The organism is Campylobacter concisus (assembly GCF_002913225.1).
Lineage (GTDB): Bacteria > Campylobacterota > Campylobacteria > Campylobacterales > Campylobacteraceae > Campylobacter_A > Campylobacter_A concisus_J.
The window spans coordinates 1-57,671 of the sequence record NZ_PPAW01000011.1 but is presented as its reverse complement, the minus strand read 5'-3'; the positions used below and the strand labels follow the sequence as shown (position 1 = coordinate 57,671).

56 protein-coding genes, 1 other RNA gene and 1 pseudogene (1 of these 58 running past the window's edge) are annotated in these 57,671 nt (G+C 40.2%); 38 read left to right on the top strand and 20 right to left on the bottom strand.

The window, feature by feature from the left end; translation table 11 throughout:
- The 3 genes in view from CYP26_RS01195 to CYP26_RS01185 are tightly spaced (each overlapping or abutting the next) and all read left to right on the top strand, a layout consistent with a single transcriptional unit that may run on beyond the window.
- On the top strand, positions 1–331 hold the 3' portion of the coding sequence (locus CYP26_RS01195) for a cytochrome c3 family protein (RefSeq protein ID WP_103630060.1). The gene continues 104 nt to the left of window position 1, outside the view; 331 of the gene's 435 nt are visible here — the last part of the coding sequence; the start codon falls outside the window, past its left edge; it ends in the stop codon at positions 329–331.
- Positions 328–1,032: a cytochrome c3 family protein gene (locus CYP26_RS01190; RefSeq protein WP_103630059.1), complete on the top strand. Its 705-nt coding sequence runs from the start codon at positions 328–330 to the stop codon at positions 1,030–1,032. The genes CYP26_RS01195 and CYP26_RS01190 overlap by 4 nt, the downstream gene beginning before the upstream one ends.
- The gene (locus tag CYP26_RS01185; RefSeq protein WP_103630058.1) at positions 1,032–1,679 is read left to right on the top strand and encodes a response regulator transcription factor; all 648 of its coding nucleotides are present in this window, start codon (positions 1,032–1,034) and stop codon (positions 1,677–1,679) included. Before CYP26_RS01190 ends, CYP26_RS01185 begins: the two co-directional genes overlap by 1 nt.
- 413 nt (positions 1,680–2,092) lie before the next feature.
- Here the strand turns inward: CYP26_RS01185 and CYP26_RS01180 are convergent, their stop codons facing one another.
- The 4 genes from CYP26_RS01180 to CYP26_RS01160 all read right to left on the bottom strand — a co-directional run bounded on the left by CYP26_RS01180 (position 2,093) and on the right by CYP26_RS01160 (position 7,686).
- Positions 2,093–2,977 (bottom strand): methylenetetrahydrofolate reductase, encoded by an 885-nt coding sequence (locus tag CYP26_RS01180; protein ID WP_103630057.1) that lies wholly within the window; start codon positions 2,975–2,977, stop codon positions 2,093–2,095.
- 4 nt (positions 2,978–2,981) lie between these two features.
- A complete protein-coding gene (locus tag CYP26_RS01175; protein WP_103630056.1) occupies positions 2,982–3,440 on the bottom strand; it encodes a hypothetical protein in 459 nt (152 codons plus the stop codon).
- A 25-nt stretch (positions 3,441–3,465) separates the two neighbouring features.
- Positions 3,466–5,739 carry a 5-methyltetrahydropteroyltriglutamate--homocysteine S-methyltransferase gene (gene metE, locus CYP26_RS01170; protein ID WP_103630055.1) on the bottom strand — a complete coding sequence of 758 codons (2,274 nt, stop codon included), beginning with the start codon at positions 5,737–5,739 and terminating at the stop codon, positions 3,466–3,468.
- 450 nt (positions 5,740–6,189) lie between these two features.
- A complete protein-coding gene (locus CYP26_RS01160) occupies positions 6,190–7,686 on the bottom strand; it encodes a C69 family dipeptidase (RefSeq protein ID WP_103630053.1) in 1,497 nt (498 codons plus the stop codon).
- Between the two features lie 201 nt (positions 7,687–7,887).
- Between CYP26_RS01160 and rpmI the strand changes: the two genes are divergently transcribed.
- Entirely contained in the window at positions 7,888–8,079 is a 192-nt protein-coding gene (gene rpmI, locus CYP26_RS01155) for a 50S ribosomal protein L35 (RefSeq protein ID WP_012000969.1), read from the top strand.
- A gap of 100 nt (positions 8,080–8,179) precedes the next feature.
- A complete protein-coding gene (rplT, locus tag CYP26_RS01150) occupies positions 8,180–8,536 on the top strand; it encodes a 50S ribosomal protein L20 (protein WP_004317321.1) in 357 nt (118 codons plus the stop codon).
- A gap of 160 nt (positions 8,537–8,696) precedes the next feature.
- Here the strand turns inward: rplT and dapF are convergent, their stop codons facing one another.
- Positions 8,697–9,440, bottom strand: a complete 744-nt coding sequence (dapF, locus tag CYP26_RS01145) for a diaminopimelate epimerase (RefSeq protein ID WP_103630052.1) — start codon at positions 9,438–9,440, stop codon at positions 8,697–8,699.
- A 75-nt stretch (positions 9,441–9,515) separates the two neighbouring features.
- On the opposite strand from dapF, the gene CYP26_RS10395 reads away from it, so the two are divergent.
- Positions 9,516–9,905 carry a hypothetical protein gene (locus tag CYP26_RS10395; protein ID WP_258031360.1) on the top strand — a complete coding sequence of 130 codons (390 nt, stop codon included), beginning with the start codon at positions 9,516–9,518 and terminating at the stop codon, positions 9,903–9,905.
- On the top strand, positions 9,874–10,137 hold the full coding sequence (locus CYP26_RS10390) for a hypothetical protein (protein ID WP_258031359.1): 264 nt from the start codon (positions 9,874–9,876) through the stop codon (positions 10,135–10,137). The genes CYP26_RS10395 and CYP26_RS10390 overlap by 32 nt, the downstream gene beginning before the upstream one ends.
- On the opposite strand, the gene coaE is transcribed toward CYP26_RS10390, so the two are convergent.
- Positions 10,127–10,729, bottom strand: a complete 603-nt coding sequence (coaE, locus tag CYP26_RS01135; RefSeq protein WP_103630051.1) for a dephospho-CoA kinase — start codon at positions 10,727–10,729, stop codon at positions 10,127–10,129. The genes CYP26_RS10390 and coaE overlap by 11 nt on opposite strands.
- A gap of 79 nt (positions 10,730–10,808) precedes the next feature.
- Here coaE and purM point away from each other — a divergent pair, with 79 nt between their 5' ends.
- Both purM and CYP26_RS01125 read left to right on the top strand, forming a co-directional pair.
- Positions 10,809–11,792 (top strand): phosphoribosylformylglycinamidine cyclo-ligase, encoded by a 984-nt coding sequence (gene purM / locus CYP26_RS01130; RefSeq protein WP_103630050.1) that lies wholly within the window; start codon positions 10,809–10,811, stop codon positions 11,790–11,792.
- Positions 11,793–11,991: 199 nt separating this feature from the next.
- A complete protein-coding gene (locus CYP26_RS01125) occupies positions 11,992–12,411 on the top strand; it encodes an RDD family protein (RefSeq protein ID WP_103616692.1) in 420 nt (139 codons plus the stop codon).
- 391 nt (positions 12,412–12,802) lie between these two features.
- Here the strand turns inward: CYP26_RS01125 and CYP26_RS01115 are convergent, their stop codons facing one another.
- Positions 12,803–13,237, bottom strand: coding sequence for a hypothetical protein (locus tag CYP26_RS01115; protein WP_103630049.1), 435 nt, complete (start codon positions 13,235–13,237; stop codon positions 12,803–12,805).
- Between the two features lie 113 nt (positions 13,238–13,350).
- Between CYP26_RS01115 and ffs the strand changes: the two genes are divergently transcribed.
- Positions 13,351–13,448, top strand: an RNA gene (gene ffs, locus CYP26_RS01110) — signal recognition particle sRNA small type.
- Here ffs and CYP26_RS01105 read toward each other — a convergent pair.
- The 5 genes from CYP26_RS01105 to dnaA form a co-directional block, all read right to left on the bottom strand.
- On the bottom strand, positions 13,435–14,670 hold the full coding sequence (locus CYP26_RS01105; protein WP_103630048.1) for an HD domain-containing protein: 1,236 nt from the start codon (positions 14,668–14,670) through the stop codon (positions 13,435–13,437). The genes ffs and CYP26_RS01105 overlap by 14 nt on opposite strands.
- Positions 14,670–15,299 carry a preQ(1) synthase gene (gene queF / locus CYP26_RS01100; RefSeq protein ID WP_258031358.1) on the bottom strand — a complete coding sequence of 210 codons (630 nt, stop codon included), beginning with the start codon at positions 15,297–15,299 and terminating at the stop codon, positions 14,670–14,672. Before queF ends, CYP26_RS01105 begins: the two co-directional genes overlap by 1 nt.
- A 53-nt stretch (positions 15,300–15,352) precedes the next feature.
- Complete coding sequence (gyrB, locus tag CYP26_RS01095) at positions 15,353–17,662, bottom strand: DNA topoisomerase (ATP-hydrolyzing) subunit B (protein WP_103581634.1); 2,310 nt, start codon at positions 17,660–17,662, stop codon at positions 15,353–15,355.
- 17 nt (positions 17,663–17,679) lie between these two features.
- Positions 17,680–18,747: a DNA polymerase III subunit beta gene (dnaN, locus tag CYP26_RS01090; RefSeq protein WP_021087099.1), complete on the bottom strand. Its 1,068-nt coding sequence runs from the start codon at positions 18,745–18,747 to the stop codon at positions 17,680–17,682.
- Positions 18,748–18,900: 153 nt separating this feature from the next.
- Positions 18,901–20,211: a chromosomal replication initiator protein DnaA gene (gene dnaA, locus CYP26_RS01085; RefSeq protein ID WP_103630047.1), complete on the bottom strand. Its 1,311-nt coding sequence runs from the start codon at positions 20,209–20,211 to the stop codon at positions 18,901–18,903.
- Positions 20,212–20,333: 122 nt separating this feature from the next.
- Between dnaA and ruvC the strand changes: the two genes are divergently transcribed.
- From ruvC to CYP26_RS01050, 8 genes and pseudogenes are all read left to right on the top strand, one after another.
- Positions 20,334–20,813 (top strand): crossover junction endodeoxyribonuclease RuvC, encoded by a 480-nt coding sequence (gene ruvC / locus CYP26_RS01080; RefSeq protein ID WP_103567041.1) that lies wholly within the window; start codon positions 20,334–20,336, stop codon positions 20,811–20,813.
- Positions 20,814–20,829: 16 nt separating this feature from the next.
- Entirely contained in the window at positions 20,830–21,519 is a 690-nt protein-coding gene (locus tag CYP26_RS01075) for an MOSC domain-containing protein (RefSeq protein ID WP_103630046.1), read from the top strand.
- A gap of 66 nt (positions 21,520–21,585) precedes the next feature.
- A complete protein-coding gene (locus CYP26_RS10385) occupies positions 21,586–21,993 on the top strand; it encodes a PDC sensor domain-containing protein (protein ID WP_258031357.1) in 408 nt (135 codons plus the stop codon).
- 990 nt (positions 21,994–22,983) lie between these two features.
- Positions 22,984–23,550, top strand: a pseudogene (locus CYP26_RS10635) (methyl-accepting chemotaxis protein); the annotation flags it as partial.
- Positions 23,551–23,646: 96 nt separating this feature from the next.
- Entirely contained in the window at positions 23,647–24,162 is a 516-nt protein-coding gene (gene luxS, locus CYP26_RS01065) for an S-ribosylhomocysteine lyase (protein WP_012140684.1), read from the top strand.
- Between the two features lies 1 nt (position 24,163).
- Positions 24,164–25,270 (top strand): DNA adenine methylase, encoded by a 1,107-nt coding sequence (locus CYP26_RS01060; protein ID WP_103630045.1) that lies wholly within the window; start codon positions 24,164–24,166, stop codon positions 25,268–25,270.
- Between the two features lie 64 nt (positions 25,271–25,334).
- Positions 25,335–25,565 carry a hypothetical protein gene (locus tag CYP26_RS01055; RefSeq protein ID WP_012140682.1) on the top strand — a complete coding sequence of 77 codons (231 nt, stop codon included), beginning with the start codon at positions 25,335–25,337 and terminating at the stop codon, positions 25,563–25,565.
- Positions 25,565–25,840 carry a type II toxin-antitoxin system RelE/ParE family toxin gene (locus tag CYP26_RS01050; RefSeq protein WP_103567136.1) on the top strand — a complete coding sequence of 92 codons (276 nt, stop codon included), beginning with the start codon at positions 25,565–25,567 and terminating at the stop codon, positions 25,838–25,840. Before CYP26_RS01055 ends, CYP26_RS01050 begins: the two co-directional genes overlap by 1 nt.
- A 45-nt stretch (positions 25,841–25,885) precedes the next feature.
- Here CYP26_RS01050 and thyX read toward each other — a convergent pair whose 3' ends face one another.
- From thyX to CYP26_RS01035, 3 genes are all read right to left on the bottom strand, one after another.
- A complete protein-coding gene (thyX, locus tag CYP26_RS01045) occupies positions 25,886–26,512 on the bottom strand; it encodes an FAD-dependent thymidylate synthase (protein WP_103630044.1) in 627 nt (208 codons plus the stop codon).
- Positions 26,513–26,601: 89 nt separating this feature from the next.
- Positions 26,602–29,547, bottom strand: coding sequence for a flagellar hook protein FlgE (flgE, locus tag CYP26_RS01040; RefSeq protein ID WP_103630043.1), 2,946 nt, complete (start codon positions 29,545–29,547; stop codon positions 26,602–26,604).
- A 125-nt stretch (positions 29,548–29,672) separates the two neighbouring features.
- Positions 29,673–31,040, bottom strand: coding sequence for a Na+/H+ antiporter NhaC family protein (locus tag CYP26_RS01035; RefSeq protein ID WP_103630042.1), 1,368 nt, complete (start codon positions 31,038–31,040; stop codon positions 29,673–29,675).
- 119 nt (positions 31,041–31,159) lie between these two features.
- Here CYP26_RS01035 and pyrE point away from each other — a divergent pair, with 119 nt between their 5' ends.
- The 16 genes from pyrE to CYP26_RS00955 all read left to right on the top strand — a co-directional run bounded on the left by pyrE (position 31,160) and on the right by CYP26_RS00955 (position 46,078).
- The gene (gene pyrE / locus CYP26_RS01030) at positions 31,160–31,768 is read left to right on the top strand and encodes an orotate phosphoribosyltransferase (protein ID WP_103630041.1); all 609 of its coding nucleotides are present in this window, start codon (positions 31,160–31,162) and stop codon (positions 31,766–31,768) included.
- 179 nt (positions 31,769–31,947) lie between these two features.
- On the top strand, positions 31,948–32,637 hold the full coding sequence (locus CYP26_RS01025) for a response regulator transcription factor (RefSeq protein ID WP_103610411.1): 690 nt from the start codon (positions 31,948–31,950) through the stop codon (positions 32,635–32,637).
- On the top strand, positions 32,627–34,054 hold the full coding sequence (locus CYP26_RS01020) for a c-type heme family protein (RefSeq protein ID WP_103630040.1): 1,428 nt from the start codon (positions 32,627–32,629) through the stop codon (positions 34,052–34,054). The genes CYP26_RS01025 and CYP26_RS01020 overlap by 11 nt, the downstream gene beginning before the upstream one ends.
- Before the next feature lie 95 nt (positions 34,055–34,149).
- Positions 34,150–36,216 (top strand): cytochrome c, encoded by a 2,067-nt coding sequence (locus CYP26_RS01015; protein ID WP_009295151.1) that lies wholly within the window; start codon positions 34,150–34,152, stop codon positions 36,214–36,216.
- Positions 36,217–36,260: 44 nt separating this feature from the next.
- On the top strand, positions 36,261–37,019 hold the full coding sequence (locus tag CYP26_RS01010) for an FKBP-type peptidyl-prolyl cis-trans isomerase (RefSeq protein ID WP_103630039.1): 759 nt from the start codon (positions 36,261–36,263) through the stop codon (positions 37,017–37,019).
- 19 nt (positions 37,020–37,038) lie between these two features.
- Positions 37,039–37,710 (top strand): 4Fe-4S dicluster domain-containing protein, encoded by a 672-nt coding sequence (locus CYP26_RS01005; protein WP_035143353.1) that lies wholly within the window; start codon positions 37,039–37,041, stop codon positions 37,708–37,710.
- Between the two features lies 1 nt (position 37,711).
- Positions 37,712–38,641 (top strand): NrfD/PsrC family molybdoenzyme membrane anchor subunit, encoded by a 930-nt coding sequence (gene nrfD, locus CYP26_RS01000; protein ID WP_103630038.1) that lies wholly within the window; start codon positions 37,712–37,714, stop codon positions 38,639–38,641.
- A 16-nt stretch (positions 38,642–38,657) separates the two neighbouring features.
- A complete protein-coding gene (gene ccsA, locus CYP26_RS00995; RefSeq protein ID WP_103630037.1) occupies positions 38,658–41,276 on the top strand; it encodes a cytochrome c biogenesis protein in 2,619 nt (872 codons plus the stop codon).
- An 8-nt stretch (positions 41,277–41,284) separates the two neighbouring features.
- Positions 41,285–41,680 (top strand): tetratricopeptide repeat protein, encoded by a 396-nt coding sequence (locus CYP26_RS00990; protein ID WP_258031356.1) that lies wholly within the window; start codon positions 41,285–41,287, stop codon positions 41,678–41,680.
- Positions 41,680–42,216 carry a hypothetical protein gene (locus CYP26_RS00985; RefSeq protein WP_103630036.1) on the top strand — a complete coding sequence of 179 codons (537 nt, stop codon included), beginning with the start codon at positions 41,680–41,682 and terminating at the stop codon, positions 42,214–42,216. The genes CYP26_RS00990 and CYP26_RS00985 overlap by 1 nt, the downstream gene beginning before the upstream one ends.
- Positions 42,213–42,671: a nitrous oxide reductase accessory protein NosL gene (locus tag CYP26_RS00980; RefSeq protein WP_103630035.1), complete on the top strand. Its 459-nt coding sequence runs from the start codon at positions 42,213–42,215 to the stop codon at positions 42,669–42,671. Before CYP26_RS00985 ends, CYP26_RS00980 begins: the two co-directional genes overlap by 4 nt.
- Positions 42,661–42,858, top strand: coding sequence for a hypothetical protein (locus CYP26_RS00975; RefSeq protein ID WP_181000831.1), 198 nt, complete (start codon positions 42,661–42,663; stop codon positions 42,856–42,858). Before CYP26_RS00980 ends, CYP26_RS00975 begins: the two co-directional genes overlap by 11 nt.
- Positions 42,848–43,957, top strand: a complete 1,110-nt coding sequence (locus tag CYP26_RS00970) for an ABC transporter permease (RefSeq protein WP_103630034.1) — start codon at positions 42,848–42,850, stop codon at positions 43,955–43,957. Before CYP26_RS00975 ends, CYP26_RS00970 begins: the two co-directional genes overlap by 11 nt.
- Positions 43,954–44,622, top strand: a complete 669-nt coding sequence (locus CYP26_RS00965) for an ABC transporter ATP-binding protein (RefSeq protein ID WP_103630033.1) — start codon at positions 43,954–43,956, stop codon at positions 44,620–44,622. The genes CYP26_RS00970 and CYP26_RS00965 overlap by 4 nt, the downstream gene beginning before the upstream one ends.
- Entirely contained in the window at positions 44,619–45,572 is a 954-nt protein-coding gene (locus tag CYP26_RS00960) for a hypothetical protein (RefSeq protein WP_103630032.1), read from the top strand. The genes CYP26_RS00965 and CYP26_RS00960 overlap by 4 nt, the downstream gene beginning before the upstream one ends.
- On the top strand, positions 45,569–46,078 hold the full coding sequence (locus CYP26_RS00955; RefSeq protein ID WP_103630031.1) for a hypothetical protein: 510 nt from the start codon (positions 45,569–45,571) through the stop codon (positions 46,076–46,078). The genes CYP26_RS00960 and CYP26_RS00955 overlap by 4 nt, the downstream gene beginning before the upstream one ends.
- Positions 46,079–46,088: 10 nt before the next feature.
- On the opposite strand, the gene CYP26_RS00950 is transcribed toward CYP26_RS00955, so the two are convergent.
- Genes CYP26_RS00950 through rsmA form a run of 5 tightly spaced genes read right to left on the bottom strand, consistent with a single transcriptional unit; the run spans position 46,089 to position 51,430 of the window.
- Positions 46,089–46,673, bottom strand: a complete 585-nt coding sequence (locus CYP26_RS00950) for a tetratricopeptide repeat protein (protein WP_103630030.1) — start codon at positions 46,671–46,673, stop codon at positions 46,089–46,091.
- A gap of 57 nt (positions 46,674–46,730) precedes the next feature.
- The gene (locus tag CYP26_RS00945) at positions 46,731–47,504 is read right to left on the bottom strand and encodes a pseudouridine synthase (RefSeq protein ID WP_009295179.1); all 774 of its coding nucleotides are present in this window, start codon (positions 47,502–47,504) and stop codon (positions 46,731–46,733) included.
- Between the two features lies 1 nt (position 47,505).
- Complete coding sequence (locus CYP26_RS00940) at positions 47,506–48,459, bottom strand: KpsF/GutQ family sugar-phosphate isomerase (protein ID WP_103630029.1); 954 nt, start codon at positions 48,457–48,459, stop codon at positions 47,506–47,508.
- Positions 48,460–48,468: 9 nt separating this feature from the next.
- A complete protein-coding gene (locus tag CYP26_RS00935) occupies positions 48,469–50,622 on the bottom strand; it encodes a ribonuclease J (protein ID WP_180997058.1) in 2,154 nt (717 codons plus the stop codon).
- Positions 50,588–51,430 (bottom strand): 16S rRNA (adenine(1518)-N(6)/adenine(1519)-N(6))-dimethyltransferase RsmA, encoded by an 843-nt coding sequence (rsmA, locus tag CYP26_RS00930; protein ID WP_103630115.1) that lies wholly within the window; start codon positions 51,428–51,430, stop codon positions 50,588–50,590. The genes CYP26_RS00935 and rsmA overlap by 35 nt, the downstream gene beginning before the upstream one ends.
- A 107-nt stretch (positions 51,431–51,537) precedes the next feature.
- Between rsmA and CYP26_RS00925 the strand changes: the two genes are divergently transcribed.
- Genes CYP26_RS00925 through rlmN form a run of 4 tightly spaced genes read left to right on the top strand, consistent with a single transcriptional unit; the run spans position 51,538 to position 57,396 of the window.
- The gene (locus CYP26_RS00925; protein WP_103630028.1) at positions 51,538–54,816 is read left to right on the top strand and encodes a DEAD/DEAH box helicase; all 3,279 of its coding nucleotides are present in this window, start codon (positions 51,538–51,540) and stop codon (positions 54,814–54,816) included.
- Positions 54,817–54,818: 2 nt separating this feature from the next.
- Positions 54,819–55,574 (top strand): imidazole glycerol phosphate synthase subunit HisF, encoded by a 756-nt coding sequence (gene hisF / locus CYP26_RS00920; protein WP_054197330.1) that lies wholly within the window; start codon positions 54,819–54,821, stop codon positions 55,572–55,574.
- Positions 55,574–56,254, top strand: a complete 681-nt coding sequence (locus tag CYP26_RS00915; protein ID WP_103630027.1) for a purine-nucleoside phosphorylase — start codon at positions 55,574–55,576, stop codon at positions 56,252–56,254. The genes hisF and CYP26_RS00915 overlap by 1 nt, the downstream gene beginning before the upstream one ends.
- On the top strand, positions 56,251–57,396 hold the full coding sequence (gene rlmN, locus CYP26_RS00910; protein ID WP_103630026.1) for a 23S rRNA (adenine(2503)-C(2))-methyltransferase RlmN: 1,146 nt from the start codon (positions 56,251–56,253) through the stop codon (positions 57,394–57,396). Before CYP26_RS00915 ends, rlmN begins: the two co-directional genes overlap by 4 nt.
- Positions 57,397–57,671 lie beyond the last annotated feature (275 nt).

Sequence of the window (57,671 nt, the reverse complement as noted above, 5' to 3'; positions counted from 1 at the left end):
CTCTGATGAGCTAAGAGCCAAGTATAAGATCAAACCTCATCACGAACATCTAAGCTTTGACTGCGTTGATTGTCACCAAAACCAAGGCGATGATCCTAGCAAATTTAAAGCGATCGGCGACGCTGGCTGTCTATCCTGTCATAAGAGTAAAAAGCTTTTAGCCCAGAGGCTAAAATTTATGGATACTCTAAAGGCAAACCCTCACAACTCTGTTCACGATGGTCCGACTTTGTACTGCGACGAGTGCCACAACGAGCACAAACCATCTACAAACATGTGTTCTGAGTGCCACGCGCATGAAGTTCCGCAATGGATGGGGGTAACACCATGAAAATTTCAAAAAAATTACTAGCGCTTATCATATTAATAAGTGGAATTGTTGGATTTTTAGTCGTTTTACCAGTTCATTATGCGCTTGATGAGACAAGTGGGGATAAATTCTGCGTAGTTTGTCACGAGATGGATCCTATGGTCATAGCCTATAACGACGACGTCCACAGCGGCAACGGCAAAACAGGCATCAAAGCTAGATGCGTCGACTGCCACATACCACATGACAACATCGCAAAATACGCCCTAACAAAGGCGAAAAATGGCATTTTAGAGGGCTGGGTGCACTTCTTTGGCGATCCTAACGCTATTGATTGGCATAAAAACCTCAAAAACCGCGAGCATTTCGTCTTTGACAACGGCTGCACAAGCTGCCATACAAATGTAATAGATAGCAACAAAACCTCAGCGCAAGCCCAAAAGATGCACGCTCACTACAAAAAGCTCCTTGACACTCCTAAAGAGCTAAAATGCGTAAGCTGCCACTACGACGCAGGTCACGGCGCTGGCTTTAGAAACTATCTTGAGTATTGGAAGCCGTCATATAAAATTTATGACAAGAAGATGCTTGAAAAGAGGATCGAAACTAAGCAAAAATTCTTCAAAGATGAGTACAAACCTACAAAAGAAGAAGAGGAATTTATAAAACAAAAGGCTGAAAAAGATGCCAAAAAACCAGCTGGCGGTGGCATGGCTGGCTGATGAAGAAGATCTTGTTGCTCTCAAGCGACTTTGAGCAAAATGTCATCCTAAATGCATCGCTTTACCGCTTTGGGTTTAGGATGATCCAGCTCAAAAGCGCCAGTGAAGTCATCAAAGACTTTGAGTGCGGCAACAGATACGATCTTTACGTTTTTGACGTAAAGGCTAGAAATTTAAACCTCGATCTGGTTAAATTTATAAGAGATAGCCAAAATATCACTCCCATTATGCTTTTGCTAGACGTTAGCGTCCCTAGCGTTTTTAAGAGGATTTACTACGCTAGGGTTAATGACTTTATCATTAAGCCATTTTGCCCTGAAGAGTTTTTATTTCACGTTTTTAGGCTTTGTAAGGTGCTTTTGGGCTCTAAATTTGAGCTAAAAAATGGCCTGGTCTTTGATAAAGAGTCACAATGCATAAGAGATAATGATAAGGTCATCTACCTTGGCAAAAAAGAGAACCAGCTGCTTGAAATTTTATGCAAAAACTCACCCCACGTCGTCACCTACGACGAGATAGACCATCACCTATACAAAAACGAGACATTATCTCAAGACCGCATAAGATCGCTCGTACGGGAGATAAGAGCAAAAACCCCAGCCATCTGCCTAAAAACTGTGCGAGGCACTGGATATAAGGTGGAGTGAGAGGGTTTAGTTAAAATTTAGATCTTGTTTGAAGCTAAAATTCTATACTTTTGGATCAAATTTGCTTAAATCCTGCACCCGTTTGACAACTTGTAACAATCTTTTATTAACTCATTATTTTTTTCAAAGCATCCTAGGATAGGCTTTTGATAAAGTAGCGTCTTTTTTCACAATATAAGCAAGTTATATCGCCTATTACAAAGCACTTTTTACGAAAATATATCGTTTTTACTACAAATAAATTTAGTATTATCCACTGACCATCAAAACAGTTTGTCTGCTATCAATATGGCTTTTTTAATTTGTAACAAAGAAGCCAAAAATCGCTAATTATTACAACTATTCTTTGTGGATTAGTGGCGGCATTACACCATTAAGAAAGAATTTGTAGAAATTTATAACAAGAGCTGGCTTTACACCAACTCTCTTATGCTTTTTGCAAGCTCCAGGCTCGCTTCTATCTCGGCGCGTTTTGCCATTACACTTTCTATATTTATGCTTAAATTTAGCCCATTTTCATCGCCAAATTTCTTTAGCTCGCACCAAATTTCTTTGATGATCTCACAGCTACTAGCTAAGTAGTCAGAGCTTAAATTTAGCCTCTCTTCGACCGAGCTTGGCACGCTCACTCCGAGCCATTTGATAAATTCAAGCGTTTTTGCATTGCCCGCTGTGCTAAATGTAAGAAATATCGGCTCGCTTATCTTTGCAGCCGCGCAATCCTCTAAAAATTTACGCGTTAGCTGTGCGTCAAATATCGCTTGTGATATGAAAAATTTAGCTCCAGCTGCGATCTTTTCACGCATCCTTTGTGGTTCATCGCCCTTTTTGCCGTGGCGCTCTGCGATACAGACACCGCCTACTGCCAACTCTTTAAATTCGCTAGCGATCTCGTAGGCGCGAGCTAAATTTAGCCTCACTTTTTGCGTGCTTGAAGTTGCTCCAACTAGTACGTTTAAATTTGAGCTTTGAGCCTTAAGTGCTGCGTGAAATTCATCCTCACCGTATCCGCTAGCCACGCGGTAAAATATACTAGGCGTTGTGACGTTTAGGTACCTTTTGTAGTAAATTTCTGGGCTTAGCGTCCCACTAAACTCAAATGTCCTCTCGCTATCATTTCTCTCGCTCTCGTCTTGAACCTCGTAAAGCACGAGCCCGTCGGCCTTGATATCATTTATCCGCCCCGTCCATCGCTCTGAGATCTCACGCAGCTTTGCCTCTTCAAATTCAGCCTTTGGCGGTGTAAGGCCATATAGCACGAGCCCTTTTTCTTTATTTAAAATTTTCTCTTTTAGCATTTTCTCACTTTTGAACTAGATCAGCCCTCATCACCACGCCAACAGAACTTTTTGACGACATGCAGACAAACTCGTCTTTTAGGTATTTCGCATCGGCTCGCCAAAAGCTTACGATATTTGCCACGTCGGCATTTTGCTTTTTAGCAGCTATCATATATCTTTTTATGACGGCGACAAAAGCCTCTTGGCAATAGCCCTTTATATCTCCGCTATCAGTGATAAATCTTTGAACCTTTACATTTGCCTTGATGACGCTTTTATTTTGGTCGTTTGAGCCAAATTCAAGCCTCACATTTTCAAAGTCTGCTAGCTCTTTTTTGGCAGCTTCTAAATTTAAAGTCTCGCTAATACTATAGATATTTGTTTGCTTATACGCACCTTTGTTGAGTGGTATAGAGTGGCGTCCAGAACTACATCCGGACGCAAAGATAACTAATATTACAAATAGAAAAATCCTTTTCATTTTTCAAATCCTTTTTAATTAAATTTTATAGACCTCTTACGATCTTGACAGCTTCTACCATGTTTTTAAGGCTTGGCTCGACCTCTTCCCATTTTCTGGTTTTTAGGCCGCAGTCAGGGTTGATCCAGAGTTGCTCTTTTGGCAAGACCTCAAGCAGAGCTTTGATCTGAGCGACGATCTCCTCGACACTTGGCACGCGTGGGCTGTGGATGTCGTAAACGCCAGGTCCGACCTCCTGTTTGTAGCCAACGGCTTTGAAAATTTTAAGTAGCTCGTTGCCACTTCTTGCAGTCTCGATACTTATAACATCAGCGTCCATAGCCTCAATGGTCTTTATGATATCGTTAAATTCAGAGTAGCACATATGCGTGTGGATCTGAGTTTTTGCCTCTGCTGAGCTTACTGAAAGCTTGAAGCAATCAACCGCAAATTTCTCATAAGCTGGGATATTTTCAGCTCTTAGCGGATAGCCCTCTTTAAACGCTGCCTCATCGACTTGGATCACTCTGATGCCAGCATTTTGAAGGTCTGCGATCTCGTCATAGATACAAAGTGCAAGCTGTTTTGCTACCTCGCTTCTTGGAAGATCGTCACGCACAAAGCTCCAGTTTAGCATCGTTACAGGTCCAGTTAGCATGCCCTTCATTACGTGTTTTGTGATACTTTGAGCGTATTTCATCCACTTAACAGTCATCGGCTCTGGGCGGCTCACGTCACCAAAGAGAAGTGGTGGCTTGACGCAGCGGCTGCCGTAGCTTTGTACCCAGCCATTTTGGCTAAATGCGTAACCGCTGATCTGCTCGCCAAAGTACTCAACCATGTCGTTTCTCTCTGGTTCGCCGTGTACTAGCACGTCTAGGCCGATATCTTCTTGAAATTTCACGCAGTGATCGATATATTTTTTGATGCCTGCTTCATAAGCAGCCGCGTCGATCTCGCCTTTTTTGAAATTTTGGCGAAGTACGCGAAGATCAACTGTTTGAGGGAAGCTGCCTATCGTTGTTGTTGGTAATATGCCGTATTTTAGCGTTTCGCGTTGGATTTTTATGCGGTCTTCAAATTTCTCCTCACGCTCAAATTTGCTTAAATTTTTAACGCGATTTTGAACGATTTCAGAGTGGATGAGCTTTGAAGTGGCGCGAGTTTTAACAGCATTTTTGTTCTCTTCGTAAATTTTTGTTTCGCTCTCATCAAGCTTCTCGCCGTTTGCTAGTTTTGTGATGATCTTGATCTCGTCAAGCTTCTCAACCGCAAAGCTTAGCCAGCTTTTGATCTCTGGGTTTAAATTCTCTTCATATTTTAGAGTGTATGGCACATGTAGAAGTGAGCATGAAGTACCGATATAAAGGTCTTTTCCGCCTATTTTTTCTGAAATTTCACCTACAAGTTTTACTTTTTCATCGATGTTGCTTTTCCAGATATTTCTGCCGTCAATCACACCTGCAAATAGCGTCAAATGGCTGTTTTTGATAGTCTCAAGTGCCTCGAAATTTCTCTTGCCATGGATGAAGTCAAGCGCGATGCCATAAATTTTAGTTTTAGCCACTTCGCTAACTGCCTTGATCGCATGCTCAAAATATGTCGCAAACACGATCTTGATGTTGCTAGCAACGCCTATTAGCTCGTTATAAACCTTTGTGATAAGTGGCAAAAGGTCGCTTTCGTTTTTGTCAGTTACAAAGATCGGCTCGTCAAACTGCACTAAGATTTCATCATCAAGCTTAGAAATTTGCTCAAGTAGCTTTTTATACTCGCCTACAAGAGCGTCAAGGTGCTTAAATGGGCAGCTGCCGTCAGTCGTCTTTGAAAGAGCCAAGAACGTGATAGGGCCGATCAAATTTACCTTGCCTTTTACTCCGTTAGCCTTCGCCTCTTTGTATTCATTTAAAATTTTGTCCGCTTTTAGGCTAAATTTGCTCTCGCTGCTAAGCTCTGGCACGATGTAGTGGTAGTTTGTGTTAAACCACTTTGTCATCTCCATCGCAACGCCATTTTTGTTGCCTCTTGAGCAAGCAAAATATTGCTCCAAGCCGCTTAAATTTGCAAATCTTGGAGGTGTAGCGCCAAAAGCGATGATGTTATCAAGCATTAGGTCGTAAAATGAAAAATCATTAACGCTAATAGCCCAAATGCCAGCGTCTTGTTGATATTTCCAGTGTCTTTGGCGAAGCGTCTTTGCAGTCTCTTGCAAATTCTCTTCGCTAAAGCCCTCTTTACCAGCCCAAAAGCCCTCTAACGCGCGCTTTAACTCTCTTTTTTCTCCGATTCTTGGGAAACCTAAAACATAACTTTTTATCATTTTTATCCTTTATAAATTTAAATTTGCAGACGAAAATTCGCTCTGCGGACTACTATAAAACTGTGCAAAGCACAAAATTTGTCACCTCAAACACGGCGGATGACACCCGCTTCTTCTTAAACTAAAGTAAAATTTATAAAAAACCCTGCTAAAAAGGTCCTTGCCAAATTTCAAGCATTGCTTAGCTTTGTTATTAAAGATGCAGTTACAATGCAGCGGACCTGCTAGCAAAAATGGATTTATCTCAATGTGAAAAAATGTAAAATCATTTAAAAATTTGCGTGTTTTTTGAAAATCGCTGATATGTTTTTTGCCGAGATTAATGAGCTTTACGCATGGGACAAGGCATCAGCGTTTTTCCTTTGTAGTGAATTTTTGTCGCATTATAAACGCTCTTTGCCAAATTTTTGTTTAAAGTTTGGGCGCTACTAAATTTCGCGCCCAGAATATTTAGTCTTTTTTGCCTTTATTTAGGGATTTTAGCTTAGCATCCATATCAGCTGTCAGCATAGTAAAGACCTTGTTTGTAAGCTCCTGTGTTAGATCTTTAGCCTCTTGCATAGTCTTTTGGCTAAATTCATTTAAGAGTTTGTCCGCTTTTTTCTTATCTTTTTTGTAAAGTTTTACATACTCATCTTCAAATTTAGCCTGTTTTACCGCCAACTCTTTTTCAAATTTAGCGTAAGCCTCTTTAACCACTGGCGAATACTTCTCATAATCAGTCATCACAAGGGTTTGAAGCTTTCTATAAACCCAGTATATCGAAGTGTCATCAGCATCATAAGAGCCATCAGAGTAGCCTTTTATAAAGCCATCAAGCCCCTCGTAATACGGCAAATAAACGCTAAGATCGGCCATACCAAGAGCTACGTAGGTTACACGGCCGATCTCTTTTGGTAGCCATGGGCGCACTTGCATGACGTGAGACTCGTATGTTCTAAAGACGCTTATAGCGCGGTAGATGTTTTTCTTATCTTCATCTTTGCTAGCGTAGTTATCAAACGCAGTGCCGTCGTAGTGGGCTCTCATCGCAGCTTTTAGATCCTCAATACTTAGTTTTTTCTCTGGTTTTAAAAATACTGGAAATTTCTGACCGTCAGCAAAGTCTTGTTTTAGGCTTGGATTAAACATACTTTGCACCCAACAAACGCGTGGGTAGTTGTAAGTCACATCTCTTTCATCGTCCCTTGTATAGGCCTTTGTAAAGTTAAATTCTCCGTCTTTTGCAGGGTCATAAGTCTTGTTGTCGATCGCGAATTTAATCACATCTTTTGCACCCATGAAATTTGGATCATTCTCTTTATAAGCGTGAAGTCTGCCTTGGTTTGCAGTGACAAAGTACTCATCTTGTGGGATCTTTGAAGCGATCCATTTATGGCCTGTGCCAGTTTCAAAGTACCAAAGCTCGTTTGCGTCGATAAATACCACGCCAAAGCCCTCGCCAGCGCCTTTTGTCTCAACTATCTCGCCAAGAAGCTTAACGCCTTCTTTTGCACTTTTAATGCGTGGCAAAAGCACATCTGGGATGTCATCTTCTGTGATGCCAGTCTCTTCGTTATATGGGTCGATCTTTAAAAGCTCATCTTTTGCGTAAATGGTCTCAGTGCCGCTTAGTCCAACGCCAGCCTCGTTGTAGCCGACTGCTCCGTGAAGCTTGGTGTGTGAGTTTGCAATGGTTGTGTATCTCATACCATCTTTTGGAAGCGGATATGTAAAGTCATTTGCGCCGTCATGAGCTTTTGAGCTATGCATGCCAGTTTGGTTTTTCGTAGCTGGATGTATCAAAAAGACCTGTGCCTTTATAGCCTTGCTATCCGCGCTTCTAGCTACTAACATAGAGCCATCATTTGAAGCTTTATCTCCTACTAAAATGGTAGTGCATGCCAAGCTACTTGTGCCTAAAATCGCACTCATAGCGACGATTGATGCGAGAATTTTGCTTTTCATTTTTACTCCTTTAGTAAAATAAAATTTTCATATGTAATTATATGCCAAATTTAATAAATTAGTTACGATTTTTAAAATTTTTTTAAGTTAAATGTAAATTTATTGCAAATTTTGTCTAAGTGAAATTTAAATTTTCTAAAGGATTTTTCGATATAATCCAAATCTTACGCACTTGCGTATAAAATTTCAAAAAGGATTAGCATGCCAAAGATGAAAACCGTTCGCGGTGCTGCTAAGCGCTTTAAAGTAGGTAAAAATAAGATAAAAAGAGGCTCTGCTTTTAGAAGCCATATCTTAACAAAAAAACCTAGTAAGCGTATGAGAGATTTGCGTGGCCCACAATACGTGGACAGCACAAATGTCCCAGCCGTTCGCAAAATGCTCGGCGTATAAGCAGCTGTAGATTTAAGTTTTTGACAAAAAAGTCATTCAAACTCCCCCAAATTTAGGGGCAAGACTCACTTCGTGAGCGCCAATTTGTAAAAGGATAAATATGGCAAGAGTAAAAACAGGCGTAGTTAGAAGAAGACGCCATAAGAAAGTTTTAAAGCTAGCACGTGGCTTTTTCAGTGCTAGACATAAACACTTTAGAAAAGCTAAAGAGCAACTAGAGAGAAGTTTAGTTTATGCATATCGCGACAGACGCCAGAAAAAACGTGATTTCAGACGTTTATGGATCGTTCGTATCAACGCAGCTTGCAGACTAAACGACATTAGCTATTCAAGATTTATCAACGGCTTAAATAAAGCTAAGATCGAACTTGATAGAAAAATTTTAGCTGATCTAGCTATGAATGACGCGAAGGCATTTGCGGCACTTGCAAAACAAGCAAAAGATGCTTTGAAATAAACCTTTTCTCCGCTTCGGCGGAGATCTTCTTTTTTATACACTTTAAAATTTAATAACAAAAACTCTAAAAACTCTTTGTTTTACACAAAATTTGATATGAAATTTAGCCCGCGACTTTTACAAACTACTACCCAAATTTAACTACCAGCAACCAAAATAGCTAAATTTCGATACTCGTATCAAAGCAGTGTTTCACCGCTCCGCTAAATAAGATTTTGCCGTTTTCTAGCCTAAGTCCAAGCTCTTCGCCGCTTTTTGGATAGACTTTTAGACATTGTGCTGCATTTAAATTTAAAGTAGCTCCGTAAAAGCAAGCCGCCATGCCAGTGCCACAAGCTAGCGTCTCGTCCTCCACGCCCCTTTCATAGGTTCTTACCTTTAAAACTCCGCCCTCAAATTTGGCTAAATTTACATTTGCATTGTACTTTTGACGAAGCGCCCTGCACGCTTTGACGTCAAATTCATCTAAATTTTGCGTGAAATTTACAAGGTGAGGCACGCCAGTATCGTAAAAATACCAAGTTTTGCCGTTTTCATTTAGTGGCTCGCTTAAAATCTTTGGACTTGTTAGCACGATCTCGACGCACTCATCTTTCACGCTTGCCATCACCTCGCCGCTGCCAGTCAGCAAGGCAAATTCGCTTGAACTTACAAGGCCGTTTAGATAGGCATATCTAGCAGCCGCGCGCGAGCCGTTACCACACATCGCAGCGTAGCTTCCGTCGCTGTTGTAAAACTCCCATTTCACGCCCTTTTCATAAGGCAAAAGTACTATTAGTCCGTCAGCTCCCACGCCGTTTGTTCGGCTGCAAATTTGTCTTGCAAGCTCGCTTCTATCTTTGCTCAAAAATGTATGAAATATGACAAAATCGTTGCCGCTAGCGTTATATTTTGAGACTTGCATGAGCCATCCTTCTATTTTTTGCGTGATTTTACTAAAATTTAGATAAGAGTTATTAGTGATTTTAAAGGAGCCACTTTGAAGAGCTGTATCTTAAATTTAGAAAAAGAGTTTTCTTTGATAGAAAATGGCTTTAAAGAGCAAGAAAGTAGGGCTTTGGCTGACTATAAAGCAAAGGGAGCAGAGCGCTGCAAAGAGCTTGCATACATAGCATACGGCTCGAATGTCTATCAAGTGCGGATGTATGCGGTTTTTCTCTTTGGGCACCTATCAGATAGTGAAGAAATTTTGGCGTTTATGAGAGATGAAGTCTCAAAAGATGAAAACTGGAGGGTTCAAGAGGTGCTAGCAAAGGCATTTGACGAGTTTTGCAAGAAAATTGGCTACGAGCAGGCACTTTTTACCATTGATGAGTGGCTAAAAAATGGCAACGCAAATGCAAAAAAGAGCCGTAACAGAGGGCCTTAGGATATGGACAAACAGACCCTATTTTAAAGATAACCCAGATGAGGCCATTAGACGCCTAGCCAGCCTAAAAGAAGACGAGAGCGAGTATCTTAGAAAGTCGGTTGGCAACGCTCTAAAAGATATAAGCAAAAAATTTCCAAATTTAGTAAAAGCTGAGCTTGATAGTTGGGATTTGGGTAGTAAAGAGGCCATGCAAACATATAAATTTGCTAGTAAATTTATCAAGAAATAGCGCAAATTTGCCTTAGAAATTTCTCTAGCTCGAGCTGTAAATTCTTCCTGTCATTGCTATTATCGATAACAAATTTTGCCATTTTTTTCTTTTGCTCGATATCCATCTGAAGCTCTACTCTAGCTTTTGCAGCTTCTAAATTTAGAGCATTTCGGTTCATTAGACGGCTTATCAAAAGCTCTTTTGGTGCATAGATCACGGCTACATTTTTAAATTCGCTGTAACGCTCCTCTTTTTCAAAAAACAAAGGGATATCGACAAAATAAATCTCCCCTAAGCGCTCAAGCTGCAAGGCCTTTGATAAAATTTCAGCTTTTATCTTTGGATGTAAAATTTGCTCTAAATTTTTAAGCTTTTTTGGCTCGTTAAAGACGATGGCGCCCAGTTTTTTGCGCTCTATCCTGCCAGTCTCATCTAAAATTTGCTCACCAAACTCTCTAACGATCTCGCCTTTGCAAATTTCAAGCTGCTCGTGGGTGATCAAGTCCGCATCTATCACGCTAAATCCTCGCTCTTTTAGTAAATTTACAACTGTGCTTTTGCCGCTAGCGATCGAGCCTGTGATGACGTAGGCGTTTGGAAATTTCTGCAAAGTCGCTCCATTTTTGAAAATTGATAACAATTTTAGCAACTTTTGGCTAAAGTTTTAAAAAATAACCAAAAGGGTGAAAATGATAAGTTATAAAGATGCCGGAGTCGATATAGATGCTGGAAACAGCTTTGTTGAGGCGATCAAGCCTTTCGTAAAATCTACGCAAACACCAAACGTCATAGGCGGCATCGGATCATTTTCAGGTGCGGTCAGACTGCCAAGCGGATATAAAAATCCAGCCATTTTAGGCGCGACTGACGGCGTTGGCACGAAGCTTCGCCTAGCTATCGACGCTAAGAAATTTGATGGCGTTGGCGAGGATCTAGTCGCCATGTGCGTAAATGACCTCATCTGCAACTTCGCCACACCACTCTTTTTCCTCGACTACTACGCGACTGCAAAACTTGAGATAGAAAGCGCCAAAGAGGTGGTAAAAAGCATCGCAAATGGCTGCAAAAAGGCGCAGTGTGCGCTGATCGGCGGTGAGACAGCTGAGATGCCGTCGATGTATGAAAAGGGTGACTTTGACCTTGCTGGATTTGCCGTGGGTATCGCCGAGGCTGACGAGATCGACAGGAGCAAATTTGTAAAATCTGGTGACGTTTTAGTCGCACTTCCAAGTAGCGGCCTGCACTCAAATGGCTTTTCGCTTGCAAGAAAAGTGGTAAGCGAACTCGGGCTAAAATTTGATGAAAAAGTGGGCGATAAGAAACTCATCGACGTGCTTCTTGAGCCAACTAGAATTTACGTGAGCGACTTTTTAAGATTAAAAGATAAGATCACAGCGATGGCGCATATAACGGGTGGTGGCATAGTTGAAAACTTGCCTCGCGTCTTTCCTGCTGGACTTGGTGCGAAGGTGCAAAAAAGCGTTATAAAAACGCATGAAATTTTTAAAATCCTAGCTCAAAAAGTAGAAGATAGCGAGATGATGAGGACATTTAACATGGGCGTTGGTATGATCATTGTTGTGCCTAAAGAAAACGTTGATGCTGTCTTAGCAAATAGCGATGGCTACGTGATCGGCGAAGTGGTAAGTGGCAAAGGCGTTGAGCTAGTTTGATGCAAGAAATCAGCAAAAAACGTCTGCTAAGATCAAAAATCTTAGCGTTCATATAGGCTGTTTTGGTGTGCTAAAAAGCGAGATAAAAAAGCTTGATATTTATAAGCACTGGTGCGAGGTCTCACGCACCTCTACTATGCTTTGCGTCACGCATGATGTTGAGAAATTTAATCGAATTTTATAAAAACAGGAAATTGACTTGGCAAAACAAAAGGCAAAAATCGCACCTATCTGGGCTAGAGCAAAGGCCTTTATCATCGATCTTTTTATCATCGGTATGCCAGTATTTTACATCAGCACATATCTCGTTCTTGGCGGTAAAGAGGAATTTTTAAACAACCAGCTTGCCATCTTTGTGGTAAATAGCATCATATCATTTATAATGTGCCTTTTTTTTAGCATAAAAGCACAAACTCCGGGCTATAAAGCACAAGAAATTTATCTAATAAACCTAAAAACCGGTAGAAAGCTAAGCTTTTTTCACGCGATCTTGCGTCAAATTTGCTTTGCATTTGCTGGCTTTAGCATCATCGGACTTTGCCTTTGCTTTTTTAGAAAAGACAAGCTAAATTTACACGACATCATAACCCACTCAGCCGCCGTGCAAAAAGCAGCTTAAATTTACTTCACTCCGTGCCAAAGTAGGCGGTTTTTGCCTAGTTTTGTGTCGATACTCTCTAACGACCTAATAAATATACTCTTTTAAAAGCCCTATGGCTTACTTTAGGCTCTTGCCCTTTGCAGGGTAGCAAGCAAGTGCCACTAAGAAGCTACATCCCACACCTCTCATCATAATATGGCTAATCTATGCGCTTAATTTTTTATCTTGGCAACAGCTTTATCAAAAAATAATGCACATTTATCAATGTAAATTTAGCTGATGAAGTGTTATTTCGAATTCTTGGTCATAAATCGCCCAAACTAGCGAGCTAAATAGAGAAAATAAAGGCTAAAAACGAGAAAATTTAGCTACAAGCTACAAGAAATTTTTGATTAAATTTGAGTGAAATTTAAGCACTTTGCGAGTAGAGCTTGACCTCGTTTATCAAAAACTCATAGACCCTTTGCTGCACTAAAATTTCCTCCTCACAGCCACTCATCAAGCGGCGAAGGTGCGAAAAGTCTATCTTTTTAGCATATCTTTTGTGGTCTTTCATATCTTTATCTATGCTTAAAAGAAGCGTATCAAGCGTGATCCTATCATTTCTTTTGACCCTTGCCACGTACTCTCTAACGGTTTGGATTAAGAAGTCTTTTCTAGTCTGATCGTTTTCATAAATTTCATTTACGATGTCATTTAAGATGAAAAAATCATCCTCATCTGGGTCAAATTTAGCCGAGATAATCGCAGCAAAAATTTTGGCACGAAACTCTAAGGACTTGTGGTGATAGATGAAAAAATCCCTAAAGGCCGATAAAAAACGAAGTTTGATCTTTCCTGGCATTGCCCTACTTTTGGTGAAATTTATATGAGATTATATACTCTTAAAGCTAAATTTTAAAAAATGTAACTATAAAACTAAATTTAAGTATAGTTTTTGTATGATTGCGAAGCTCCTTCTTAGACCTGTGCAATGCTTTTTATGAGCACCGCTTCAGGGTGGGAACACAGCAGAGCACTTGTATTAAGTGTGTGCCGCAGTCATCTGAGAGGGGGTCTTTCTAAACCAAAATGCTTATTAAAATCATCGCAAATTTCTAAAAAATCCACTCCATCGATCTTAGGTTTTTCGCTAAAAAATTTATACATATTATTAAAGCCGTCAGTTAGCTCTTTAGACTTGACGCCGTAGCTTATAGAAATTCCAGCTTCGATGTAGGCTGAGAGCTTATCGCAGTACTTTAGCGCTTTGCCATCGATCGGGTTAAATTTATCCTCATTGACGTTCTCCATAGTCCCTTCGTGGCAGATGATCTTGCGCTCGAATGTTCTATTTTCAAACTCATCTTTGATAAATTTCTCGCCATCTTTTCTGATACCTAGGATGTAGCTAAACTCATCTCTGATCTTTTCTGGCACAAATGGCAAAATCCTCTCATCAATAAGCCTCATCTCATACTCGCTGATGATCTCATTTAGCCCCTTTACGCCGTATTTTACAGGGCTTATGATATCCCTTGTAAGGCTCTCTGGTAGGTCGTGAAAAAGGGCACAAAAGAAGTTATTTTCTAGGCGTTTTTTGCAAGCTTTTGCTTTTAGTGAGTAAAAATAGCTAAGTATCGCAACAACTAGCATATGTCCTAAGACCGCAGTTTCAGGGATGCGAGGCGTTTGTGCCCAGCGCTTTTGAAACCTTAGTCTGCCACTTAGATCAACAAGACGGGCTAGCTTTTGATTCATAGCGATCTTTCTAACGCCAATTAACTCGTAATAATCTTCCATCTCCTCCTCAACCTTCGCCTTAAGCTCGTCGATATCGCTTAAAAACTGGCTCGTTTGATAGACGATAGAAAATTCCCACCTCGTGGCAAGATAGCTCGCTGCTTTTAAGATGAGGCGCTCTTTTTCGTGAGTTTTGTCGTTTTTATAGTGGTTTTTAAATCTCTCTAAAAACTCGCCACCCTCGATATCTGAGATGAGTGTCTCAAGGTTACTTAAAACCCAGCTATTTATCTGCTCTTTTTTTGTCTTTTGGATGTGGTGAAAGACGTCAGGGCGTATGTCTGTGACTACGACCCTGCTTAAAAACTCAAAAATTCCAGCCTCGATGATGTAGTTCATGTCGGCATTTTGCTCTTGTTTTGCTATGAAATAAGCGATGATAAATTTATGAGCCTGCTTGTCAAGCTCGACTAAATTTGTCATCTTTGGATAGTCGTTCCAACGTGATATAGATGCTGCTTTAAAGATATGTTCTATAAGCTTAGCACTTATCATTATTTATCCTTTTTGACTACTTTTGGCTTCTTATCATCGGCGTAGCTTATCTTTCTAAAGCCCTCTTTGTTTGAGCTTCTTCTTGGCTTGTCATCTTTTTTAAATTTATCATCTCTGCTGCCTCTACTACTGCTGCGATCGCTTGTACTACGTCTCTCACGTGGTTTATCACTAAAGCTTCTCTCCCTACTTCTTGGAGCGTATTCTTTCTCTTCAGCTGGCTTTTTTACCACTAGATCAGAGCTGATCTCGATAATCGTATGGACATTTCCACGTGGGTTAAAGTCACCAACTATCTTCATAAATTTAGGCTCAAGCTTTTTCTCTAAAACAGAGTAAATTTCATTTATACTATCTTCGTGGCTGATGTTACGGTTCATAAAGCTATTTATATAAAGCTTTATAGCTTTTAGCTCTACAACAAGCTTGTTTGGTATGTACTCAAGGTATATGGTCGCAAAGTCAGGATAACCAGAGCGAGGGCAAAGGCAGCAAAATTCAGGCAGAGTGATCTTTATGACATAGTCCCTTGTTTGTTTATTTTCCCAGACCTCAAGGTCACTCTCTACGTCAAATTCTTTCAAAATTTTCTCGCCGTATTTCATCTCTATCTCTATCTCTTCGCTCATTTTTTATCCTTTATATTTTTGCTAACCAGGTCAAATTTAAATTTGATCACCTTTTAAATATCTAAGTGTTTAACGTCTTTTGCGTGGTCTTGGATGTAGTTTCTTCTTGGCTCGACCTCATCGCCCATGAAGAGATTAAACGTGTCAGAAGCGCTTATAGCGTCGTTTATATCGATCTTTAAAAGTCTTCTATTCTCAGGATTCATAGTTGTCTCCCAAAGCTGCTCAGGGTTCATCTCACCAAGACCTTTGTAGCGCTGGATATATGCACCTTTTTTCGCATTTTTCTCTACTTCATCAAGTACATCTATAACGTCACTATGCAAGTCTAGACCGCGCTCTTTTATCTTTTGGCTGATGTAAAGCGCCTCTTCATAGAGTGGATTTGTAAATAAATTTTCATTTACCACAAGCTCTTCTAGGCCGCTCTCTGTTTGGACGTAAATTCTAACCTCATCTTCGCTAACGTAGTGGTTTAGTATGTTATGACCCTCAGCCTTTAAGAAATCCCTCAAAATTTCAAAAATTTCATTGTAGCTTTTTGAGACGATGTCTGGATTTTCTATCATATAGCGGATCGCTGAAAGGACGTTAAAGCGTTTTTCAAGCTCTTTTAAGACGCTTCTATAAGCTGCAACGATCTTTAAAAAATCAATCAAATCCGCACTACCAATGCCCTCTATATCAACGCCCTCGATGCCAGTTTCTATAAGAAATTCGTTTAATGCCTTTTCATCTTTTAGATAAATTTCTTTCTTACCTTTTTTATAGCGATAAAGTGGCGGCTGAGCTAGATAGATGTGGCCATTTTCTACAACTTTATTTAAAAATCTAAAGAAGAAAGTTAAAAGTAGCGTCTGGATGTGGCTACCATCGACGTCGGCGTCGGTCATGATGATGATCTTATGATATCTAAGCTTTTCAGCGTCAAATTCATCTCCGATGCCACAACCTAGCGCTGTTATCATATTTTTTATCTCATCAGATTTTAAAATTTTATCTAGTCTTGCCTTTTCAACGTTTAGAATTTTACCCTTAAGTGGCAATATCGCTTGAAAAACTCTATCACGTCCTTGTTTTGCAGAACCGCCTGCAGAGTCGCCCTCCACTAGGTATAGCTCGCTAATTACTGGGTCTTTACTCTGACAATCAGCTAGTTTGCCAGGGAGCGTGCCTACGCTCATGCTCTCTTTTTTGCGAGTTAGATCCCTAGCTTTTTTAGCTGCTTCTCTACCACGGGCTGCCATTAGGGCTTTATCCATTATCGCTCTTGCTTCGATAGGATTTTCTTCAAAATACTTTGTAAGCACGTCAAAAACCATCTTTTGAACGATAGGTTTTACGTAGCTTGAGCCTAGTTTGCCCTTTGTTTGTCCCTCAAACTGCGGCTCTGGCACCTTTACGCTCACAACTGCTATAAGTCCCTCGCGGATATCTTCACCAGTTATCTTTGTATCTTTTTCACGTGCAGCAGCATTTGCTTGAACGTAGTTTGTGATGACTCTTGTAAGGCCTGCTCTAAAGCCAGCCTCGTGCGTACCGCCATCTGGAGTTTTGATGTTATTTACAAAGCTTAGTAAATTTTCACTATAAGTGTCGTTGTAAAGCAGTGCAAAATCAACCATAACATCATCTTCGCCGCCGCTAAATGAGACCGCTTTGCTGACAGCGTTTGCCTTATTCATATCAGTTACAAAGCTCTCAAGTCCGCCCTCAAAATGAAAGCTCTCACTTCTGCCATTTCTTTGATCTTTGAAATTTATAGTTATCTTTGGGTTTAGATAGGCTAGCTCGCGAAATCTTTTTACTAAAATTTCATCGTCAAATTCAGTCACTTCAAATATGCTATCATCTGGCCAAAACTCAACTTGCGTGCCTGTGCGGTTTGTAGTTTTTATCACTTCAAGATCGCTTTGAGGGATGCCTTTTGCAAATTCTTGTCTGTGAAGCTTGCCATCACGCTTGATATTTACGACTAGCTTTTTAGAAAGAGCATTTACGACAGATACACCAACGCCGTGAAGACCACCTGAGACCTTATATGTGTCCTTGTCAAATTTACCACCAGCGTGAAGCACAGTTAGAACAACAGTCGCAGCTGAAATTTTCTCAGTCGGGTGCATATCTACTGGGATACCACGGCCATTATCGCTAATGATCGCTGAGCCCTCACGTGTAAGCTCAACATCTATCGTATCGCAGTATCCTGCCATCGCTTCGTCGATAGAGTTATCAACGACTTCGTAGATCATGTGGTGAAGACCGCTTATGTTAGTATCACCTATATACATGCCTGGGCGCTTCCTAACCGCCTCAAGCCCTTTTAGTACTTTAATATTTTCTGCGCCGTAATTATTTTCCATCATAAACCTTTTTTAACTTATATATTTAATGGACTTATAACTGTTAAAAGCTCTTTTGAGCTAACAACGAAAGGTAAATTTTTATCTTTAAATCCAAACTCAAATTTCTCATCTTCTATGCTTTGTAAGAAGTCTATTAAATTTCTATTTTTTACATTTATGCTGATATCTTCTTCAAGTCCTGTTTGAAACTCTATCATCGTTTTGGCTTCAGAGTTGTCCTCTATGATGCTCTCAAACGTGATGCTCTCTTTTGAAAAAGTTATCTTCATCTGATCGCTTAGCATCGAGATAGTCTTGATGCCTTCAACCATCTTATCTCTGCTTAGTTCAAATCTTATAGCGATATCTTTTGGTATAACGCGCTCATAGTCAGGGAATTTGCCATTTATCAGTTTTGTGAAAAACTCAAAATTTTGGCTTTGAGCGATGAGGACGTTTTCATCATAGTAAATTTCTATCTTGTCGAAAAATAGCTTTTGAATTTCATTTATCGCTTTTTTAGGGATGATCAGTGAAAATTCATTGCTCGCTTCATTTGCAAATTTAAATACAGCTAGCCTTTTTGTATCGGTGCCTACTATATTTATATAGTTTTGTTTTATATCTAGTAAAGCGCCGTTTAGCTCAAATTTAGGGTTATTGCTATCAATGCATGGCAAAATTTTCTTTAAGCTTCTGCCTAACATTATGGCGTCTATGTTAAATTTAGCCTTGCCTTCTATCGTTGGAAACTCTGGGAAGTCTTCAAATTTATACATTGGAAGTTTGTATTTTGAGTTTTTTTGTTTGATGTAAAGATAGTTATTAACAGTTTCAAGCGTTACCTCTTCATCTTTTAGGCTTTTTATGATGTCAAGTAGCTTTTTACCATTTGCAGTCGCATAGCCCTCATCAACGATCTTTGCGTTGCTTAGTTTATATGCTAGTCCTATCTCGTGATCAGTTGCTTTTATGTTTAAAACTCCATCTTTTGCAGAGATATAGATGTGAGAAGTTATAGCACTAAGATCTCTTTTTTCGAGATATGGATTAGTGTTTGTTACTATGCTCTCAAGCATGTTTTTGTTTATTAAAACCTTCATTAAATACTCCCTCTTATTTTTAATTTTCTTTTTGTTGTATTAGTTGGTAGCGTGAAAGTGTGAAAAGCATCTTTTCTTACGCCAGCATCGTTATTTAAAATGTGAAAAGAATTTTTCATTTCTTCACATTTATTCACGAATTTCATTCTGTTTTTATCCTTTTGTTAAAATTTTGTTCTTTATCTCAGTCACTCTGAGGTTGAAAATTTCGTTGCTCTCCATGAGCTCGTTTATCTTTTTTATATTGTGACTAACGGCGCTATGGTCTTTCATACCAAAATAGTTTGCGATTTGTGGCATTGAATTTGTAGTGAGCATCTTTGCAAGGTAGATGATGATGCGTCTAGCCTCGACGATGTTTTGCACTCTTGACTTGCTTTTTATGTCGCTTGGCTTGATATTTAGCTCTTTGCTAACGATCTCTATAATGGTCTCTAAATTTATATTTTCATGTTTTTCTTTGATGAGATCTTTTAGTGTATTTTTAGCAAATTCAAGCGTTATCTCAACTCTCATCAAGCTTGCGTAGGCGTTTAAATTTATGATAGCGCCCTCGATCTCACGGATATTATCGCCCATATTTGTAGCAATGTAGTCGATCACCTCTTTGTTTAGATAAATTTTGTCAAATTCACATTTTTTGATGATGATGGCTATCTTTGTATCAAGTTCAGGTGGTGTGATATCAGCCATTATGCTTTGTTCAAACCTTGACTTTAGCCTCTCATCAAAGCCCTTTAGTGTCTTTGCTGGGCGGTCTGAGGTCATTACGATCTGACCTTTTTTGGCGATGAGCTCGTTAAAGGTGTTGAAAAACTCCTCTTGAATTTTATCCGTCTTTCCTAAAAACTGCACATCGTCTATTAGTAAAACGTCGCAGTTTCGGTATTTCTCACGAAATTTAGTCATCGAGTGGCTATTTAGATGCGTGGTAAAATCAATCATAAACTGATCGCTCGTCACACAGATGACGACCTTACCTTGATCTAGGCAGTAGTTGCCAACTGACTGAAGCAAGTGCGTCTTGCCAAGACCTGTTGTGCCATATATAAAAAGTGGGTTGTAAAGCACTCCAGGCTTGTCTGCAACTGCCTTTGCGTTTAAAAATGCAAACTGATTTGAGTCGCCACAGACAAAATTTTCAAATGTATATCCAGGGTTTAAGATACTGCTTTGCGCCTTGATCTGCTTTACATTTACTTGGCTTTGTTTTATGTTTTTTAGCTTTGTTTGGCTTGTTATCTCGACCTCTGGCTTTTTGCCGGTTTTTACTTCGTAAAGGTAGGCGATCTTTTCTGCGTATCTAGTTTTTATAAATTTAGCCATCAATTCACTTGTGGCGTTAAAAACTATAAAATCTTCGTTTGAAGCTTTTTCATTAAATTTTAATTGTTTGATGTAGCAGTCAAATTCATTAGCTGATATTTTTGTCTGTAAAAGCTCTAAAATCTCGTCTGCTAGCAAATTTAAACCCTTTTGAAGTAATTAATTTTATTAGCGATTTTATCTTAAATTTAATAAAACCTTTGTTAAACTCTGACAAACTTTTTCACGGCGTGAAAAAGTCGTGAAAAAGTATTGAAAAGATTGTGATGAAAATTTTAGGAATAGACCCAGGCACGAAAAATTGTGGCTACGCGATACTTGAAAAGAGCAAATTTAAAACTACTCTTCTTGAAGCTGGGCTTATAAAGATAAAGCCAAACACGCTTCAATACCAAATAACAGAGCTTTGCGAGGGGCTTGACCTCATCTTTAAAAACCATAAATTTGACGAGGTCGCGATAGAGGACATCTTCTTTGCCTACAACCCAAAAACGGTCTTAAAGCTCGCTCAGTTTCGCGGGGCGCTTAGTCTTAAAATTTTGCAGCTTCATGGGGACTTTGCCGAATATACGCCACTTCAAGTAAAAAAAACTGTCACTGGCAAGGCAAAGGCTGACAAAGAGCAGGTGGCATTTATGGTGAAGAAAATTTTAGGCATAAACAAAGAGATAAAACCGCTTGATATCACCGATGCGATCGCGATCGCGCTAACTCATGCGAATAATTTAAGAATAAACTAAATTTGATAGGAAAAATATGGCAACACTAAAAGCTTTACTAATCGGAGATGTGAAAAACTACGGCTCGCAAAATGCGACTGATAAGCTAAATTTACCTTGGAGCTCGGCTATTTTTAAAGTAGCTCAAAATGGCGAAATTTTCGCAAATGAGCTTGGCTTTGAGGGCGATAGCGTAGCTGATACGAAGCATCATGGCGGTCCTGAAAAGGCAGTCTTTGCAAATTCATTTGCAAACTACGCCGAGTGGGAGAAATTTTTAGGATTAAAAAATATGGCTTATGGGGCGATGGGGGAGAATTTATGCGTTGATGGGCTTGATGAGAGCTGCGTTTATGTGGGCGATATCCATAAGATCGGCTCGCTTGTGCTTCAAGTCTCGCAGCCTAGAAAGCCATGCTTTAAGCTCTCAAAAAGATGGGGCAATGAAAATATGGCTACTCACATCTTTAAAACAGGCCTTACTGGCTGGTACTACCGCGTTCTTACGCCAGGCTCGTGCAAGGCGGGCGACATGATAGAGGTTGTAGAAAGTGACCCAGTTCATATGAGCATTTTAGAGATAAATAGGCTATTTTACGCGCCAAGTGAAAATTTAAATTTACTAGAGAAATTTAACGCCCTCACTACTCTTACAAATGGCTGGCATGATGATATGAAAAGACGCATCGAGGGAATTTATAGCACCGAATTTATGAAAACACTATAAACATTTATACTTTTGCTCCGATTTTGTTTTGCAAATGGATTTCAAACAAAATTTAAAGGAGCAGAGGTGTTTCGTTCTATCACAAATAAGATAGCACTAGCCTTGATGATCTTACTCATCATCTCGTTTTGTGCTATCTCTGCAGTGAGTTATTTTACTTCAAAGGACAAGATCGTTGAACTTGTCAGTGGCAAAGAGGATCAAGTCCTTAAAGATATAAAGAGTGTTGCAAACACTTTTTTTGATGAAAATTTAGAGCATATCAAGAAAATTTCATCAGTCGTTGAGAGCGCTCAAAGTGGCGATGAGATAATGAACTTTGTCTTATCAGAAAAAAAGGTCGCAAACTCTGCAGTGAGCTATATTTATTACGGCGATGAGGATGGACACTTCTTCCAATCAGATGGTAAAAGAACAACCGTAGCTGACAACTATGATCCAAGAACTAGAGGCTGGTATAAGAGCACAAAATAGAAAAATAAAGAAATTTATACCGAGCCAAGGGTCACTTCTACAAATGATCTTGTTATGAGTTTTACTGCTCCTGTTAATAAAAATGGTAAATTTGTTGGCGTTGTTGGTATAGATATAGATGTGAAAAAAGTTAGCGACAAGATCATCGAGATAGGCAACACTGGCGATGGTGGATATGCTTATGTGATGAGAAAAGATGGCACTATGCTCTTTTCTGACGTAGCTTCAGAGGTTGGCACTATCTTGCCTGTTACAAAGGTCGTCTCAGAAAAATATGCCAATAAAGAATTTGACGAAAATGGTCTGATCTCATATAAAAACTCTAAAAACCAAGATGTAACGGCTAAAATTTTACCTATCAACGATGATGGCTGGCTTGCAACTGTCGCAGTAGGTGCGGATACCTTTTTAAAGCATACTATGCCTATCTTAAAAGCTCAGCTAACCCTTGCAGTGCTCTTTATAGTCATACTTTCAGCCATTGTTTTCGTGCTACTAAAACGCTCGCTTAAACCTATCGGAGTTATACAAGAGAAGCTTTCTGATACCTTTAAATTTATCACTTATGAGAGCAGCACCGCTCCAAGCAAGCTAGACATCCACACAACTGATGAATTTGGCGTGATGAGTGAAGAGATAAATAAAAATATCGACAAAGTCATAGCTGGCATCAAAAAAGATAACACCATGCTTGAAGAGCTAAATGTAGCTGCAAATAACATGATAAGAGGAAATTTAGGCGTCAAACTAAGTGAGAATCCAAACAACCCATCACTTATCAAGCTAAAAGATCTGCTAAATACTTTCTTTAGCTCTATCAGTCAAAATTTAGGCAGCGTCATAAATATCCTAAAAGCCTACTCAAATAATGACTACACAGCTAAGATCGAGCTAAGAGATGACATAGAGGCTGATCTAAAAGCTATGATGGTTGGCATAAATAACGCAGGCGATGCTATAAGTGCTATGCTAAATAGCAACCTAAATCAAGCTCAAATTTTAGAAGAAAAGGCAACTATGCTTGCTGAGTCTATGAGAAATTTAACTGAGGGTGCGAGCAAACAAGCTGACTCTATCCAAGAGAGCGCGGCTGCGGTTGAGCAGATGAGTAGCTCGATGAATGCCATCTCACAAAAGACAGGGGACGTCATAAGACAAAGTGATGAGATAAAAAATATCATCGTCATCATCCGTGACATCGCTGATCAGACAAATTTACTAGCCCTAAATGCCGCTATAGAAGCAGCAAGGGCTGGCGAGCATGGACGTGGCTTTGCGGTCGTGGCTGATGAGGTTAGAAAACTAGCTGAAAGGACACAAAAATCTCTAGGCGAGATCGAGGCAAATACAAATGTCCTTGCTCAATCAATCAACGAGATGAGTGAGAGCATAAAAGAGCAAGCTGAGGGCATAAATATGATAAATAGAAGTGTCGCTCAAATAGATAACGTCACAAAAGAAAATAGAAGCGTCGTTAGTAACACAAATGACGTAACTAGCGAGATAGATAGCATGGCGAAGGTCATACTAACAGACGTTAGAAAAAATAAATTTTAATACTTCAAATACTACTAGGCTCATGTAAATTTACGTGAGCCTTTAAATTTTAAATCTTTTTTACGCTAAAATTACCAAAAATTTAAAGGAGAATATATGCCACTACTTGATAGTTTTTGCGTAGATCATGTGAAGATGAAAGCCCCAGGAGTAAGACTAGCAAAGAGTATGAAGACCCCAAAAGGCGATGATATCAGCGTTTTTGACTTGAGATTTTGCAAGCCAAATGAAGAAATTTTGCCAGAAAAGGGCACTCACACTTTAGAGCACCTATTTGCTGGCTTTATGAGAAACCATCTAAATGGCAACGGCGTAGAGATCATAGACATCTCGCCGATGGGTTGCAGGACTGGCTTTTATATGAGTGTGATCGGCACACCTAGCGAAGAGGCTGTAAAAAAGGCATGGCTTGCTTCGATGAAAGATATCTTAGAGGTCAAAGATCAAGATAAGATCCCAGAGCTAAATAAATTTCAATGTGGCACTTACAAAATGCACTCGCTTGATGAGGCGCACGCCATAGCAAGCAAAATTTTAGCACAAGGTTTAGTCATCATAAATAACGATGAGATCAAGCTTGACGTTGATGCTATGGGACTAAAAAAGCACTGATTTGAAACCAGCTAGACAAGAAAATCAAGCCTATCTAAAAGAGCAAATTTTAACCTACCTTGGTAATAAACGCTCTCTTTTAGGCTTTATCGAACAAGGCGTAAAATACGCAAAAGATGAGCTAAAAAAAGAGAAGCTTAGTTGCTGCGACCTCTTTAGCGGAAGCGGCGTGGTGGCTAGGTTTTTAAAACAAAATAGCGAATTTCTAGTCGCAAACGACTTGGAGCTTTACAGCTTCATCACAAACTCATGTTATTTGCAAAACGCCACAAATGAGCTAAGAGATGAGATAAATTTCTGGCAAATGAGACTTGAAAAAGAGATAAAAAATAGCCTTCATGAGGGCTTTATAACAAGGCTTTATGCCCCACAAGATGACGAAAATATCGCTTGGGGCGAGCGGGTCTTTTACACTAGGAAAAATGCCAAATTCATTGACACCGCAAGAAGGCTCATAGATGAGATGTTGCCGGCTGAAATGAGAAAATTTTTCATAGCTCCGCTACTTTATAATGCAAGCGTGCATGCAAATACGAGTGGAATTTTTAAAGGTTTTCATAAAAATAAAGAGGGTATCGGTCAGTTTGGTGGCAGGGGGCAAAATGCTATCTCAAGGATCACCTCTGATATAAATTTGACTAAGCCAATTTTCTCAAATTTTTGCGTGCCATTTGAGGTCTATCAAAAGGACGCAAATTTGCTAGCAAAAGAGCTTGACAAGCTCGATCTAGTCTATCTTGACCCACCTTATAACCAGCATCCATACGGCTCAAACTACTTCATGCTAAATCTCATCGCAAGCTATGAAGAGCCAAGTAAAATTTCAAAAGTTTCAGGCATCGCAAAGGACTGGAACAGATCAGTTTTTAATAAAAAATCATCAGCGAGCGAGGCATTTTTTGAGCTCATAGCAAATTTAAAGGCGAAATTTGTGCTGATCTCGTTTAACTCAGAGGGCTTTATAAACCAAGATGAATTTGATAAAAACCTAAATAAAATGGGCAAAGTTCATCTACTTCGCCAAAAATATAATGCCTACCGCGGCAGCAGAAATTTAAAAGCTAGAAACATCCACGTAGACGAACTTCTTTACGTTTTACAAAAGTAAATTTAGACAAAAACACAATAAAACAAAAAATGATATAATCCCCAAAAAACAAAAAAGGCATGCTATGCAAACAATAACAATAATAGGCGATAATATCAGTCAAAAAGCTATTGAGGCATTTAAAGCGATGGCGCAAGCTATGGATCCAAAATATAAAATCAAGTATGTCAATAGTTCAAAAGAGCAAGAGATGCCGACAGAGCAGACATTGCTTGATTTAAAAAACGCAAAAAGTGTTGGATTTTACAAAAACCATGATGACTTGATCAATGAAATAAAGCAAGAAAATCATTGATGAGAATTTTAGAAATTTTTAGCACTTATAAAAAGGATTTGAAGTTAGTTTTAAAGCAAGGATGGGATGAAAAAGCGATTTCAAAGGTGGTTTTTCAACTACAAAATGATGAAAAATTAGCTGATGATTTAAAAGATCATCAGCTTACTGGAAGCTTAAAAGATTTTAGAGAGTGCCACGTTTTTGGAGATTTGGTAATAATCTATCAAAGAGATGATGAAATTTTAAAGCTTTTTAAAATAGGCAGACACCAAGATATTTTTAAAAGATATTAGAACACTTTTTAAATTTATACTTTGGTGCTGTTTTGCACTTAATTTTTAACCCTCATCCTCTGGCAAGCACTTCTCAAAGATAAATTTATGTTCATTTGGCAGGGCGTCGTAGATAGCATTTGCTAAATTTCTTATCTCCCAAAGGGCTGACTTTGAACTTCTTAGAGAGATGAAATTTTGCAAGCTTCTAGCATTTATGCTCCATGTAAGCTCGGTTTTATAACACTCTGGCAAGCAGTATTTAACTATATCAAGGCTCTTTGTAGTTGAGGCTAAAATTTCACGTAAGTTTTCAAGCGCTTTTATGCTTGCGTTATCGACCGCTTCGTCGTTTGTTAGCACGATAAATTTAGCCGCACGCTCAAACTGCCCTACTTCAAATTTCTCCTCCTTTTTTAGCTCTTTTAGCGTGTAGCGGGTTGATTTGACGCTTAGGCTCGCTATGCGGTGGCGGGCTAGCTCTTGAAGTAGCGCGCGAGAGATGCCTTGGATGTAGAAGTTGTAGTAAAGATGCTCTAGCGTTGATGCGTGTTTAAATTTATTACCCACCCTATCTATCAGCTCGACATCTTTTTCGCCGCCATTGTCGCCTTTTTCAAAGCTTTGCCAGCATGTGCGGATCGCGTGAGAGCAGATATTTAGTGGAGTGTGATTTAGAAGTGTTACTTGCATATTTTCTCTTTTTGTGAAATTTTTTAGCATTTTACAAAAAGAAGGCTGATTTTATTTGTAAATTTAAAAGGGAGCGAGCGCCCCCTTTATTATTGTTTTAGTTGAAGAAGTGTGTTTAGCATCTCATCACTTGTTGTGATCGTTTTTGAGTTTGCTTGAAAGCCTCTTTGGATGACGATAAGATCTGTTAGCGCACGGCTTAGATCGACGTTACTAGCTTCTAGTTTTGAAGCTGCGATCGTTCCTTTATCGCCTGTGCCAGCTGCACCGATGACTGCTTCGCCTGAGTTTGCAGTTTGTGAAAAGACGTTTCCGCCCTCACTTTGAAGACCCTCGTTGTTTGTAAAGCTAGCAAGTGCAACTTGAGCTAGACCAAAGCTTTGTCCGTTTGTAAATGCACCGATGATAGTGCCAGTTTCGTCGATCTTTAGGTCATTTAGTGTGCCACCTGTGTAGCCATCTTGTGAGATAGACTCAGTTGAAGAGTCTTTATCAAAGCTTGTTAATCCGTTAAAATCAGTTCCCAAACCAAAATTTAAACTAACATTTTGACCACTTTGTGAGCCGTTATTAGCTGAAAATGTTATCGTAGCTGGGTGAAAACTAGCAAGTGAGCCGTTTGAGTTAAATCTCAATGAGCCAGTTACGACGTTATCTGGACCTTCACCTGTGTAGTTTATCTTAGCAGGCTCTGGTACTTGAATGATCATATTCCACTCAGTTCCACCATCTTTTGTAGTGCCTGTCTTTGCCCATTTGATACTAACTGTGTGTTTTGAGCCAAGTGAGTCAAAAATTTCAGCCGTTGAGCCGTGGCTTGACATCATCATCTTACCACTTGCTCTTAGAGCTTGACCCGGGCTTAGTGCGCCATCAAGTGCTTTCATCATTGTTGTAAGTCTAACATTTTCATTTATGGCTGCTGTATTAGCATTTTCTGCTGGCTTTGTTAAACCAGTAATCGTCATATATAGGGCTTGGTCGGCATTCTCGCTCGCTGGATTTTCTAATTGAAATTGACCTAGTTTATTTACTGTTATTTTTACTCCGTCGTTTAGATCTGTCATCTTTTTCATTAGTGCTTTTTTTGCTTCATCGCCGATCGCTCTATTTAGTTCATCCATATTTTCTTGTATTATTACACGATTTTTTACAGCCTCATTTGCATTATTTAAAGCAGTGGCTGCTTTTTGAGCAGCCTCATTTGCTTCTTTTACTTTTTTTGCAGCCTCGTTTGCAGCCTCATTTGCATCTTTTATGGCTGTTTCTGCTGCTGTCCTCAATGCTGGTATGCCAGCCGCAGCACCACCTGCACCACCTGCAAATACTACATTATCTATTGCTGTCATTAGATTATCATTGGCAGCTTTTGCAGCTGCTACTGCAGCTTGTGCTGCATCATTTGCTTTAGTTGTTTCGGCAGCTGTTGCATTTTTAGATGTTGCAACTAAATTTGCTTTGTTTATAGCATCCATAGCAGCTCTTGATGCTGCATCTGCTTTTGCCATAGCATCATTTACTGCATCTATAAGTGCTTGACCTGGTGCACCAGCGGCAGCTATAACATCATTTAACGCTTTTATAGCTAAGGTAGCAGCTGTATTCTTTGTATTGGCATCTTGTTCTGCATTTTGTGCAGCATTGTTTGCAGCATTAGCTGCTGTTTTTGTAGTTGTTTTCTCTTGTATAGCCTTTGTTTCAGCCTCTTGTGCGGCTCTTAGTTTTTCTGCCATCTCATCTGATGTTTTTACATTAACAATATTTCCATCACCATTATAATCAACGTGGTTTCTAGCATCCTCTTGCATAGCTGCACGAAGATCTTCTGTTGTTGTTATTTGTCTTGCGATTTTGTCGTTATTTGGATGAACAGCTGTTGTTTGTGAGCTTGTATAGACATATTGATAAGCTGTTATGATGTCTTTGCTAGCTAGACCAGCAACGCTGTTTCCTGCATTTACCACTAAGTGAATATTTTTTGTCTCTTCAGTTGTGCCTAAGTTATTTCTATTTATAAGTGTTAGCTTATTACCCTCTGAAATTTCAGCTCTAACGCCAGTTTTGTTGTACTGAGCGTTGATAGCAGCAGCAACGTCACTGATGCTTGTCATAGTATGATCTTGTGATTTTATAGTTGTACCATTTATTGTGATATCAAGTGTTTTTGCTGGATCTATCTTGCCAATTGTTTGAGATTCAGGACTTCCTATGCTAAATTTCTCAGTCTTAGCATTTGCGTAGCTGACCCAGATGCCTTGTCCATCTCTTAGTGCAAGACCGTTTCCAAGCTCGTCAAATGTAACACCAAGATCGACGCCACGCTCTGTCAGCATTTGTTCTTTTTTTGAGTTTGTATAAAATTCATCGTTATTTACGTCGTTTTCATTATGAACTTCGTTAGCATTTAAAATTCCATCGTTATTAAAGTCACGTCCGCCAGCTACTGAGTCGAGTGAGTAGATAGGCGTGCTTCTTTGACCGATGCTGTTGCCTGAGTCAAGGTTACCTTTTATTTTAACTTCTGTTGTCGCTCTTGCTGGAGTTGTAAGACCTTCTTTGATGACGATGTTGCTTATCGGGCCAGTTGAGTCGATAGTGCCAGTCTCGTCATCTCTAGTCCAGCCTTGAACGATATAACCGCTGTTATTTACGAAGTTACCAGCTTTGTCACGAACAAAGTCGCCGTTTCTTGTATAGTATCTTGTCGTTCCGCCATCCGGAGAGACGACAAAGAAGCCATTTCCTTGAAGAGCAAGGTCGGTTTGCTTATCAGTAGCTGTTAGTGTGCCTTGTGAGAAAATTCTTGTAGTTGAGTTTATGGTTGTTCCTAGACCTATTTGCATAGCGTTTTGACCGCCTAGCTGACCTTGTGGAGCGGTAGCTACTCTTGGAGTTTGGCTTAGTATATCAGCAAAATTTGCGCGGTTGTATTTAAAACCATAGGTATTGACGTTTGCGATATTGTTGCCTTCTACGTCCATGGCTATCTGGTGGGCTTGTAGGCCTGAAACACCAGACCAAAGTGATCTCATCATGAGCTTATCCTTTTTTCTCGTTTTAAAATTTTTTATGATCTTTCAAAGCAAAAGATGTTCCAAAATTTATATCGGCAAAAAGAGAAAAAGGTAAAAGAGAAATTTGGCGCTTTTAACGCCAAATTTTATCCAAGTATCAACGCACCTACGATGCCACCGATGATTAGTGGGATGTTAAAAAATATAAACGTAGGCACACAAGTATCATATATGTGGTTGTGCTCACCATCAGCATTTAGACCGCTCGTTGGCCCAAGTGTGCTGTCGCTTGCTGGGCTTCCAGCGTCGCCTAGAGCCGCTGCTATACCAACTAGCAAGATGATAGCTGGTACACCAAAGCCAAGGCTAAGGCAAAGTGGCACATAGATAGAGGCTAAGATAGGGATAGTGCCAAAGCTAGTGCCTATGCCCATCGTCACAAGAAGTCCGATAAGTAACATCAAAAATGCTCCACCTATCTTGCCACCAGATACCAAGCTGGCGTATTTCACAAGCTCGTCTATACCGCCACTCTCTCTTAAAATGGTGCCATATCCCGCAGCAACAAGCATGATAAATGCGATAAAGCCCATCATAGCAAGGCCGTTATCCATGATCTTATCTACTTTTTTGTATTCGATGCCTCCAAAAACGACCATGACCAAAAGTCCAAGTAGTGCGCCAAGTGGCAAGAGCGAAGTGTAAATTTGCACGACAAAGGCGACAACCGCACCAGCTAAGACCGCCCACTCTTTTTTAGTCATCTCAAGGCTTTTTGCACGCTCGATCTCATCAAGCTCGGCCTTTTCAAATTTAGAAGTTTTATAAATCCTTTTTTTACTATAAAAAAGTATGGCCAAGATGAGCCCTACAAACATCGAAGCTCCACCTATCCACATGACTGATGAGATATCTGAGATGGTTGTGTTTATGCCGTTGTTTGCTAGCTCTTTTTTAAGGATATTGTGAAAAAGCAGACCAAAGCCAACGCTAATGCTCACATAAGGCGCTTGCAGACCAAATGTAAGAGCGCAAGCCACTGCACGTCTATCTATGCCCATTTTATTCATAAGAGCAAGAAGTGGCGGGATCAAGATAGGTATAAAAGCTATGTGAACTGGGATCAAGTTTTGAGACAAACAAGCGATAAACGCGATGGTTAGTGTAAAAATGACCTTATTTGAGCTAAGAAATTTACTCATTGCATTTATTAAGATGGCTGTTAAATTTGTATTTGCTATGGCAGCTGCAAGAGCACCTAGCAAGATGTAGCTAAGCGAGGTCTCAAGGTTGCCTTGCATACCGCTTATAAGGCTTTGAGTGGTCTCTTTTAGGGCCGAAAAAAAGCTCTCAAAACCGCTTGCCAAACCACTTTCAAATCCGCTAAAACCATGCTTATACATAACCCCAGCAACAAGCGCAGAAACGAGGATAGAAAGCAGGATGTTAAAGCGCAGCAAACATAGCACCGTCATCACCAAAATGCTAAAAACAACAGGGTTAAAGAGAAGCATGAGTGTCCTTTTTGTATGAGTGCAAGAATTATACAAGGGCGGGGCTTATTAAATTTTAAAAAGAGTGGCTTAAGTGGGTATGTGTTAAGATTTTTGGCAAATTTTAAAAGGAAAAAGCGATGGATTTAGAGAAAATTTATAAGGACGCTGGGGCGTATTTAGAGGGGCACTTTTTGCTAAGCAGCGGCAACCACTCGCAGTTTTATCTGCAAAGTGCGAAGGTGCTTGAAGACCCAGCACTTGCGGCAAAGCTAGCAGATGAGCTTGCACACGTGATAGAGAAATTTGGCATTAAATTTGATAGCGTTTGCTCGCCAGCGCTTGGTGGAATTTTGGCTGGATATGAGCTAGCTCGCGCGGCGAAAAAGCGCTTTATATTTACAGAGCGCGTTGATAGAGTGATGAGCCTAAGGCGTGGTTTTGAAGTGAAAAAGGGCGAGAAATTTATAGTTTGTGAAGACATCATCACAACTGGTGGCTCAGCACTTGAGGCAGCTCGTGTCATAGAGAGCCTTGGGGGCGAAGTGGTTGGCTTTGCTGCACTTGCAAACCGCGGCTTTTGCAAGGTTGCAAATTTAGGCAACGACTCAAAGCCAAATGCAAAACTGCCAAGTGACAAGCCATTTTTCGCTTTGGGGAATTTTGAATTTGAAATTTACGAGCCAGAACACTGTTTGCTTTGCAAAGGCGGTAGCAAGGCGATTAAGCCTGGAAGTAGAGGCAACTAAAGGATAGTTAGGAAATTTAGCCAAATCTTTGGCTAAATTTAACTTTCTCTTTTAAATTTATCGCTTAAGTAGTGAGCCGATTTTTTACTTTAAGCTTACGATCATGATGTAAATTTATGAAATAATTTTTATTTTGTGTTATTTAAGTCGGCATTTTGGCTTAAGAGATGAGATGACGTATGCAAGAGTATGATATTTTAGATGTTTTATCAAACAAAAAGGTCCTTTGCTTAGAGGATGAAGAGGCGATCTTGCGAAATATTTGCGCATCGCTGGAGCTATTTTTCGCAGAGGTTAAAGGCGTAACAGATGGCTTTGATGCGCTTGAGCTTGCTATGAGCGGGGCGTATGACGCTTTAGTGCTTGATATCAGCGTACCAAATATCGATGGTCTTGAGATCGCTAAAAAAGTAAGAGCTATCAATCAAAAAATCCCTATCGTGATCTTATCAAGCCACGTCGAGCAAGAGTATCTGTGGCGCGCGGTTGAGCTAAAGATCACAAGATATCTTGCAAAACCATACGATAAAAAATCTTTCATCAAAGCGCTTGAAGATGTGGCTTTTGAGCTAGTTGGGCGAACGCCAACCATCAGGCTAAATGACGAGCTTGAGTATGACTTTGGTAAAAAAGCGCTTTACGTAAATGGTCAAATTTCTCATCTAAGCAAGAGTGAGAGCAAGCTTTTGGAGTACTTTTTAAACAATAAAAACCAAACTATCACTTATGAGCAAATTTTTGACTACATCTGGGACTACGAGCAGCCGACAAAAGAGGCTATAAAGACCATAGTAAAAGAGCTTAGAAGAAAGCTAGGCAAAGATGTGATCAAAAATTTATACGGCGTGGGCTACCTTTGTGAGATATAAATTTCAGCTAATAGTCGGTGCTTTTATCTTTGTCTATCTGCTAGTTTCGGCACTTGTTTTAAATTTTTACAACGACCTAGCGATGAAAGACGCCAAAAGAGAGGCGCATTATGTGCTTGAGAGTATAAATTCTGTAAGAGAGTATATCGCTGGAGTTCAGCGCCCACTAATCGAGCAGTTAAAAGAGCAGGGCATCTTAAAAGAGGACTTTTTTGACGAGAGACTTCTATCATCTTCATATATAAGCCGTGAAATTTACAACATCCAAAAGAAAAAATACAACCTTGAATTTGACTACAAGCTAGTTGCCATCGCTCCGCTAAACAAAGCCCACGAGCCAAATGAATTTGAAGCTGGTGTCTTGCACGGCTTTAAAGAGAATAAATTTAAAGAATTTGTAAAGATAATAAAAGATGAAAATGGCTCACAGCTCTTTGTGGGTCTGCCTATAAAAAACCAAAGTCCAAGCTGTCTAGCCTGTCACAGCAGCGCAAATGCCCCACAACAAATGCTAGAAAAATATGGCATGGAGGGCATAGAGATCCCAGACGTGAACGAAACTGTCGCGATGATCTCGTTTAAGATACCAATTCGCGCCATTTTTACCTACCACTTGCAAGAGGTCATCGTCATAATGAGCGCCATAACGCTTATATTTGGGCTATTTTTACTACTTGTTTATAAGATGCATAAGCGAGGCGAAGAGAGCAAAAGGCAGACTGAGCAGTTAATGATACATCAAAGCCGCCTAGCCTCGATGGGCGAGATGATAGGCAATATCTCGCACCAGTGGAAGCAGCCGCTAGCGCAGATAAGCTCATCTTTGATAAATTTAGAACTCTATCAAGAGCGAAAAAAGCTTGATGAGGCAAAAATTTATGAGTTTATAGAAGAGACAAGCAAGCAGATAAATTTCATGTCAGAAACTGTTGATGACTTTAAAAATTTCTTTAGTCCAAATACCTTGAGAAAAGAATTTAAGGTGCTTGAAGTGATAAATCAAACGATAAAAATTTTAAACGCAACGCTTAAAAAGTATCAGATCGAAGTGCAGTTAGACGTGAGAGAAAATTTTGAGGTATTTGCAAATTTTAATGAGATAATCCAAATTTTAATAAACATCATAAACAACGCCAAAGACGCATTTAAACAAAGCTACACAAAGCCAAGAGTGATAAAGATAAGCGCCTTTTTAAAAGATGATCGCAAGAATTTATGCGTGCAAAATAACGCAGGAGCGATAAAAAATTCATTTTTAAAGGTTATCTTTGAGCCACACTTTAGCACAAAAGAGAGCGGTAGTGGGCTTGGGCTATATATGAGCCAGCTAATCGCTCGCAAAAACAACGCCATAATCTTTGCTAAAAATGTAGATGAAAACCACGTTGCATTTACAATTAGTTTCGAAAATTTATAATTTGTTAATTTTCCCCCTTTTCTGCCCTTTTTTGGTGTTAAGATTATCAGTATGAAATCATTTTGATTTTAGGATAAAAATTCAAAGGAGGAGACGTGAGAAACTTACACAAAGCCTTAGCAGGCTTACTCATGGGTGTTAGTATCTTTGCTTCACAAGCCTGTTGCGAAGAGCATAATATGCAGATGTCCGATAAAGCACGTGATGTTATCGCAAATCCTAAAGGCACACTGCAAAGTAGAGGTGTTGTCTCCTTGCAAGACTACGTCGTAGAAGAGCAAGAGATGTATAACTGGCTATTTAAAAACCACCCTATTTTTACAAAGTATGGTGGCAAAACCGTCGGCAAAATGGTCGTTCATGACCGCGGCTTAGAGTGGCTTGCCGAGGGACATGGCTTTGATATGTCAAAGCTTAGTAAAAGAGATGGCGGTAAGGGCTATAGCTCTATGATGTATAGAATTCCAGCCACCTCATCACTTCAGTTTCCTAATAAATTTGTGGGACCAGAAAAGTGCGGTGAGTGTCACCCAGCTCAGTATGAGGTCTGGAGCAGATCTCGCCACGCAACTACTATGCGCTTCCCTGGCGAGCACCCAGAGGTCAATAACAACCTAACTGAGCCAGTATTTGACAAAGATACCGCTTCTATCCTTCCAAAAGGTATCACTCCAGACGTCATCTATGCAACCGTTGGTCACTTAAGAACTAAGATGGGCTACGTCGATGCATGGCTACTTCGTGGTACTTACTATGTTGAGGGCGGCTTGCTAAGAGATGGCACAGGTCAGATCGTAGCTGGTGGTAACCAATGGCAAAGAACATGGGCGTTAAATTTAGACGACGCAACTGTTAAAAAGATAAAAGAGCTCGTCCCAGAATTTCCTGGCACTCTTGAAGAGTATGGCGATAATGGCGGATATGTCAGAGGTCTTGCCTCATACGCCGCAAAACATAAAAAGTCGATGTTTTTCCAAGCAAACTCATCATATTGTGAGGTTTGCCACCCAGTTAAATTTGACTTTAAGTCAAAAGCGGAATTTTACGCAGCACTTGGTAACGCCAAAGAGCTTCAAAAACACACTATCTCAAAAGGCGTAAGCTGTGAGGAGTGCCACGGAGCTGGCGGTCACCTTGATGGAGCTACAAATTTTAGAACATCAAACTGCGAACGCTGTCACCAAAGATTTAACTTTAGCCCAGATCTAATGCGAGCCAACCCACTCAATAACGGCAAGCTTGATCTCTCACTTAGCTCTAAATTTAAATCAATGGGACCAGGATGCGGTTCAGAAGGCTCACAATCATACTTTACCGCTCACTACGATAAAGGTATGAGATGCGTCACTTGCCACGATCCACACGATAACACAGGTAACGTCGTAGGCGATAAGAGCGTAACTGGCATGAACTACAACCCAGATCAAGGCTATCTAAGTGCGTTCTACACTAAACCAAAGATCAAAAAAGATTGTAAAGATTGTCACGAGACTCAAGCATATATCGCATCAAAAGCAGATACACACAAAAACAACACTTGTGCATCTTGCCACATGCCATTTATGATGAGCTGCGAGAATTTCTACGCTGTTCAGTTCCAAGACAACGCTGGCTTTGATACTCAAAGACGCTCTCACATCTGGAAGATCATGGTCGATCCAAAAGAGAAATCTCTTGTCCCAGGCGACGCAGCTAAAGGTCCAAGAGATGCTAAAGATTGGCACTTTGAGAGAGATAAAAATGGCCACAACTATGTTGATTTGATGTGGGCATGCGCTAGAACATCTTGGGCTGATAAAGATATGAAAGATAATAAAGGCTGCCATAGTCCAGTGCTATCTGAGCTAAAACCAACACTTCATTTCAAAAACCAAAAACAAGTTTATGATGAGGTTATGGGATGGCAAACTCCAGTTAAAAATGAATTCTCAGAGGTCAAAATAGGCATCGAAGGAATTTACTCACTACTAGAGACTAAAAAGCTAGATCCAAGTGATAAAGCAAGAGTTTATGAGCTTGTCCAAAACGCTCAAGAGATCATCGACATGGTCGAAAAAGATGGTTCGTGGGGTATGCACGGATTTAAATTTACTAAACAAAGACTAGATGCATCTAAAGAGTATATAAAAGAAGCTCAGAGAATTCTAAACAAAAATTTATAGCATTTAGGGGCTAGTTTTAGCCCCTTTAATCTTAAGGGTTTGAAATGAAAAATGGGTTTTTAAAATGTTCGCTACTTCTTAGCCTAAGCGTGGCTAGCCTCTTAGCAAATGTCGATACAAACGACTCTTATGCCATAGGCGCAACAAGTGGCGGATATGTTTTAAAAGGACTGCTAGATCAAAAACAACTAGGTGTTGGCTATGACGCTGATGCAGTCATAAAAGGCTTTAGCGATGCACTAAAGAGCGAGCTAAAACTAAGTGATGATGAGATAGCAAAGCTACTAAACAAAAGGGCTGAAAGCTTAGAGAAGATAGTAAAAGAAAAAGAGGCTGCCAAGCTAAAAGAGAATTTAGCCCAAGGCAAAGCCTATATGGAAAAAAATGCAAAAAACAAAAATGTAAAAACAACAAAATCAAATTTACAATATGAGATCATAAAAGGTGGCTCAAAAGGAGCTACTCCAAAGCCTGAGAGCATCGTCATAGTAAATTATAAAGCAAGCTTTGCTGGTGGCAAGGTCTTTGACGAGACAAAAGAGGCTCCAGCTCATCTTTCGATGCTAAATTTGATCCCTGGTCTTGAAGAGGGTCTCATGCTTATGAAAGAGGGCGAGAAGTTTAAATTTGTCATCCCGCCTGAGCTTGCATACGGCGATAGCGGCATGGAAGGGATACCTGGAGGCGAGACTATCGTTTTTGAGATAGAGCTTATTAAGGTCTTAAAGCCTGGCGAACTAGCTGAGGCAGCAAGAAAAATTCATGAAAAAGAGCAAAATGAGGGCATTAAAAAGCCTCATTAAGGCATAAATGGAGTTAAAAATGCAAAATCAAAATAGCAGAAGAGCCTTCTTTAAACGCATGGCAGTTGTGGCTGCTGGTGCTAGCGTGGCAAGTAGTGGTTTTGCTTTTAAGAGTGAAGAGAGTGCGAAAAAACCACATTTTGGCATGATATTTGACCAAAACAAATGCGTCGGCTGCACGGACTGCGAAGTGGCATGTAGAAAGGTAAATTTAGTCCCAAAAGGACAGATGAGACTTTTTGTAGAGGATAAGACTGATCCAAAGAATTTGCTTGATAAAAGATATGTAAGAGTATCTTGTCAGCAGTGTGAGGATGCGCCTTGCGTGGCTGTTTGCCCAACAAAAGCCTGTCACAAGGACATAAAAACTGGCATCCAAACTACAAACATAGATGACTGCATCGCCTGTAAATACTGCATCGTAGCCTGTCCTTACGACGTGAGATATATCGATAAGTTTAGTCACTCAGCCCAAAGCTGTAACTTCTGCATAGATACAAATTTAAAGGATAAAAAAGATCCAGCCTGCGTTGAGGCGTGCAGATATGAGGCTTTGGTCTTTGGCGATTTAAACGATGAGAGCTCGCATATTAGTCAGCTTTTAGCTGTCAAAGATAGCATAAGGCTAAGAGCAGAACTTGGCACAAAACCAAGCCTTAGATATATTCCTAAAGTAAAAGCGGGGGTGTAAGATGGATGGTGCATTAAATTTCACTGCGACATTTTCGCACGCAGTTGAGTGGGGCTGGCCGATCGCTGTTTATCTTTTGCTAGCTGGTATGAGTGGCGGAGCGCTAATAGCTGCCATACTTCTAAAGCGCTACAAAAGACAAGATGGCTTTAGCCCATTTTTCAAGGCTGCTTCGCTTCTAGCCTTTGTTAGCATCATGCTTGGTATGGTTTGCTTGATAGCTGATCTTGAAAAACCACTTTTGTTTTGGAAAATTTTGATTAATTACAACTTCACATCAGTTATGTCTATCGGAGTAGCTGGACTTTGCGTATTTATACCGCTTAGCTTTTTGATGTGTTTGTATGCGTTTAGCACGGAGTTAAAATCTTTTTGTGGCATCTTTGATGGCATAATGAAAATTTTAAATCCCCTCTACCCGCTTTTAAGTGCGCTTTGCTTGCTTTTTGCGGTTATCATTTGCGCATATACAGGCTTTTTGATCTCGGTGCTTATTAGATTTCCACTTTTAAACACCGCTGTTTTACCAGCGCTTTTCATAGCTTCAGGACTAAGTGCTGGCATAAGTGGCAGCAGCTTGATAGCGGCACTATTTTTCAAAGAAGATCCACACTCAAGCGACCTTGGCTCGCTTCATGGCGTGGAGTTTTACGTCTTATGCGCTGAAATTTTACTCATTTTAATGCTTTTTGTCTCACTTTTGCTTGGTTCAAGCTATCAGCAAGGCGCGGCAGTTGCATTTTATAGTGGAGTTTGGGCAAATTTCTTCTGGCTCGGGGTTGTTTTAGTTGGCTTTGTCTTGCCTCTTGTTTTAAATTTCGCACTTGGCAAGATGAAATTTAGCTTCTACCTTGGCTCATTTGCAGCAGTCGTTGGCGTTTTATTGCTTAGGGTTTTTATACTTTATGCAGGACAGACTTATAGCATTTAAGGCTTAAGGGCAGGTGATGAAAATTTTAAACATTTATCGCTTGTCTTTAATATTATTATTTATCCTTGCTTTTGGTGCAGGGGTGGCGACCTTTTTGGAAAATTTTTATGACACACAAACGGCTAGAGTGCTTGTTTATGAAGCGCTCTGGTACGAGTGCGTCATGGCAGCTTGCGTTATTTGCTTAGCCATTAGCATCGTAAAAACCAAGATGTATAAGAAATTTGGCGCATTTTTGATACATCTTGCTTTTATTCTGATCTTCATCGGTGCTGCGCTTACAAGATACTTTGGCGAAGAGGGTGTATTGCATCTTAGAGTGGGCGAGAGCGGCAACTATATGCAAAGTACAAAGCCATATTTGAGAGTGCAAATTTCAAATGAAAATTTTGAATATCCACTAAAACTTAGTCTGCTTGGCAAAAACGACTTTGGCTTCAAAAAAGATATAAATGGCAAAGAATTTGAGATAAAGATAACTGGCTACAAAAAGGATGAGAAAAACGCTCCAGCCACGCTTAGCATAGAGGCTGGCTTTGCTAATGAAAAGAGCAAGAGCGCCAAGCTAAAAGGCGGAGCTGGATACGATCTTGAGCCAAGCATTTTAAGCTTTGATGGGCAAGAGGCGAAATTTTACTTTAGCTCACGAGCGATAAATTTACCATTTTCACTAAGGCTTGATAAATTTATCCTAGAGCGCTACGCAGGGCTAAATAGCCCATCATCTTACACGAGCAAAGTAAGCATTGCAGGTGCCCAGCATGAAATTTCACTAAATCACCCACTAAGCATCATGGGCTATAAAATTTTTCAGTCATCATACGACGCTGACGAGCTTGGAAGCGCCTTTGAGATCAGCTTTGATCCTGGTAAAGTGCCAACTTACATCGGATATTTTCTGCTTTGCCTTGGCTTTGTGGGAAATTTATTTAGCAAAAAGAGCCGATTTTTTAGACTTTGTAACTTCATAAAAGGCACTCAGCTTGCATTTTTGGCTCTACTTTTACTAAATGCCACGCCAAATTTCGCAAGCGATGAGGCTGTAAATTTTAAAGCTCATGCAGATAAATTTGCCAAAATTTTAGTTCAAACTGATAGCAGGATCGCACCAGCTGGCTCTTATACAAGGGCAGTGATTAGCAAAATTTCAACCAAAACGACGCTCTTTGGGCTTAGTAGTGATGAGCTCATGCTCTCTTTTGCCATCTCGCCACAAGAGTGGATGGATAAAAGGATAGTAAAGATCACAAGCGATCGCGTGGGCGAGCTTCTTGGAGTTAGTGAGAAATTTGCTAGCTTTAATGACGTTTTTAACGAAAATGGCGAGTATAAGCTGGCTAAATTTGTAGAGGCTGCAAATGAAAAATCCGCCTCAAAAAGAGATAAATTTGATAGCGATGTCATTAAATTTGACGAGAGGCTAAATGTCTTATACCTTGCGCTAAAGGGAGAAATTTTAAAATTTATCCCAGCTAAAAATAATGATACTATCACGTGGCTATCAGTCAATGAAGCCTTTGGCTCAAATGAAATTCCAAACGAATTTAAAAATGTTTTAAGTAGCTACATAGGAAATTTAAGCCTTTGCGTGCAAGAAGGCGAGTGCAAAGAGGCTGATAAGAGCTTGGAGCAAATTTCAAGCTTTCAAAGAGGCGTTTTGGGCTCTCTTGCGCCAAGCGAGGCAAAAGTCGGCCTTGAAGTGCTCTATAACCAAATGGAGATATTTAAATTTCTTATCTATTTTTATATGATCCTAGCTCTTGCCTCGCTCGCCCTTGGCTTTTATAGGCTATTTTTTGGAAGGAAATTTAGATTTGAAAGAGCGCTTAGCCTTGCATTTTTCACTGCATTTGTAGTGCATGCTCTAAATTTAGCCCTACGCGCTTACATCTCAGGTCACGCACCTTGGAGCGATGCTTATGAGAGTTTAGTCTATATCTCGCTTATAAGCGTGCTAGCTGGAGTGCTATTTTTCAAGCATCAAAACTTCGCACTAGGCGCTGCTTCGCTCTTTGCAAGTGTTAGCTTGCTAGTAGCTCATCTAAATTTTATAAATCCACAGATAACAAATTTGGTCCCAGTTTTAAAGTCATTTTGGCTTAGCGTGCATGTAAGCGTCATCACAGCAAGCTACGGCTTTTTGGGCTTTGGCTTTGTGCTGGGGCTTGTGGGACTTATCTTGATGGCTCTAAAAAATGACAAAAATGAGCAAAAGCTTAGCGAGCAGATAAGATACCTAGCCGCCACCGACGAGCTAAGCCTCATCATAGGTCTTAGCTTGCTAACTATCGGAAATTTCCTTGGTGGCGTCTGGGCGAATGAGAGCTGGGGCAGATACTGGGGCTGGGATAGCAAAGAGAGCTGGTCATATATAACGATCATCGTCTATGCCATAGTGCTTCACTTAAGGTTTATACCAAAGCTTAGGGGCGTTTTTGCCTTTTTAACGGCTAGCGTGCTATCATTTGCTTCGGTGCTTTTTACATATTTTGGAGTAAATTTCTACCTTAGCGGGCTTCACTCATACGCAAATGGTGAGAGCTTTGGCATCTCAGGGCTAATATACTTGATTTTAGCGGCTCTTGCCTTGCTGATCGCCCTAGCTTATCGTGGCAGAGATATAAAAGTAGTTTAGGAGATATGATGAAGAGTTTGATTTTACTGGCTGCTAGTTTGTGCGTTTTAAATGCTGGCTATATCAAAGAGGCTTTAAGCGTAAAAGATGATCACAACAAACTAGCGCAAATTTATGAAGATGCTTGCGACAAAGAGAATAAGGCATCAGGCTGCTACAACCTAGCTGTGCTTTACAGCAGGGGCGACGGCAACGTCAAAAAGGACGAGGCAAAGGCAGCTATGCTTTATGAAAAGGCTTGTGATCAAAATTTCTCTATGGCTTGCAGCAACCTTGGTTATGTCTATGAAAATGGCAAAGGCGTGAAAGAAGACGTGGAAAAAGCACGTGAAATTTTTACTAAAAGCTGCAAAAATGGCCTAAAAGAGGCGTGCGAGAATTTAGAAATTTTAGGAAAACATTGATGAGTTTTAAAAACTGGGGCAATATGCAGGCGAGCCTAGAGGCACTTTATCTACTTGATAGTGCTTTTTTAGAGCCAGGAGAAGAGTATCTAAGGCTCATTTCTAAAAGAAAGGATGAAAATAGTCTAAGATACGTGGTAGATAACGGGCAGGGTGATCTACTAGACGTGATATTTACGCGCGAGGCGGTACTTGTTAGGGGGTTTGATCACGAAAATGAGCTAAATTCGCTAAGCACAGACAAAAGTGTGGTAGAGCAAATTTATAGTGGCGAGGCTGCTAAATTTCGCTCTTACTTCTTGCCAGATGAGATAGAGCAAACGACTTTTTTTATCTGGTATGACGGCGCGGAGTATCAAAATTTAGTCGGTGGCAATAACGGCGGACGCTGGCTGCTTGGATATGTCTTTGATGATTTTGATAAATTTAGCGAGTTTGTAAAGGGCTACTACGAGATAGACTTTGATGATGAGATGTTAAAAAAGCTCTATGAAAAGGGCGAGTTAGAAAAAGAGAGATTAAAGGAGATAAGATGAAATTTATAGCTTTGTTGCTTAGTGCGGTTTTTGCCTTGTGGGCTGGAAATTTGACGAGTGAGGCAAATATAAACGCCTATAAAGGGGCAAAAGAGCGCATCGAGCTGCCAAAGGACGCAAGATGTGCGGTGTGTGGCATGCCTATAAAAAACAAGCAGTGGGCGACACTTATAAAGGCTGGTGGCAAGGACTATTACTTTGACGGCGTAAAAGATATGGCGCACTTTTACTTCGCTGATGAGGTGGCGAAAGAGGCTTATGTGAGCGATTATTACACGCTTGAAAAGCTTGATGCAAAAGAGGCGTTTTACGTTTATGGCTCAAATGTTTTTGGACCGATGGGCGAGGAGTTTATCCCATTTAAAGACGAAGCAAAGGCTCAGAGCTTTATGAAAGATCACGCTGGCAAAGGTGTCATAAAATTTGACGAGATAAAGACTTATATTGGTAAATAAAGTGAAATTTCTAGCATTTTTGGCGTTATTTTTTGGGCTCTCTTACACGCTTTTGGCAGCGCACTACCTTAGCTTTGACCGCAAAGCAAAGCAAGATGAGCTAAGAGAAATTTCAAAGATAACAAGGGCAAATTTAGCTTCTAGCTTTAGCCTAAAAGAGCAAAAAGGCTTTGTCTATGATAAGTAGAAATTTCATAAACTATGCTGTGGTCCTGCTCTTTAAAGACAAAAAGGACCACCTTTTTAGCTTTTGTCTATTTGCGCTCATTATCTTCGTGCTAAGCTCGGTGCTTTTCATCTCTGGCTCGATCCAGCATGATCTTATAAGCTTGGTAAAAGATAGATCAAGTATCGTTGTTAGCGCGTTTCGTGCTGGTAAAAACGATCTCATGCACCCTGGCTACATCTACGATATCTCAAAGATCGATGGCGTGGCTGACGTTAGGGGTGTGGTTGATGGGGAGTACTACTTTGTGCAAAAGCGCGTCTGGTTTCATCTATATGAGGATGATAGCCTAAAAGAAGATGAGATGATCGTTGGTGAGGGCGTAAAAGCTGCTATGAACGAGCTTTACTACGATGAGAGCTTTAACTTCTTAACAGAAGAGCGCATGATACCGGTAAAAATTCTAAAAACCATGCCAAAACAAAGCGCTCTTATCACAAATAATGCGATATTTTTACATCCAAAAACGCTAAGAGCTATCTTAAATTTAAAAGACGAAGAGTACACAAAGCTCTATGTCGATGTGCCAAATGCCGACGAGATCAGCCAAGTGGCCTTAAAGATAGAGAATTTATATCCAAACTCATTTGCCATTAGCATAGAAGACGAGGTGGCAAACATTAGGCATCTTTACTACTATAAGGGCGGAATTTTTATGAGTATTTATGTTAGCGTTATGCTCATATTTTTCGTGCTACTTAAAAATCAAATTTCACTTGCTTATGGCAACAAAAAGCGCGAGATAGCCATTTTGCGAAGTATCGGCTTTAGTATAAAAGAGATCATTTTTTTAAAATTTATACAAAATTTCATCGTTAGCGTTAGCGCCTTTTTGCTTGGCGTTATGTTAGCTTACCTCTTTGTATTTGTTTTAAATGCTCCTTTTTTAAAGGGGATATTTTTAGGCGACGAGCTTTTAAATTTTACAAATTTCACGCCTATTTTGGAGTTTGATAAGCTCTTTTTGATCTTTGTCTTTGGTGTCATACCATTTTTGGCATTTGTCCTTATCCCATCGTGGCGTGTGGCGTGTGGCGACATAAATGAGGGGCTAAAATGATAAATGTAAGAGGCGTTAGCCTAGTTTATAACCAAGGCAAACAAAACGAGTTTTGCGCTCTAAAAAATATAAATTTAGATGTTAATAACGGCGAGTTAGTGATATTAAAAGGCGTTAGTGGAAGTGGTAAAAGCACCCTACTCTCGCTCATAGCCCTACTTCAAAAGCCAACTAGCGGAGAAATTTTGATAGACGGCACTAACATCGCAAAGCTGCCTGACACATTTTGCTCTGAGCTTAGACATAAAAGGCTTGGGCTTGTTTTTCAAAATTTTAACCTCATAGAGGGCTTAAGCGTCTATGAAAATTTGTTAGCTCCGTTTGCTCTAACAAATTTCAAGGCAAATGCGCGTGAGGAGATGATAAAAAGGGCTCTTGAGCTTGCAAATATCGCTCACAAAAGAGATGAAAACGTATCAAATTTAAGCGGTGGCGAGCGTCAAAGATGTGCGGTGGCTAGGGCTTTGTCAATGGACGCTGATATCATTTTGGCTGATGAGCCAACGGCAAATTTAGATAGGGATAACGCACGTGCGTTTTTGGGTTTGTTAGAGTCATTTAAGGCGCTTAAAAAAAGCGTCATAGTCGCCACTCACGATAGCATTTTTGACGAGCTGGGCGCTACAGATAGAGTTGTTAGCCTACAAAACGGAGAGATAGTATGAGTGTATTTTTATCAAACGCCGTTATCGCCTTTTTGTTAGCGGAGTTTGTGCTGTTAGTTTTGATGAGTATTTCGCTATTTTACGTCGTCAGGATCATGAAGTCGTGGGATTATAACGCGCTAACATCGCTTCAATACTCACTTGAAAAGCAAAACTACCTTGTAAATACGATCTTGCTCTTTAGCGTCTGCACAAAGATCGTTTTGTTTGTATTTTTCGCACTTTGCCTAAACGAGCTCTCTGACATCGTGCCAGGGGCTATGTGCTCGGCTGGCGTGATCGGCTCAAATAAATTTGGCGGCATCTTGATGCTCACTAAAATTTTGCTCATCTTTGGGCTTGGTATCTGGCTGGTTATAAACAAACTTGACTTGCAGGCTCTAAATTTCCCATATCTAAAGAAAAAATATGCCATTTTCATCTGCCTTTTTGTGATGATACTGCTCGAGCTTGGCATAGAAATTTCGTTTTTTTATAACATCCCGCTAAAAGTGCCAGTCTTTTGCTGCTCTGTCACTTTTCAAGCTCCAAAGCTGCCTTTTGGCTATACAAATTTTGGCTTAGTGAGCGTATTTTTCGTGCTATTTTTTGTCATTTTGGCGCTAAATTTCTTAAAGCAAAGCATGGCAAGCTTTGTGGTAAATTTGCTATTTTTGGTGCTTAGCTACTACGCCATCACCTACTTTTTTGGCCTTTATGTTTATGAGCAGCCAAATCACAAGTGCCCATACTGCATGCTAAGAAGCGACTATTTTTACGTTGGCTACCTTATCTGGGGCAGTTTGTTTTTGGGAGTTTTTTACGGCCTTATGCCATATCTTGTGGAGATCATCACAAAGACAAACTACTCGCACAAGCTTAAATTTTCATCGATCTGGCTAAGTGTTTGCGTGCTGATCTGCTCGCTTTACGTGCTCAAATACTATTTGTTAAGAGGATTTTTATTTTGATAAAGCAAATTTTTTCTCTTTGTTTGTTGGCTCTAGTCTTAGCCGTACTTGCCTACAATGCCGACATAAGCGATGATAAAATTTTAGTTTCACATAGCGACAAATCAGAGCCGATCGAGGTACTCACGCCAAATAAATATATATGTTATGAGAGCAGAACGCTCATCGCCGATAACAACGACACAGCTCAGGCCATCATGCCAAATGGCGACATCTACTTCTTTAACGACATCACAAATTCTTTCATCTGGTATATGGCGCAAAAGAGCAAAGATAAGATCAAATTATATGTCTATTCAAGAGATACAAACCGCTACATCCCAGCGCAAAATGCTTGGTACTCGAGGGTCGATATCACGCCGATGGGATACGGCATAGGGGCGTATGAGTTTCACACTTACGGCATAAACGACAACTACTTTAAAGAGGCCTTGCTCTACGCAGCACGCGGCGAAACACTGCTAAATCCATATATAAACATCCTACTTTCAGAAAATAAGATATAAATTTACGAAGTTAGTCGATTTGTTTTAGATGATTGATCGTTTTAATCATAGTTTTAAATATGATCTCAATCTTTTCATCATTCTCGTCTGCGGCAATCATTTTATTAAGATAGTCGCACCCATCTTGGAAACCTAGAGCGCAAGCTTTAAAAACGTATCTTTTTGCCGAGTCATAGTCCTGCTTTGTGCCTTTGCCTAGCGCATATAAGGCACCTAAGTTATGGCAAGCTTCGGCGATGTCGCCGTCACAAGCCTTTTTGTATAGCTCGGTAGCCTTGTTATAGTCTTGTTCTACCCCTTGATCTTTTATATATAAAACACCCAAATTTAGGCAACTACCAACAAATCCACCATCGCATGATCGTTTATATAGCTCGGCTGCTTTGTGATAGTCTTGTTTTACACCTTTGGCATCCTCGTATAAAAATCCTAAGTTATGACAAGCTCGAGCAACATTATCGTCGCAAGCTTTTTGCCATTGTTTGGCGGCTTTATCAAACTCGCCTTTGTTGTAAGCTTCAAACCCAAGCTCAAAAAGATCTTTAGAAAAGCTGGTAGTTAGTAGGATCATGGATAAAAGGACAGCCTTTTTCATTTTTCTCCATTTTTATAAATTTAATTTGCCTCTTCGTTAGAGAAACAAGCCAAAATGTTAGTATCTAACGTTATTAACTTTTAAAAAGTCTCTTAGGTCTTCGTATTCGCTATTTTCGAAGTAGCGCCATTTGCCAGGCTTTAGCATATCAAGGCTAACACGTCCAAAACTAACACGTTTTAGATCCATCACTTCAAGGTCAAAGTAGCCAAAGAAGCGGCGAAGCTCTCTGTTTTGACCCTCGTTGATGATGACCTTTAGTTTTGTGTAGCCACCGCTTGAGCCAAAGACTTTATAGGCTAGAAATGGCTTAAATTCCATTGATTTTATAGTGGTTTTTGCGTGCGCGCCTTTGGTGGCATCCTTGGCGAAAAAGCCATTTGTCATCGCCTCTATCACCTCTTTTGTCACCTCGCCTTTTACTTTTAGGTAGTATTCGCGCTCTAAGTCGCTATTCATGAGCGCTGTGGCGATCGCTGGAGCGTCAGTTAGTAAAAGTAGCCCCTCGCTTGCGTAGTCTAAGCGTCCCACGCTAACAAATTTTGCAAATTTCTTATCTAACGTGTCGTAGATCGTCTTTCGTCCGCGGTCATCTTTTTTGCTAACTAGCTCGCCCTTTTGTTTGTGATAAACGATAACAGTAAATTCCTTTTTTAGCTTTATCAAACGGCCATTTATGCGCACTTTGTCATCTTCATCCACGCTTGTAGCAAGGTCGCTAACCACACGCCCTGCTATGCTAACCTTGCCAGCTTTTATCAGCTCATCTGCCTCACGGCGTGAGTAGTTTGTGTTGTGTGAGATAAATTTATTTAGTCTTGTTTTTTCCATTTTATAGTCCTAAATTTGCAAGGTCATGGATGTGTAAAACACCCACAGGCACGCCATTTTCTACGACAGCTAGAAGCTGAATTTTATACTTTTCTATGAGTGCTAACGCATCTACGGCTAACATCTCTTTGTCATTTATCTCTTTTGGATGCATGGTTGCAAATTTCATCGCTGGCTCTTCTAGGTCAAAGTCCTCTCTCATAAGCGCGCGCCTAAGATCGCCATCACTTAAAAGAGCGTCTAGCACGCCATCTTTATCGACGATGAGAACAGTGCCAAGCTTGCCATGTGTCATAGTATCGATGGCGCTTTTTAGGCTTGCATTCCAGCGGACTATCGGCAAATTTTCGCTTCTCATCACATCTTTGACCTTCAAAAATAGCCTCTTGCCAAGGCTACCACCTGGATGAAAATTTGCAAAGTCCTCTTTTTTAAAGCCGCGCTTTTGCATCAAACAAACAGCTAACGCATCGCCAAGGGCCAACGTTAGTGTGGTTGATGCTGTTGGGGCGGCATTTAGTGGGCATGCCTCTTTTTCTACATTTATATCTATAAAAGCGTCGCTAAATTTACCAAGCGAGCTTGTCTTGCTTCTTGCCATGGCGACGATTTTCACGCCAAAGCGCTTTACGTGAGGCAAAATTTTGACAAGCTCATCGCTCTCACCACTAAAGCTAATGGCTAACAAAACATCGTCTTTTTCTATCATGCCTAGATCTCCATGCATGGCCTCTGTTGGGTGTAAGAAAAAGCTTGGCGTGCCAGTACTTGCAAGCGTAGCAGCGATCTTTGCGCCCACATGACCGCTCTTGCCCACGCCTGTTACTATGACTTTGCCCTTTGCGTTATATATCAAATTTACAGCATCTTCTATCTCTACGCTTTTAGCGTGTCTTAAAAGTTCGTTTGCCTCTATCTCTAAAACTCTAGCTGCGATTTGGTTCATTGTCTGCATAAATTTCCCTTACATTAGATAGATGATCGGCACGATAGTTGGGTACTTTTTGACCTTTCTAAAGATGTGCTTTCTGATCACTTGGCGCACTTGTGACTCGAGTAGTCTGCTATCTTTCAAAAGCTCCTCTTTGACGTTGCTTAGGTATTGTTCTAGCACGCCCTCCATCTCTTTTCTAAACTCGGCGTCTTGCTTGTCGCCCACAAGGCCGTAGCTGATGACGCGAGGCTTGTTGATGAGCTTTGCGCCGTGACGTGAAATTTGAGCGATTATCATAACAACCCCTGCTTCAGCGAGGTTTTGTCTGTCGATGACGACATCGTCTGCGATTTGTTTATTTATTTGATTATCTATGAAGACTTTACCAGTTTTTACCGTTTTTACACGTTTTAGGTATTTTTGACAAACCTCCATCTGATCGCCGTCGCTCATTAGATAGATATTTCTCTCATCCACACCACAGCTAATAGCCGTCTCTTTGTGCTTTGCGATGTGGTTGTACTCGCCATGCACTGGCAAGAAAAATTTTGGTTTTATGAGGCGAAGCATCAGCTTTTGCTCTTCTTGTGCTGCGTGGCCGCTGACGTGGATCTCGCTAAAGTCTTGGTAAGCGACGCTCGCACCTGATTTTAGTAAGAAATTTAGCACCGTTGAGACGCTATTTTCATTGCCTGGGATCGCTTTTGAGCTGATTATGATCTGATCAGTCGGCTTTATCTTTATATATTTGTGCTCGTCTGTCGCCATGCGGTAAAGCGCGCTCATGGTCTCGCCCTGGCTGCCAGTAGTGACGATAAGTACTTCGTCATCTTTAAATTTACCAACCTCGTTTGCGTCGATGAAAATTTTCTTATCAAGCTTGATGTAGCCAAGCTCCATGGCAGTGTATAAATTTCGCTCCATCGATCTGCCGATAACACAGACTTTGCGGTTGTATTTTAGTCCCCACTCGATCGCTTGATAGACGCGGTGGATATTTGAGCTAAATGTACTCATTATGACACGCCCTTTTGCCTTTGAAAATATCGCGTCAAAGGTCTTGCCAACGCTGCTTTCGCTCTTTGTAAAGCCCTCTTTGTAGCTGTTTGTGCTATCGCTTAATAGACAGAGCACGCCACGCTCGCCATAATACGCTAGTCTGCCAAGGTCTGTTGGATAGCCATCTATCGGCGTGTGGTCGATCTTGAAGTCGCCTGTGTGGATGATCGTGCCAGCCTTTGTCGTGATCGCAAGTGCCGAAGCGTCGATGATAGAGTGCGTGATGTGTATCCACTCGACCTCAAAGTCACCTATGAGATAAGGTTTTCTTTTTTCGACTGATCTAAAGAGCGAGCGCTCTTGTTTTAGCCCATGCTCTTCAAATTTATTATTTATCATGCCAAGCGGTAACGGTGTGGCGTAGATAGGAAATTTAAACTCTTTGTAAAAGTAAGGCACCGCGCCGATGTGATCCTCATGTGCGTGCGTGATGATGACGCCTTTTATCTTATCTTTTATCTTGCGAACGTAGTCAAAGTCTGGGATGAGGATATCCACGCCGTGCATGCTCTCGCTTGGAAAGCTCATGCCGATATCAACGATGATAGCGCTAGTTTCGGTCTCAAAGACGGTCATATTGCCGCCGATCTCGCCAAGGCCGCCAAGTGGAGTTATGCGAATTTTATGTTCGCTTGAGTTTAGATACTTTAGTGGCTCAAGTCTTAGCTCGTGAGTAGCTTTGTTTGCCTCCATCGCGCTTGCAATATCTTGCTGCCACTGCTCGTTGCCATTTAGCTTTGCAGGTAAATTTTTCTTTGGTTTTTTAGCCTTTTTTGGCTTTTCTTTTTGCTCTTTTGCCTCGTTTTTAGCTTCAGCTTTTGGCTCTTGTTTTGGCTTTTCTTTTTGCTGTTTTTGCTCTTTTGGCTTATTGTTTTCGCCAGTTTTGTTTTGATTTTTGTTATTTCTTTGCTTTTTTGGGCGAGGATTTTGACTCTTTGGCTCGGCGTGCGTTTTGGCTTCAGCCTGCTCTGCTGCAAAGAAGTTATCTATCACGCTTTTGCTTGCTAGTGATGTTTGCTCGGTAGTTTCGCCCTCTTGTTTTGGCTTATTTTTTGGTCTAAATCTTCGTCTTTTGTTGTTTTTGCTTTGATTAGTTACAACTTTCTCTTCGTTTTTGTCGTTCATTATCTTCCTTTAATCTTTCAAATACTTTTAGATAAGAATCGACATCTAGTTCGTGTGGACGTAAATTTTGAGCTAAGCCTAGGTCTTCAAAAATTTCTTCTAACGCCTTTTTGTCAAAATTTGTGGATAAATTTTTCAAAAGCGTCTTTCTTGGCGAAGCAAACGCAGCTCTTAAAAATGCTTTAAAAGCCTCGTATTGTTTTGCATCTTTGAAAATCCTGTCTTTACCAAAAATCTTTTTTGTTTTTTGTAGTTTGATGACTGAAGATGTGACCTTTGGAGGTGGATTAAAAAGCTTTGCATCCACGTCAAACAAAAGCTCACACCTGCCTTGTAGTGATGCGAGGATCGATAAAGCGCTAAATTCTTTATCCCTGCTCTTTGCACTAAATTTAAGAGCAACCTCTTTTTGTATCATCACAATAAGCCCAAGGCATTTTTCATCATCTATCGCATTTAGTATCATCTTCGTAGCAACGTAATAGGGCAAATTTGCGACCAAAAAGTAGTTCTCGCTACTTAGTCCGCCCTCTTGCTGCCACTGTTCTAAAGCATCTTTACAAAAAAGTTTTAATTGTCCATTTTGGATCTCATTTGCAAATTTGACCTTTAAAATTTGAAACAGCTCACAATCTATCTCAAAAGAGGTCGTCTTATAAATTTGCAAAAGTCTAAATGTCAAATCACCTAAGCCAGGCCCAATCTCAACGACGTTTTCTACGTCCTTGGGTATCGCTTGGATGATCTTATCTAGTGTCGCTTTGTCTTGTAAAAAATTCTGTCCAAAGTGCTTTTTTGCCTTTATCATAGCCGCGATATTAGCCAAAGATTACTTATACTATGATTACAAGTTTAGTTTAATCATATATAAAATGGACTATAATCGCTAAAAAACAACAAAATAAGGCAAGAAATTTGAGTAGGGCAAATACCTTAAAATACTTTTTATTATCACAATATTTAGAACCAAAAACCTTAGACGAGCCAAAAAAGACAAATAGCAAATTTAAAAAATCAATAGACCTTGAGATCGCAAATTTCGATGAGAAATTTGTCCAATTTTTAAGAGCGTTTGATAGGTCGCTTTTAAAAAATGGTGTAGAAATTTCGATTTATGGCGGCATTTTTGAGACGGACTTACTCGCTCTTGCGATATCAAAGCTAGCAAAGGTGAAATTTGAAAAAGAGCAAATTTTAGATGAGTTGCGCTCTGAGCAAACGAGCTTTGAAAAGGCATTTTGTTATAAACTTAAGCTCTCTGGCGATCTACTCTTTTGTAAAAATGAGCAAAATTTTGCTCTAAAAGATGCAAATTTAGATGATGAGCTAAGCCCATTTTTTACGCCAAGCTCATCAAATGAGCTCTTTATCCCAACTGCTCCTTGGGCGATGGTGCGCCTAAACCATTTAAAGGAGATCAGCCAAAACGACTTTAACAAAGAGTGCGAGCACATCAAGGATAAAATTTCTATCCATAAAGAGAAAATGAAGCTTAGCGACTATGTAAAAGCGGTGCATGAGGAGCTAAAAAGCTCGCTAAAGACGCCATTTTGTAAAGATGTGATCAGGCTTGAAGTAAGGATCGCTGATCCAAATTTTAAGGAGAACGACGCCCTTTTAAATAGCTTTTTTATAGATGATATAAATTTGCTTATCAAATTTTACGAGTCAGGCAGGACGCACGAGCTGACGGACCAGTTTTTAGACGAGGGCAGTGAGAATAAATTTGAGAGGCTTGACGTTAGAGATGAGCTAAATCAAAGGGCGGTGAGGGACTTTTTTAAGGCTGAGCGCTACCCAAGATCGGCTTTTGCGAGTGATTTTGCCTTAAATTTCTCACAGCAAATGGCACTAAATAACATCATAGAGAAATTTAAAGAAGGTAACGGCGGGATTTATAGCGTAAATGGCGCTCCAGGTACGGGCAAAACGACACTTTTAAAGGACGTGATGGCTGAGGTTGTCACACTTAGGGCGATGAAGCTCGCGCAAATGAGCAGGCATGATATCTTTGAGCCAGTTTATGACAGCGACGAAAAGGCGCTTTATTTTAGGCTAAATGACGAGCTGCAAGGCTACGAGATGGTCGTTAGCTCTTGCAACAATGGCGCGGTTGAGATTTTGAGCAAGGAGCTAAGTCAGTTAAAGAGCATAGGGGATTATGCGGGCGAGATTGATTATTTTAAATTTATAGCCACAAGGCTGCTCTCGGCTGATGAAAAGAGTAAATTTGGCGAGAAGTCCTTTATCTCAAAGCCAGCTTGGGGGCTTTTTTGCGTGGCGCTTGGCTCAAAGCAAAACAAGTCAAATTTTGTTTTTAATGCAATTAATGGCGTAAAGATCGAGGCTACTCATAGCCAGTATGATGAGATCTCAAAAGAGTATGGCGAGTTTTTGGAGCAAGATGGCTTTTTGATGGGGCTTGGCAAATATCTGGCAGTGGGCGAAAGGACTGATGATTTTGACGAGGCGAAGGAGAAATTTAACCTTGCGCTTCACGAGGTAAATTTACTTTTTAGTGAGATCAGGATCAAAGAAGAGGAGCTAAAGAGCCTAAAAAGTGAGCTGGCTGATGTCGATAGGAGGCTAGAGAGCTATAACTCAGCCAAGCAGATAGAGGAGCTTTTATCTCCGCTTGAGAGTGAATTTACTAGCGTTAGTGGCGAGCTTGAAGATAAAAAGGCTGAATTTAGCGAGCTAACAAGAGTTGTTAGTCAAAATGAAGCTTTGCAGGAGTATCTAAGCACACCAGAAAAGCCGCCATTTTTTCTCTTTCAGCAGATTTTTAAGACAGAGGCCTTTGAAAAGTATAATGACGAGGCGTTAAAGGTTGGCGAGATAAACCGCCAGATAGCTGAGCAAAATTTAAAAGCAAGCAAGCAAAATGGCGAGAGTAAAGAGAAAAACGAGGCAAGGTTAAATGAGCTAAAAGACGAGATAGTAGGGCTTGAGAGCAGGGCTGCAGAGCTAAATACTAAGATAAATCTCTACAAAAGGCTGCAAGGCGACTTTGCTAGACGCCAAAAGATACTTGGTAGGAGCGAGGAGCTAGATAGCTATCTAAACGGCAGCTTTAGCAAGAGTAATGAGGAAATGCAAAAGAGTATGCCATTTATGATGGAGCGTGGCATAGATGAGAAATTTCACAAGACAAAGCTTTTTAGGGCTAGGATAGAGCTTTTTAAAGAGGCGCTGAATTTGCATAAGGCAGCGATATTTTCCTGCAAAGAGGCTGTTAGGACAAATTTACGTGCCCTTAGCGTTATCTTTAACGATGAAAAGATGGCTGAGAAAAACGGCTTAGAGGCAAAGCATAGACGCGAGATCATCAAGGGGCTCTTCTTGCTAACGCCTGTTGTTAGCTCGACTTTTGCCTCGTTTAATAACACTTTTAAAGACTTTTTAAATGGCGATATAGGCATGCTTTTGATAGACGAAGCAGGGCAGGCAAATTTAACTAACGCGTTAGGCGCCTTGCTTCGCTCAAAGATGGCCGTGGTGGTTGGCGATCCGCTTCAGCTTGAGCCAGTCGTAACACTGCCGGTTAGTTTAAATAATGCGATCCTTAGTTACTGCGAGGCAAAAGAGGAGTTTAACTTGCTTAAGTCCTCTGTGCAACTAAGAGCCGACAAAGCGCAAAAGATCGGCACATATATAAAAGGTAGCGGCGAGAGTATCTGGGTCGGCTCACCACTGATCGTGCATAGAAGGTGCGCTAACCCTATGTTTGAGATCTCAAACGAGACTACCTACGATGATATGATGATACTTGGCAGAAGCGCGGCTAGTAAATTTGCAAACACTAACGTGCAAACAAAGTGGATAGATGTTAGAAGTGAAGAGTGGATAGGCAACTACAATAAAGCCGAGGGCGAGGTGGTTAAAGAGCTCTTGGCAGGTGAGCTAGCTGGTGAGAAAAATAACATCAGAATAATAACGCCATTTAAAGATGTTTGTAGAAATTTAAAAGGTGCAGGCACTATCCACACTATGCAGGGCAAAGAGGCTGATGTTATTGTCTTTGTGTTAGGTGGAGCTACAAAGGGCGCTAGAGCTTGGGCTGCTAGCAAGCCAAACCTGCTAAACGTGGCACTAACAAGGGCAAAAGAGGTTATTTACATAGTTGGAAACCGAGAAAATTGGGCGAGTTTGCCATATTTTGAGGTGGCAGCTAGAAAGATAGATAAAGGATAAATTTGAATCATTTTGCAAAACGCATAATCCCATGCCTCGATGTAAAAGATGGCAGGGTCGTAAAAGGTGTAAATTTTGTTGGACTTGTCGATGCTGGTGACCCAGTCGAGATAGCTAAAAGATACAACGACGAGGGCGCTGACGAGCTTTGCTTTTTGGATATCACAGCCTCTCACCTTGGCCGTGATACGATAGTTGATGTGGTAAAAAAGGTCGCAAGCAAGCTTTTTATACCTCTAACCGTTGGCGGAGGCATACGCACGATCGATGATATCTCTCGCCTTTTAAATGCGGGCTGCGACAAGGTGAGCCTAAACTCATCGGCGATAAAAGATCCAAATTTGATCGACGAAGCGGCTAAGAAATTTGGCTCGCAATGTGTCGTCGTAGCGATCGACGCTAAAAAGATCGAAAATGGTTATAGTGTTTTTATAAATGGTGGCAGGATTGATACCAAAAAAGATGCCTTTGCTTGGGCAAAAGAGGTCGAGTCGCGCGGAGCAGGGGAGATATTGCTAACGTCTATGGATAACGACGGTGTCAAGCAGGGCTTTAGTCTGGAGCTAACAAGGATTTTTAGTGCGCTCTCTATACCGACTATCGCAAGTGGCGGTGCAGGGAAAATGGAGCATTTTAAAGATGCTTTTGAGGCTGGAGCTGATGCGTGTCTTGCTGCTTCGATATTTCACTTTGGCGAGATCGAGATAAAAAAGCTGAAAGAGTATCTCAAAGCAAATGGCGTTGAGGTTAGGCTTTGATGTTAGTTATCTCGGCTGGAAAAAACGAAATTTTTGACTTTGCCTTGCCGATGGGGGTGGGGCTAGTCGATATGGCGATAAATTTGACAAAGTTTTTGCAAAAAAGATCGTGCATTGGAGCGGATGAAAAGGGTATAAATTTAAAAAACATTGATCCACACTATCTTGCAAAGATCGAGGCTAAATTTGCAAACTCATCAAACCCAGAGCTGCAAAATTTAAGCCAAAATTTGTCAAAAAATCCAGAGCGAAATTTATATCAGATGCCAGAAAAGATAGTTTTTGTTGGCTCAGCTGGCCTTTATAAAGATGGTGAAATTTTGCAAATTTATGAAAGCTCGGTTGGGGCAAATGTTGAAATTTCTAGCATAGAAAATAGATCTTATTCGCCTATCGAGTGTGAAATTTCTTCTATCGTTTCACGTGGAACTATCAAAACAAATTCATCAAATTTCATAACGACAGACAAAAATTTGGCTCATAAGATGTTTGAAAAGGGATATTTTTTAGAAAATATGGAGTTTTTTTCTGTTCTAAAAGTGGCTCAAATTTTTAAAATTCCAGCTTACGGAATTTTCGTAGCGACAAATTTTTGTGATAAAAATGCGCATACTGATTTTATAAAAAATCACTCTGCGGCCAAAGAGCTACTAACAAAATATGTAAAGGAAAATATGTGAAAAATTTGCTTGATCTTAGCATCGAAGAGTTAAAAGAGTTGGTCTCTCCCTCTTTTAGAGCGACGCAAATTTATGAGTGGGTGTACAAAAAAAATGCGACAGAATTTAGCCAAATGCTAAATTTACCAAAGGATATGCGTCAGTATCTGGCTGAGAAATTTTATCTCGATCCTCTAAAATGTGTGAAATTTGAGCAAAGTAGCGACGGCTCTATCAAGTATCTTTTTGAGCTAAAAGATGGTTTAAAGATAGAGAGCGTTTTGCTGCCGATGAAAGAGGAGATCAGCGACGAGGATGGTAAGGTTAGTCGCCATGCTCGTTACACTGTTTGTGTTAGTTCGCAGGTTGGCTGTAAAATGGGCTGTGCTTTTTGCCTAACAGCAAAGGGCGGACTTGTTAGAAATTTGACTGCTGGCGAGGTCGTAGGGCAAATTTTATGGATAAAAAGAGAGAATAACATACCATACGAGAGGCGCATAAATGTCGTTTATATGGGCATGGGCGAACCGCTTGATAACCTTACTAACGTTAGTAAAGCGATCAAAATTTTAGCACTTAATGAGGGTCTAGCCATATCACCACGCCGTCAAACCGTATCAACAAGTGGGCTTGGTAGTCAGATAAAAAAGCTTGGTGAGATGGACCTTGGGGTCTTGCTAGCTATATCGCTACACGCTGTTACTAACGAGCTAAGAAGCCGCTTGATGCCGATAAATAAGGCGTATAATATCGAGGCTGTTATGGACGCTGTTAGGGGATTTCCTATCGATATGCGAAAGCGTGTGATGTTTGAATACCTTGTTATCAAAGACCTAAATGATAGTGTTAGTGATGCAAAAAAGCTGGTAAAACTACTGCATGGCATCAAGGCAAAGGTAAATTTGATCTATTTTAATCCGCATGAAGGCAGTGAATTTGGACGACCTGAGCTTTCTAACATGCTAAAATTTCAAGAATATCTAAGAGATCATGGAGTTACTTGCACGATCAGACAGAGTAAAGGACTTGATATAAGTGCGGCTTGCGGACAGCTAAAACAGCGAAATGAAAATCCAAAATTTAAAACTAACGTTATCGATAAGAGTACAGCTAAAGCAGAAGAAAAACCAACTAACGATAAAACTAACGTGAGTAAAAAATGACAGCTCTTGATATCGCCGAGATAATTTTTATAGTGTTGGTTGCTGGTGTTGGACTTGGACTTATCATTAAAGTTTTAAAAGAAGAGAATAAAACTTCAAAATAAATTCTAAAAATTTGGCATGAAATTTTTGGGTGAAAACTAAAACAAAAAGTCGATTGCCAAAATTTAAATCACAATATAGGACACTAAAAAATCTAATTCTATTTTTTAATAAAAATTCTGTTTCAAAATTAAAAGCAAAATTATGAAAAATTTTTGTAGATTATTTTTACT

Bases quoted from the DNA above. Each gene is read 5' to 3' on its own strand.
- CYP26_RS01190 (WP_103630059.1), top strand. From the start codon at position 328: ATGAAAATTTCAAAAAAATTACTAGCGCTTATCATATTAATAAGTGGA.
- CYP26_RS01185 (WP_103630058.1), top strand. From the start codon at position 1,032: ATGAAGAAGATCTTGTTGCTCTCAAGCGACTTTGAGCAAAATGTCATC.
- CYP26_RS01180 (WP_103630057.1), bottom strand. From the start codon at position 2,977: ATGCTAAAAGAGAAAATTTTAAATAAAGAAAAAGGGCTCGTGCTATAT.
- CYP26_RS01175 (WP_103630056.1), bottom strand. From the start codon at position 3,440: ATGAAAAGGATTTTTCTATTTGTAATATTAGTTATCTTTGCGTCCGGA.
- metE (WP_103630055.1), bottom strand. From the start codon at position 5,739: ATGATAAAAAGTTATGTTTTAGGTTTCCCAAGAATCGGAGAAAAAAGA.
- CYP26_RS01160 (WP_103630053.1), bottom strand. From the start codon at position 7,686: ATGAAAAGCAAAATTCTCGCATCAATCGTCGCTATGAGTGCGATTTTA.
- rpmI (WP_012000969.1), top strand. From the start codon at position 7,888: ATGCCAAAGATGAAAACCGTTCGCGGTGCTGCTAAGCGCTTTAAAGTA.
- rplT (WP_004317321.1), top strand. From the start codon at position 8,180: ATGGCAAGAGTAAAAACAGGCGTAGTTAGAAGAAGACGCCATAAGAAA.
- dapF (WP_103630052.1), bottom strand. From the start codon at position 9,440: ATGCAAGTCTCAAAATATAACGCTAGCGGCAACGATTTTGTCATATTT.
- CYP26_RS10390 (WP_258031359.1), top strand. From the start codon at position 9,874: ATGCAAAAAAGAGCCGTAACAGAGGGCCTTAGGATATGGACAAACAGA.
- purM (WP_103630050.1), top strand. From the start codon at position 10,809: ATGATAAGTTATAAAGATGCCGGAGTCGATATAGATGCTGGAAACAGC.
- CYP26_RS01115 (WP_103630049.1), bottom strand. From the start codon at position 13,237: ATGCCAGGAAAGATCAAACTTCGTTTTTTATCGGCCTTTAGGGATTTT.
- CYP26_RS01105 (WP_103630048.1), bottom strand. From the start codon at position 14,670: ATGATAAGTGCTAAGCTTATAGAACATATCTTTAAAGCAGCATCTATA.
- queF (WP_258031358.1), bottom strand. From the start codon at position 15,299: ATGAGCGAAGAGATAGAGATAGAGATGAAATACGGCGAGAAAATTTTG.
- gyrB (WP_103581634.1), bottom strand. From the start codon at position 17,662: ATGGAAAATAATTACGGCGCAGAAAATATTAAAGTACTAAAAGGGCTT.
- dnaN (WP_021087099.1), bottom strand. From the start codon at position 18,747: ATGAAGGTTTTAATAAACAAAAACATGCTTGAGAGCATAGTAACAAAC.
- CYP26_RS01075 (WP_103630046.1), top strand. From the start codon at position 20,830: ATGGCAACACTAAAAGCTTTACTAATCGGAGATGTGAAAAACTACGGC.
- luxS (WP_012140684.1), top strand. From the start codon at position 23,647: ATGCCACTACTTGATAGTTTTTGCGTAGATCATGTGAAGATGAAAGCC.
- CYP26_RS01055 (WP_012140682.1), top strand. From the start codon at position 25,335: ATGCAAACAATAACAATAATAGGCGATAATATCAGTCAAAAAGCTATT.
- CYP26_RS01050 (WP_103567136.1), top strand. From the start codon at position 25,565: ATGAGAATTTTAGAAATTTTTAGCACTTATAAAAAGGATTTGAAGTTA.
- thyX (WP_103630044.1), bottom strand. From the start codon at position 26,512: ATGCAAGTAACACTTCTAAATCACACTCCACTAAATATCTGCTCTCAC.
- flgE (WP_103630043.1), bottom strand. From the start codon at position 29,547: ATGATGAGATCACTTTGGTCTGGTGTTTCAGGCCTACAAGCCCACCAG.
- CYP26_RS01035 (WP_103630042.1), bottom strand. From the start codon at position 31,040: ATGCTTCTCTTTAACCCTGTTGTTTTTAGCATTTTGGTGATGACGGTG.
- pyrE (WP_103630041.1), top strand. From the start codon at position 31,160: ATGGATTTAGAGAAAATTTATAAGGACGCTGGGGCGTATTTAGAGGGG.
- CYP26_RS01025 (WP_103610411.1), top strand. From the start codon at position 31,948: ATGCAAGAGTATGATATTTTAGATGTTTTATCAAACAAAAAGGTCCTT.
- CYP26_RS01010 (WP_103630039.1), top strand. From the start codon at position 36,261: ATGAAAAATGGGTTTTTAAAATGTTCGCTACTTCTTAGCCTAAGCGTG.
- CYP26_RS01005 (WP_035143353.1), top strand. From the start codon at position 37,039: ATGCAAAATCAAAATAGCAGAAGAGCCTTCTTTAAACGCATGGCAGTT.
- nrfD (WP_103630038.1), top strand. From the start codon at position 37,712: ATGGATGGTGCATTAAATTTCACTGCGACATTTTCGCACGCAGTTGAG.
- ccsA (WP_103630037.1), top strand. From the start codon at position 38,658: ATGAAAATTTTAAACATTTATCGCTTGTCTTTAATATTATTATTTATC.
- CYP26_RS00990 (WP_258031356.1), top strand. From the start codon at position 41,285: ATGAAGAGTTTGATTTTACTGGCTGCTAGTTTGTGCGTTTTAAATGCT.
- CYP26_RS00985 (WP_103630036.1), top strand. From the start codon at position 41,680: ATGAGTTTTAAAAACTGGGGCAATATGCAGGCGAGCCTAGAGGCACTT.
- CYP26_RS00980 (WP_103630035.1), top strand. From the start codon at position 42,213: ATGAAATTTATAGCTTTGTTGCTTAGTGCGGTTTTTGCCTTGTGGGCT.
- CYP26_RS00970 (WP_103630034.1), top strand. From the start codon at position 42,848: ATGATAAGTAGAAATTTCATAAACTATGCTGTGGTCCTGCTCTTTAAA.
- CYP26_RS00965 (WP_103630033.1), top strand. From the start codon at position 43,954: ATGATAAATGTAAGAGGCGTTAGCCTAGTTTATAACCAAGGCAAACAA.
- CYP26_RS00960 (WP_103630032.1), top strand. From the start codon at position 44,619: ATGAGTGTATTTTTATCAAACGCCGTTATCGCCTTTTTGTTAGCGGAG.
- CYP26_RS00950 (WP_103630030.1), bottom strand. From the start codon at position 46,673: ATGAAAAAGGCTGTCCTTTTATCCATGATCCTACTAACTACCAGCTTT.
- CYP26_RS00945 (WP_009295179.1), bottom strand. From the start codon at position 47,504: ATGGAAAAAACAAGACTAAATAAATTTATCTCACACAACACAAACTAC.
- CYP26_RS00940 (WP_103630029.1), bottom strand. From the start codon at position 48,459: ATGCAGACAATGAACCAAATCGCAGCTAGAGTTTTAGAGATAGAGGCA.
- CYP26_RS00935 (WP_180997058.1), bottom strand. From the start codon at position 50,622: ATGAACGACAAAAACGAAGAGAAAGTTGTAACTAATCAAAGCAAAAAC.
- rsmA (WP_103630115.1), bottom strand. From the start codon at position 51,430: ATGATAAAGGCAAAAAAGCACTTTGGACAGAATTTTTTACAAGACAAA.
- CYP26_RS00915 (WP_103630027.1), top strand. From the start codon at position 55,574: ATGTTAGTTATCTCGGCTGGAAAAAACGAAATTTTTGACTTTGCCTTG.